The organism is Streptococcus sp. ELY_125 (assembly GCF_058314535.1).
The window spans coordinates 1-50,732 of record NZ_JBZFUM010000017.1 but is presented as its reverse complement, the minus strand read 5'-3'; the positions used below and the strand labels follow the sequence as shown (position 1 = coordinate 50,732).

Sequence of the window (50,732 nt, the reverse complement as noted above, 5' to 3'; positions counted from 1 at the left end):
ATTCATAGTTAAGTGACGCTAGCCTAGGAGAGACACCTGTACCCATGCCGAACACAGTCGTTAAGCCCTAGTACGCCTGAAGTAGTTGGAGGTTGCCTCCTGCGAGATAGGGGAGTTGCTTAGCAGATTATCCGCCATAGCTCAGTTGGTAGTAGCGCATGACTGTTAATCATGATGTCGTAGGTTCGAGTCCTACTGGCGGAGTTTAGTAGAGAGGAGGAAGTCCTTCTCTTTTTTTGTGTTTTGGGAGGCAGGCTAGGGGGGTGACTGGAGAACTTCATTTGTAAACTTTTTTACTTAGATAGGTGTGGGGGTTGACGGTTTAGATGCGAGATGTTAAGATACTAATTGTTAACTAGTTAAGGAGTTTTTATGTCAGATTTAGCTCATCATTTAGATCGTTTTTTTAATACTATCCTACTTTTGGCTGAACATCAAAATGAGTTGTTGTTAGGGCGTTGTCAATCTGATTTGGAGTTGACTAATACTCAAGAACATATTCTAATGCTCTTAGCCCAAGAGCGTCTTACAAATTCTGAATTAGCTAAACGATTGAATATTAGTCAGGCAGCAGTAACTAAGGCGGTTAAGGCGATGATTAGACAGGATTTGCTGGTGACGACGAAAGATAGTGCAGATGCTAGGATTTCATATTATAGTTTGACAGAAATCGCCAAAAATGTAGCTCAGGAGCATGATGAGCATCATCAGGCGACCTTATCTGTTTATGATAATATTTTAGAGGATTTTTCTGTGGAGGACCAAGAGGTGATTGCATCTTTCCTTGAAAAACTAGAAAGGGAGTTTAATAAGTGAGATATATTACGGTTGAGAATCTGTCCTTTCAATATGATGCAGAGCCAGTGTTAGAAGGTATCTACTACCATGTCAATAGTGGCGAATTTGTGACGTTGACAGGTGAGAATGGTGCTGCCAAGTCTACATTGATTAAGGCTACCTTGGGTATCTTGAAGCCAAAACATGGACAAGTACATATTTCTGAAATCAATAAGGAGGGTAAAAAGTTACGCTTAGCTTATTTACCCCAACAGATAGCTAGCTTTAATGCAGGGTTCCCCTCTACTGTTTACGAATTTGTTAAGTCAGGACGCTATCCCCGTAATGGCTGGTTTCGCAGGCTTTCTCAGCATGATGAAGAGCATATTAAGGTTAGTTTAGAAGCAGTAGGAATGTGGGAAAATCGCCAAAAAAAAATAGGAGCCTTAAGTGGGGGGCAAAAACAAAGAGCTGTCATTGCCCGAATGTTTGCCTCGGATCCGGATGTTTTTGTTCTTGATGAACCAACAACGGGTATGGATGCTGGAACGACAGAGACTTTTTATGAACTAATGCATCATAGTGCTCATAAGCATGGAAAAGCAGTTTTAATGATTACGCATGATCCTGATGAAGTTAAAGATTATGCTGATCGAAATATCCATTTGGTTCGTAATCTGGATTTGCCTTGGCGCTGTTTTAATATCCATGATAAGGAGGAGAGTGGAGCAGATGCTTGAGATATTTCAGTATGAGTTTATGCAGCGAGCGTTTCTAGCTGTGGTAGCAATGAGTTTTTTTTCACCAATTTTGGGTTTATTTCTTATTTTACGACGACAAAGTTTATTGAGCGATACTCTAAGTCATGTCTCCTTAGCTGGAGTTGCTTTTGGAGTTTTGTTGGGGTGGAATAAAACCTGGATGACTATCTTGGTTGTAGTTGTAGCAGCAGTAGCTTTAGAATACTTGAGAACGATTTATCGATATTATAATGAAATTTCTACAGCAATTCTAATGTCATCAGGCTTGGCTGTATCTCTCCTTGTAATGAGTAAAACGAGCAGTTCTAATATTAGCTTAGACCAATATCTTTTTGGATCTATCGTTACAATTAATCAGGAACAGATTGCTTTCTTGTTTGCTATAGCTGTCCTTGTATTATTTCTTACCGTGTTTTTTATTCGTCCCATGTATATTTTAACCTTTGATGAGGATACAGCGTTTGTAGATGGTTTGCCTGTTCGGTGGATGTCACTGGCCTTTAATATTGTGACTGGAGTTGCTATTGCTCTTATGATTCCCGCAGCTGGGGCTCTTTTAGTCTCAACTATTTTGATTTTACCGGCAGCTATTGCGATGCGCATGGCTAATAGTTTCAAGGGGGTCATCCTCACTGCTATTGGGATTGGCTTTATTGGTATGTTTCTTGGTATCGTTCTCTCTTATTATTGGGAGACGCCAGCTAGTGCTACCATCACTGTTATTTTTGTTGCTATCTTTTTATTTGTGAGTCTGTTAGATCGCTTTGTCAAAGAGTAGAAGAGCTTGGGAACGGGATTGCTAGTATCATGATAAGAAAGCATACCTAAATCCTGAGTTGCTAGCTTGTGCTTACCTAGCAAAAATATAAGAAAAATCCCTTTGCTCTGAAGGGATTTTCGTGTATAAAAGATAAGGAGTATAATGCCACAAGAACAGCTTCTGGACAGCAAAAATGCGGGTTTATCAGCCGTTAGTTTTTATGATTCACTTTTGGTTTAGCATTGACGAGGTTCTTAGGGGCAGTCTCCATCAAGGTTAAAAAAGTTTTGGCAAAAATCTCCGGTGGTTCAGGAAAGTCCTCAGCTACCCACTCGCCAACTAGGGCAAAAATGTAGTTGATGACAATCTTAATCATGCTGGGCGTCATCAAGGGACTTTTATTAATAATATAGATATCATCTGCTTCTAAGAGGAGCTTCAAATAACTCTCTTCAAGAAATTTGAAGGCTCTGCCGTCAATAGAGGTGTGATAGAGGATCCGCGCTTGTATCCGCTTTTGATAGACTTTGGGAATAACGTCTCTAGCGACAGCCTCGTAAATAGAATGAATACTAGGATCAGCCAGGCTTCGTTTAAAGGTCGCAAAACCTTCCTCTGTCATGGATCTATGGATATAATCGAAGATCTCATCCACGCTACTGAAATGCTTTTGGTAAATAGCCTGTCGTGACATCCCAGCTTCCCTTGCGATTTCTGTCATCGTAAGGGTATTTTTGTCTGGATTTTTAGAAGCAATTCTAAATACAGCATTGATAATACTTTCTCTACTACCTTGAACCATAGTCCCTCCTTGTATGAAGCTAATCTTATAAAAAAATTGACAGCCTGTCAAATGTTCTTCCAAACTGGGAAACTCATTGAAGTCAAAATCCTATATTATAAGGATTTTGGACTGCTTCTAGCTTGACAGGCTGTCAATTTTTAGGTCTTTTATAGTTTATAAAATTCTCTTATAATATCTAGGTCTATAAATAAATTAAACAGGGCTGCGACACTTCGTTTGGTTAGTCGATTTTACTAACCAAACGAAGTTAGTGGGGGAGGAGGTAGCCAATTCACCATAGTGATTGGCGTTTGTTATCAAGTGCGAGGCGCTTAGATAACAAGCCTTTGCCGTATCTTAGTAATTGAACACGGGCCTAATTTCCTCGGATAAAAGACCAACCTCTTCGTGTGTTAAGCACATGTCGTCACTCTCCTATTTTTCTGTCGGAAATTTTCGCCAAGCGAATCGGCCCTATGTATCTTAATAAAGGAGATATTACCAATGGCTTATATTGAAATGAAACATTCTTTTAAACGTTACCAAATGGGGGACACGGAGATTGTTGCTAATAAGGATATTACATTTGAAATTGAAAAAGGAGAATTAGTGATTATTCTAGGAGCTTCTGGTGCTGGTAAATCAACGATCCTCAATATCCTAGGCGGTATGGACAGCAATGATGAAGGGCAGGTCCTCATTGATGGGACGGATATTGCTAATTTCAACTCCAAACAACTGACAGATTATCGGCGGACAGACGTGGGTTTTGTCTTTCAGTTTTATAATCTCGTCCCGAATTTGACGGCCAAGGAAAATGTCGAGTTGGCTTCAGAGATTGTTACTGACGCCCGTGATGCTGCTGCAACTTTAAGAGAAGTTGGTTTGGGACAGCGTCTTGATAACTTCCCAGCCCAGCTGTCGGGTGGGGAACAGCAGCGGGTTTCCATCGCTCGAGCTGTGGCTAAAAACCCCAAGATCTTGCTTTGTGACGAACCGACGGGGGCTCTGGATTACCAGACAGGAAAGCAGGTTCTGCAGATTCTGCAGGATATGTCTCGCAAGCAAGGAGCAACTGTTATCATCGTGACCCACAACTCAGCTCTAGCCCCAATTGCTGATCGGGTTATCCACATGCATGATGCCAAGGTTAGCAGTATTGAAATCAACGACTATCCTCAAGATATTGCTAGTTTGGAATATTAGGAGGCATTTAGATATGAAGAGAATATTTTGGAAGGATATTCGGAAATCTTTCACAGGCTCTAGCGGTCGTTTTATCTCCATTATGACCCTGATGTTCCTAGGCGCCTTTGCCCTGATTGGACTCAAGGTGACTGCCCCTGATATGGAACGGACGGCTAGTGATTATTTGCAGCGTCATCATACCATGGACCTCTCTGTTATTGCTAGTGCTGGCTTCAGCCAGACCGATCAAAGAGAATTAAATAGGATCAGAGGAGCCAAGGTCGAATATGGCTACATGACAGATGTTAGTATCAAAGGAAAAGACGATGCAGTGCGGATCTTTTCCAAAACGGATACATTATCGTCTTATAAGATAGTATCAGGAAAACTGCCTAGCAAGCCTGATCAGATAGCTTTATCATCATCTCTAAAAAAGGATTATCAGCTAGGCGATAAGATTAGCTTCACCCAAAAATCCCAAGGGATTCTAAAGCATACAACTTACAAGATTGTAGGTTTTGTCAATTCTTCTGAGATTTGGTCAACAAAAAATCTCGGAACTTCTACAGCAGGAGATGGTGATTTAGCTGCTTATGCTGTCACGACAGCAGACAGTTTTGCAAGTGATGTTTATAATTTAGCCCGCTTACGCTACCGAGATTTACAATCCCTGAATCCCTACGCTAGTGACTATAAAAAGAAGCTAAAGGAAAAGCAAGAAGCCTTGGATGATAGCCTGCTGGATAATGGGGAGCAGCGTTTAGCCGCTATAAAAAAGGATAAACAGGCAGTGCTTGCCAAATCCCAATCTCAGGTCGATCAAGCTAAGAGTCGACTGGAAGCGCAGGAGCGGCAGTTAGTTTACCTAAGCGGTCAGCAATTGCAGGCTGCAGAGGCTGCCATAAGTCAAGGCAAGACCAAGCTGGCTAAAAGTCAGGCCAGTATCCAAAACGCTAAGGCTGCCCTAAAAACACTGCCAACTCCTAGCTACAGGTCTTACAGTCGTACGACCTTACCCGGAAGTAATGGTTATCGGACCTATGGTGATATCAGTCGTAATATTGATCGCATCGGTGACATCTTTCCCGTTGTTCTCTACCTTGTAGCAGCTTTGGTGACCTTTACGACCATGACCCGCTTTGTCAATGAGGAACGCAACAAGGCTGGTATTCTCAAGGCTCTAGGATACTTTGATGGCGATGTTCTCAAGAAATTTGTCATTTATGGGCTTGTTGCTGGCTTGTTGGGAACCCTTATTGGTGTTTTGGGCGGGCATTATCTGTTACCTTATATCTTGACTCAGAATCCTGCAAAATTGACCATATTGGGCCGGCCGCATTTTTATTTTTATTGGTCTTATACTGTTTTATCCTTGCTCTTAGCCCTTATCAGTGCTGCCCTTCCTGCCTTTTTGGTTGCTAGACGAGAATTAAGAGAAAAACCAGCCCAGCTCTTGCGTCCTAAACCCCCAGTCAGCGGTTCTAAGATTTTACTGGAGCGAATCAGTTTTATCTGGCAGCGCTTGAGCTTTACTCAAAAAGTTACGATTAGAAATATCTTCCGCTACAAACAGCGAATGGTCATGACCATCTTTGGCGTTGTTGGCTCTGTGGCCCTGCTATTTGCTGGTTTGGGGTTGCAATCGTCTTTAGGAAAAATCGTAGAGCGCCAGTTTAATCAGCTGACCCCTTACGATATGCTGATTCTGCGCAATGAACAGGCCAGCAGAGCCGAGAGTCAGCAAGTCGATGACTACTTGCATTCTGATCAGGTAAGGGACTATCAATCCCTCCATGCGCAAACCATAGATGAAAAAATCAGCGGTCAGGATGAGAAGAAAAGCATTACCATCATGTCAACGGACCAAAAAGATTTTGGATCCTTTATCCGCCTGCGTGATCCCAAAACTAATCAATCGCTTGTTCTGGATCATAAAGGTGCTTTAATCTCCAAAAAATTAGCAGCTTATTATGGTGTCAAAAAAGGAGAGACGTTCTCTGTAAAAGATGATCAGGGCCGTTCTTACACTATTAAGGTAGCGGGGCTAGTAGATATGAATGTTGGCCACTACATCTTTATGTCGGATAGTTACTACCAAAACGTTTTTGGCAAAAAAGCAACTCATAATGGTGAACTGATTAAGCTGAAGGATAGCTCCCAGTCAGATATTTCTAAGCAATCTAGTCATTTGTTGAATTTAGCAGGTGTTACTTCTCTGACGCAAAACTCATCCATGATTACGATGGTGAAGACAGCCGTTAATGGTCTCAATGCCTCCATGACGATTCTTATTGTGGTATCTATTGCTCTAGCCATTGTTATCCTCTATAATCTGACCAATATTAATGTTGCCGAACGAATTCGGGAGCTCTCAACCATCAAGGTTCTGGGATTTCATAGCCGAGAGGTCATGATGTATATCTATCGCGAAACCATCTTGCTATCGGTGATTGGCATGATTCTAGGTCTGGTCGGTGGTTATTATCTCCATGGTGTGATTATTGCCATGATGAGCCAAGATACAGTTTATCCTACTCAGGTAGATCCTTATGTCTATCTAGTGCCTCTGGCAGTGATTACCTTTATCTTAATCGTTCTGGGCTGGGTCGTCTATCATCGTTTGAAAAACGTCGATATGCTGGAAGCCCTCAAATCAGTAGATTAGAATTTTGAAAAGAAAAGTTTCTCGTTTATCAAGCTATCTTTCGCGTTATCCAACTAATCAAGCTAATTAAATGTATAAAAAAATGCTGGGCAAAACTCGCCCAGCATTCTTGTTTTGGAATCAATTCTTGGTACGGCGGTTGGGAGCAAGACTTGTTGGCTACGCCAAGAAGTATTACCCCTGCACAGAGAGTGGGAGTGAAACGGTCTGGGGAGAGACCGTTTTAGGTCACCACCTTAAAACTAGGACGTGGTGAAAACCAAAATTTTCATTTTTTTAAGTTGATTCCGCTCCCTTTAATCGGCGTCCTTATTTCTTTGAAAGATATCTTCAACCTGTAAGTTGAAAACTTCTGCGATTTTGAAGGCTAATTCCAGTGAGGGATTGTAACGATTATTTTCCAAATGCAGGATGGTTTCCCTGCGAACGCCTACGGCATCTGCTAGGTCCTGTTGGGTCATTTGCGCTTTTTCGCGTATTTCTTTTAAATTAGTAATAATTTTAGCCATACCTAGTCACCCTTTTCAAAAATCCAGAAGCAGACATCAAAAAGGTTGAGCAAAGCGCCAAGATAGATAAGCAGAGCTCCTGGTGTCAGAGAGAAAGGAAACCAGCTGGTGATGATTGTCAGACCAAGGAGCGAGCCGATCATTAGGACCAGACATAAAGTCGCTGCCTTGGCTAAATCTTGGTAAAAGCGCTCATCGGGTCGCTCTATGTTTTTTTTAAAGCAGAAATAGCCACCAAGAAGCAAGAGCAAAAAGAACATTCCGCCAATAAAAAGCTGTTTAATCCAAGCTGGTTGGCTGTCAGGAGTTAAAATCCCAATGCCTAAAGTGTAGACAGCCATAGCAAAAAAGATTGTGGGCAAATAGATTTTTTCTGTCAGACCGAACCCCTGCTCTTTCCTGCTGATTGGGCTTACTTTAGACATAAGGCCAAATACTAGAATTTCAAAGAGGCTGACAAGCGTAAAAATAAGCCTCTTAATCCAAACTGGATGACTGGCCGGAGTCAAAAAATAGACGAGGATTAAGAAGGGGAGCCAGATCCAGTAAAGCCATTTCTTATTTTTAAGTATGGTTGGCCTCCCTGTCTTTTCTTAACTGATACCTCAATCCCCAGAGACCCAATAAATCTCCGATGATTGCGGCAAGGAGGACAAAATAAGCGAGTGGACGATTGAAACCGAGGCTAGCGAAAACCCCAAAGGCGATGCCAGCCGTCGTAGTGGCCATAGAAATAAGGACAGGCCATTTATAATTACCAGTTTTTTGCATAATAACCACCTGCTTTCTAAATAATTGATTTGATGGAGGATTTGTTAGAAATACCTCACCTCTTTACGTTATAAATATATCACATTTTCCGGTTGGGGACAAGATAAAATGTGATTTATTTCTAACTTTTTGCCAAAAAGAAAACCAGCCCTATAAAAGAGGCTCAGGGGTTATTCTTATATAAGGATGGGGAGAGGGACAGACAGTCAGTCATGTACCTTTAGGGCTCTTGCCTCTTCCGCCTAGCAAAGTCTACGAAGTGAAACTTTTCAAGCAAATGTCGGCTTTCAGTAAATTGGAACTGCCGGCCGTCGGCCAAATAAACACGGGATCTGACAGATACAACATGGTGTTCAGCACCCACATCAAGCCAAATTTTATCCTGATTGGTCATCTGCTCGATGGTAATTTCTTTTTTAGCCCCCTCAATAGAAAGGTGTAGCTGGTTCTCCAAGTAATCATAGATCGAGTGCTGGGCAATCTCCTTGGTCATCTGCTTAACGCAATCAATCAGTAGGTAGTCAGTATCAACAACCGAAGCTGTGCCATTGACAAGACGCTGCCGTATGATACGCCAGACCTGCTTGCTGGCGGGAAAACCTGTGAGTTCTTGCAATTTTTGATCAACAATCAGTCGATCTAAGGCTAGAACGTTAGTCTGAGAGTCCATTCCTAAAGTATTGACTAGCTCCTGATAACTGGTTAAATGAGACACCGGAAAATTAAAGTGTTGATGGCGCAGCACCAGCGTCTGTCTTCCTTGAGATTTTTGGACTAAGCCCGCCTTTTCTAACGATTTTAGAGCCTTTCGGATCGTATCGCGGCTGACTTGATAGGTTTTCGTTAGAGTGTTTTCACTAGGCAATGCGGTCTCAGGAGGATAGAGCCCTTCTGCAATTTTGATCTCCAAATCCTGAAAAACCTTTTGGTATTTTTTCATCAATAATTCTCCTATAAGATACAAGGCTGTTAAGCACTCCAAAGAAAAATAAGAAACCTGAGGAAGAATCAGTGAGATTCTAGGCAGGTAAAACTTTTCTCACAAGAGAGCAGCCCGTCTAATTAGCTCGGCTTGTTTTTAGTTTACCATACAAGTTAAGAAAAAAGGTTAAAAAATCAAAGAAATTGTCCAGACAAGTTGCATGAGCATAGCCTGATAGGATAAAATGAAAGCGCAAACAGAAAAAAGGGGCAAGCATAACAATCACTACTACTCAATCGCTGATGTTGTTATCTTGGCTGTCAGCTTGGCAAGATTGATGACATTTGGCAAGCGAGCAATAGTTGGTTAGAAGTTGAAATGATATTAATCATGGTAGTCTATTGACCGCATGCTGAGAGGTCATAAGGATTCGTCTTGCAACAGCTTTATTGACGATTTCGATAGCTTATAACCCTACTGTTACAATCCTCAATTTGTATGTAAACAATCTTTATCATAAAAGGAGTCAACATGGGAAAATTTGAACAAGATGCCCGCGAAATGCTGGAAGCGATCGGGGGCAAAGAAAATGTTGCCGCAGTTACCCACTGCGCAACTCGTATGCGTTTTGTCTTAAATGATGAAAGTAAGGCGGATATTGAACGCTTAGAAGCTATCCCTGCTGTCAAGGGAACCTTTACCAACGCTGGTCAATTTCAAGCCATCATTGGTAATGATGTACCGATTTTCTACAATGATTTTACGGCTGTTTCAGGAATTGAAGGTGTTTCTAAGGAAGCAGCTAAAACAGCAGCTCAGAAAAATCAAAATTGGCTGCAGCGATCATTATCCATGCTGGCAGAAATCTTTACGCCGATTTTACCTGCCATCATCGTTGGTGGTCTGATTCTCGGCTTCCGCAATATCTTGGAGGGGGTTCAGTGGTCAGCTCTTGATGGCAAGACCATTGTAGAGGTTTCTACCTTCTGGCATGGGATTAATGATTTCCTCTGGTTGCCGGGTGAAGCTATTTTCCAATACCTGCCAGTAGGAATTACTTGGTCGGTCAGCCGCAAGATGGGGACCAGTCAAATATTGGGAATTGTCTTGGGGATCTGCTTGATTTCACCTAACCAGTTGCTCAATGCTTACGATTTTGCTTCAACCCCAGCAGCTGAGATTGCCTCTAAATGGACTTGGGATTTCGGTTTCTTTACCGTTGAAAAAGTCGGGTATCAAGCTCAGGTTTTACCTGCCCTCTTAGCTGGTTTATCCCTAGCTTATCTGGAACGCTTCTGGCGCAAACATATTCCAGAAGTTGTCTCTATGATTTTTGTACCATTCTTATCCTTAATGCCAGCCCTGATTTTGGCTCATACAGTTTTGGGGCCAATCGGTTGGACTATCGGTAAGGGAATTTCTTTCGTCGTTCTGGCTGGTTTGACGGGTCCTGTTAAATGGCTCTTTGGTGCTCTCTTCGGTGCCCTCTATGCACCGCTTGTTATCACAGGTCTTCATCACATGACCAATGCCATTGATACCCAATTGGTGGCAGATAGCGGAGGTACAGGTCTCTGGCCGATGATTGCCCTCTCTAATATTGCCCAAGGTTCAGCTGTTCTTTCCTACTATTGGATGAACCGCCACGATGAACGTGAGGCGCAAATTTCCCTACCTGCTGCCATCTCAGCTTATCTGGGCGTTACAGAGCCTGCCCTTTTCGGTGTCAATCTAAAATATATCTATCCATTTATCGCTGGAATGATTGGTTCTTCTATCGCTGGTCTTCTCTGTACGACTTTCAATGTTACCGCTAACGCCATCGGTATCGGTGGTCTGCCGGGAATTCTATCTATTCAGGCTAAGTATATGATTATCTTTGCCATCTTGATGGTTATTGCGATTGTAGTACCTTTTGTCCTAACTGTGGTCTTTCGCCGTATCGGCCTCTTTACCAAGACGGAAGATGCAACTGTCAAAGCACCTCAAGTAGATGCTGTTGCAGAAGCTAAGAAAACAACAGAAGTCGAAAGCGGTACCTTGATTACGGTGCAAAGTCCGCTCCAAGGAACAGTAGATGTGCTCAGTCAAGCACCTGATCCAGTTTTTGCACAAGGAGTGATGGGGCAAGGTGTTGTGATTGAACCAAGTGAAGGGGAATTGGTTGCCCCCGTTGATGCCACCGTCTCTGTACTCTTCCCAACCAAACATGCGGTTGGTCTGGTGACAGATCAAGGCTTGGAAATGCTTATGCATATTGGCATGGATACCGTTAATCTTGATGGGCAAGGATTTACAGCCCACATTAACCAAGGTGACCGAGTTAAGGCTGGCGATAAATTGATTAGCTTCGATATTGAAGCGATCACAGCTGCTGGCTATCCTGTCGCAACACCAGTCATTGTAACCAATCAGAATGACTTCCAAACGGATGCTCTAGGCAGCTTACCACACGATGTCAAACGCGGTGATGATATCCTAACGGCAAGTAAACTATAAGATACAAAGCCTTAAGCGACTCAAAGAAATTTAGGGAGCTTGACGAAGAATCCCTAAAGATTCTAGGAGAGCGAGTCTAATTTCACAGAGTCGTAGGCATGTTCAATTAGTAAGATACTAAGCCGTTAAGCGTTCCAAAGGAATTTACGAAATAGAGTGACGATTCACTGAGAATCTAGCGACATTTATCTAATTCCACAGGAACGTAGGCGGGTTCAATTATCAAGATACGGCAGAGGCTTGTTTGTTATTTAAGGAGTCAGTACTTGATAACAAGCATCAATCACTACAGTGGCTGGCCGTCTACATTTAAAATAAATATGGTTTAAGAAGTTGTTTTGAAAATCAGAGGGGCTGGGACATTGTCTCAACCTCTCTAACTATATAAAGGGAAAGGAAATATATGACATTTGATAAGAGAAAAGTCGTCTACCAAATCTATCCAAAATCATTTAAAGACACAACTGGTAAGGGTACCGGAGATTTGCGCGGCGTCATTGAGAAACTGCCCTATTTAGCTGATCTAGGAGTAGATATGGTCTGGCTCAATCCTTTCTACCCAAGCCCCCAGCGGGACAATGGTTATGATGTGTCAGATTATACGGCTATCAATTCTGATTTTGGGACTATGGCTGATTTTGAGGAGATGATTGCCACTGGCAAGCGTCACAATATCGACTTCATGCTGGATATGGTCTTCAATCACTGCTCGACAGATCATGAGTGGTTTCAAAAAGCCTTAGCCGGCGATCCCTACTACCAGGACTTCTTTATTATTCGCGATCAGCCGACGGATTGGCGTTCTAAGTTTGGCGGCTCTGCCTGGTCTCCATTTGGAGATACAGGCAGATACTACCTCCATCTTTTCGATGAAACCCAAGCTGATCTCAACTGGCGTAATCCAAATGTTCGTGCGGAAATTTTTAAAATTGTTAATTTCTGGCGGGATAAGGGAGTCAAAGGCTTTCGCTTCGATGTTATCAACTTGATTGGTAAGGATGAGCTTCTGGCGGACTGTCCAGTAGATGATGGAAAACCAGCCTACACAGACAAACCCATTGTTCATGACTATCTGCGTATGATGAACGAGGCCAGTTTTGGTCAAGACGATGATTTTATGACCGTTGGTGAAATGAGTTCAACGACTATTGAGAGTTGTATCCTGTATTCGGCTGAGGAACGCCATGAGCTATCTATGGCCTTTAACTTTCACCACCTTAAGGTAGACTATAAGGACGGTCAAAAGTGGTCTATCACTCCCTTTGACTTTGAAGAGCTCAAAACTCTCTTTCACACATGGAATGAGGCGATGAGCAAGGCCAATGGTTGGCGGGCGCTCTTTTTAAACAACCATGACCAACCGCGGGCGCTCAACCGCTTTGTCGATGTTAAGCATTTCCGCAATGAAGGAGCGACCATGTTAGCTGCTAGCGTTCACCTATCACGCGGCACCCCTTATATCTATATGGGTGAGGAAATCGGTATGCTTGATCCCGATTTTGACAGCATGGATGACTATGTAGATGTCGAGAGCATCAATGCCTATCAGATCATGTTGGATCAGGGCAAGACAGCAGAAGAGGCCTTTGCTATTATCAAGGCCAAATCACGTGATAACTCCCGTACTCCTATGCAGTGGGATAATTCTGCTAATGCTGGCTTTACTACTGGCACCCCATGGCTTAAGGTCAGCAAGTCTTACCCTGACATCAATGTAGAAAAAGAAAAAACGGGTAAGATTTATCCCTTCTACAAAGAACTGATTCGCCTGCGTAAGACTATGCCTCTGATAGCAGAAGGAAGTTATAAGGCGGCCTACAAGGACAGTCAGCAGGTTTATGCCTTTGAGCGTCAGCTTGATGGTGAGCACCTGCTGGTCCTCAATAATTTCTACGCTCAAGAGGTGACGTTGGAATTAGACCCAGCCTACCAAAATGGCCAAGTACTCCTCAGCAATTATGACGGTGATGTATTAGGGGAGACCATCACTCTCAGAGCTTATCAAACGCTAGCTATTCTGGTTAAAGACTAAGGAAAAGAGTCAAAGCAAGAGCAATTCTGGCTGGGACAGACCTGCACTGGCTATTCGTTTATATCGCGTTTGAGCATTAGTATCTTGCTAATTAGGCTCGACTTAACAGCTTGGACTTTAGAGATAGGTTGCCTTGCTTATAAGCAAACTGTCACCCTCCTAAAATTCTAGTTGAGAGTCTTAGTGTCTTATAGAGCTGAACACGAGGCTATTCTTCTCAAAGAAGGTCAACTTCCTTGCGTCTAAAGATGCGGCGGTGGTGGCTTATGTCGCCTATTTTTCAGCCAAGCCAGAGAGTTTCCCCAAACAAGTCGCTTCTTTGTATCTTATACTTGCCTTGGAGTTAACTCCAAGTGATAAAATATATAATAAATAGCCTGCTTTAGGGGCTTATTATTTCAATCTCGATTGGAGGAAAATCTATGTTTGATTATACTTTAGCCAATGGTCAGAAAATTCCTGCCCTTGGGTTTGGAACTTGGCAAACCCCAGATGGTGATGTAGCTGAAAGTTCTGTCAAGGCGGCTATTGAAGCCGGTTATCGCCACATTGATACAGCTGCCATCTATGGTAATGAAGCATCTGTCGGCCGTGGTATCAAAGCTGCTGGTGTACCTCGTGAGGAGCTTTTCATTACGACTAAACTCTGGAACAGCAACCACTCTTATGAAGCTGCCAAGGCAGCTATCGATGAGTCTATTGCTAAGCTGGACTGCGATTACTTGGATCTTTATCTCATTCACTGGCCAAATCCAAAAGCCTTCCGTGATAACTGGAAAGAAGCTAACGCCGGTGCATGGCGTGCCATGGAAGAAGCTGTAGAAGCTGGCAAAATCAAATCTATCGGTGTTTCTAACTTTTTACCTCACCACTTAGATGCTCTGCTTGAAACAGCTAAGATCAAACCAGTTGTCAACCAAATCTACCTCAGCCCAAGCGTCCAACAAGAAGAGTTGGTGGCTTATAATGAGGCGCACGACATCCTCAGCGAAGCCTACAGCCCGCTAGGAACAGGTAAGATTTTTAGCATTGAGTCTCTTCAAGACTTGGCTGCTAAATATAACAAAACCGTTGCTCAAGTGGTTCTGCGCTGGAGTTTGCAAAAAGGTTTCTTACCGCTGCCAAAATCAGTCCATGAAGATCGTATCGTCGAAAACTTCCAAGTTTTTGACTTTGAATTAACAGCAGATGATATGACAGTTATCGATGCTCTCGAAGGCCAAGTAGGAGAAGCACCAAAACCAGATGAAGTAAACTTCTAATAGAGCTAAAGAATCATATATGAAAAGTGTTCTGACTAATCAGAGCACTTTTTATTATTTTTCCAAATATATCCTTGACAGATATATCGTGGCATGATATATTTATTACATAAACTGATATATCGCATAACGATATAAGGAGGAAATATGAGTACACAGGCACTAACAGAAGCAGTTTACTATATCCTGCTGGTCCTGCTTGAGCCAAAACATGGCTATGGGATCATGCAGGACGTAGAGGAACTGTCCAAAGGTCGCATTAAGCTGGCAGCTGGCACGCTTTACGGGGCGCTAACCAACCTGCAAAAAAAGGGCTGGATCGTCCTTGTTTCAGAGGTCAAAGAACGCAAGAAAAAAGAATATTTGATTACTGAACAAGGTAAAAAAGCCCTAGAAGCAGAAATCAGACGTTTGGAAGAACTGGTCAATAATGGCCATAAGCATTTGAAAAAATAGGAGATGAAAGATGAAGAGAAAAATGACTAAGTGGAAATATTTTGGATTCGGTGATTTTCAAAAAGAAGAAGACTGGCTCAATGATATGAGTGCGCAAGGTTGGGCTTTTGTAAAGCACAAGGGTGCATATAGCTATATCTTTGAGCCCTGTCAGCCTTCTCAGTATACTTATCGTCTGGATTACTTCGGCCGCAAGAGTAAAAAAGAAGTGGCAGACTACATTGAGCTTGTCCAAGAGACAGGGGCTGCCTGTGTCGAGCAATTTAATCATTGGGGCTATTTCCGACATACGGACCCTGATTTCAAGCTTTACTCAGATAGCGCCTCAAAACGAAGATTTTTAAATGAAATTTTGTCAGTGTTAACGATGTTTATTCTGGGTCTAGTATTCTCTTTATGTAATCTACCACCACGGTCGCTCATTTGGGTCATGTGTGGCTTAGCCTTACTTCTCCTTCTAGGTCAAATTATCAAGATTCAGCGCCTCAAACATGACCTCAAAAAATCCAGTCAACCAGATATCTTTGAAGACGGTGAGGTATAAAAAGAAAGGAGTCATTCAATGAAAGGACTAAAATCAAAAATAGTATTACTATCGGGGATTATCTTCAGTATTATAGCGTCCCTAAGCGTTACCATGTATATCGTTTTTAAGGGGGCATTGACCCTTGTAGATCATCTATGGATCTGGCCGGTTTTAGTGCTTGCCCTGATTGCAAGTGGCAGTGCCATTGCCAACCTGATTATACAGACAAAAAGTCAGGATGAAAAATCGCATCTTGTAAAATCAAAGGATAAGTAGGGGCTACCAATCAGCAGTGGTTCATTTGGGCTGGGCAAAAACTTGTCCAGTCTTCCTGTTTTGGAATAAACTCTTGGCGCAGGGATAAGACTTCTTGGCTACTCCTAGCCCACTGCGCCAATCTGGTAGATCTAGCATAGCGCTAACGAGTCTGGACTTTTGTCTTAGGCTCTTTTTGTCTGTCCACTGGAGTATACATTTAAATAGATAAATATTTTATATATTTGTCTTGACATCTCTGAAGGACAGCAGTATATTTTATATATAAAAAAATTATATATAAATGAATTGATGGTAAATCTGAGAACGACGTGACCGAATTGTATTAATACTTATTTGCTTAGTGCTAGGAGGTAGTCTTATGAAACATCGAGTTAAAACCTACTTAGTGTGGACCTTTATCTGGACCTGGGGATTTTGGGGACTGGCTATTGTACTCAAGAAATTAGATTATGATGCTGGGTACATGCTTATGCCCCTGATGACATTAGCGAGTTTTGGACCATTTTTAGGAGCCAAAGCTGCTCTTAATCTAACATGGAGGAACCTTCCGCATTTTCTATTTTCAGGCACTAAAAAGTCGTGGAAGCTGCTGGTCCTTTTCATCGGACTCTTAATACTGGCCTCTTTTCTGCTATCAGGCGGTGACCCTGTAGGCCAGGCTCCCTCATGGCTATTACCGATTGATTGGGTGATCAATATCGTTATTATCACCCTGATTGGCGGAGGCAATGAAGAGCCGGGGTGGCGTGGCTTCTTGCAGCCGGAGCTGGAAAAGGTCACAAATGTTCCCTTAGCAACATTCTTGGTAGCTGTGATTTGGACGATTTGGCATCTGCCCTTGTGGTGGTTGGATAGAGGTCAAAATTCCTTCTTAGTATTTTTTATCAGTGTGCTCTTTATGGCATTATGGCTGGCATCCTTACGTCGGGCGGGAGCATCTGTCCTCATCTGTGCCTTATTTCATGCTGCTGTTAACCGTATTCCTATTACTTTTAATGGTGTTTATGGGCTTTTATCAGTCGGTGATATGCACCAAATTTCAGTGCCTTACCTGATTTTGGGACTATCCCTCCTGACAGCTTACAGTTGCATCCTAATTCTAAGAGGAAGCAGAAACAAGTCAGAAAATCAAAGGCCCTAGCTTTAAGATCTTTTTGTACCCCAACCAAGTTGATAGTCTCTCTTTTGAACCGTTCAGGGTGAAATAACGACCGTTCACGACATAGACAAATAGAAGCAAAGCGGATTTGTTATAATTTGTCTATCAGAATGATAAAGGGACTATGGGAAAAATCATGAGACCATTAAATAAAGATATAATTAGGAGGTATCATATATGAACAAAATTGCTATAGAAATAAGACAATTATCGAAGGACTTTCAAATTGCTAAAAATAAAAAAATTGAGGTCCTCAAAGATATTTCTTTCACGACTCGCTATGGGGAGTTTATCTCTATATTGGGAATCAGTGGATCAGGGAAGTCCACCTTACTCAACTGTATTTCCAGCCTATCAGAGCCAAGTCAGGGAGAGGTTAAGATCAATCATCGCAATCCTTATCAATTGAGTAATGGCAGGCTCTCAAAACTGCGTAGAGAAGAAATTGGTTTTATTTTTCAGTCCTACAATCTAGTCCCCGCTTTACCAGTGATAGAGAATATTGCCCTGCCACTTAGATTATCGCACAAGAAAGTTGATAAAGATACCATCAAAGCATTATTGGATCACATGAATTTCCAAGCTGACCTAATGGCGCCTGTATCGACCCTATCAGGCGGTGAGAAGCAGCGGGTAGCCATTGCTCGAACCCTGCTTTCTGATAGTCAAATCGTTTTTGCGGATGAGCCCACAGGTGCTCTAGATAGTTCCTCACGTACCATCATTTTTGACATGCTGCGGGAACTAGCTAATCAGGGGAAATGTGTCATCATGGTCACCCACGATATAGAGCTAGCTAGTCAGACAGATAGAGCACTGATTTTAAGAGATGGCAGGTTAGATCAGGAATTGCTAAAACCTTCTGCAGAACTGCTTTATCAGGCCCTTGAGGTAAAAGATAGCGAGGCATCTTGATTATGTTAAAACTTATCTATTATCAATTCAGTTACTCTAAGAAACAATGGCTGAGTATCTTACCCTTATTCTTTGCTTCTAGCTTATTGGTTGGTATCTGTTTAGTAATTGCTTTTAATGTACGAGAGCACCATCAAGTATTTAACAAAGTGGGTACGCCGGCGCCCATATTTGTTGGCCCAATAATCTTTGGTGGTGTGACGTTATTATTTTTAATCTCTGGTTTAATTAAATTGTTACTCCATTTTTTTAAAGAGGATTATCGCTTATGGGTAGTCAATGGAGCCAGTCGCAACCAATTATCTTTTCTGATTAGTGGTCAGTTGACCCTCTTAGCTAGTTTAACCAGTGCTATAGGCGGCAGTTGCGCCATTTTCTGTGCACGCTGGTACTATAGCTATGTGCAAACCTTAGTTGGTAAAGAAATGTTACCGACTATTCCCATTGCCTTTAACGGTTTATCTTTTCTACTAACTGTTATCATCTTAGCTACGGTTGCCTTTCTTGGTGGCTTTATCCATTCCTATAGGATATTAAATAAAAATGCCTTGCTTGGGGATAGTTTTGACTCAAGTAAAGGCAAAGTTCCTAAAATCGCGAGACTCAGCTGTCTTCTTATTAGCTTAGTCCTTTGGGTAACATTAGCCTGGCCATTCCTCTCTATCACTAGTAAAACTAGATTGAGCGAGAGGCTGCTGATGCAAATAGACAGTTCGATTCTTCTTATTTTAGCCTTACATATCATTATTTTAAACTTGATGTCACCCTATATTCAGGTGAGATTGACCAAGTGGCTATTAGGCTGGTCATCCTCTTACAACGTTGTTCTGGCTAAGTGGACCATCTTGCAGGATAGGGACTATTTAAAATCTTTAACGTCCTCAATAGCTATCATGGCCAGCCTCATTTCACAGTTTATGATTCTTTCAGATGTCGCTTACTCGAACTTCTCAAGTGAGGCGGGTAAGGCTGAAACAATGGCGGTCCTATTATTCTTTGTAGCAGGTCCCCTCATTGTCGCCTTAGCCAATATCTTATCCATAACCATTCTCTCCTCTATTAATGAATATCAGACGGTCAAACAATGGGCGACTCTGGGTATCTCCCATAAGCAGGCTATGCTTATTCGTTTCACCCAATCTCTGGCTTATGGTGGTGTGACACTGGTGACGACCCTGATCTTTAATATGGTCTTCTTTTACCTCATGCGAAAAGAAGCCCTGTTATTAAACTATGAGGAGATTAAGTACAGCAATATTTACCTATACGCTGTCGCCATTACAGTGATGATGTTTGTCTTTGTGTTTGTCACAAAAACTATCGCAGACTTAAGAAATCAAGGGAAGACTGTGAAGTAAGTTCAATAATATAATTGTGGGGAACTACTATAATCTCTGATTATGATGCTTTGAAAAAAATCAAGAAAGAGACCGCTAACGATAATCTTCCGCTCAAAAGTTCCACATTATGTAGATAGACATCCCTCAAAAGTCCTCATTTTGGGACTTTTTTGTTACAATAGAGCCACTGATATTTGAAAGAGGAGATTTTTATGGTACGTTTACAAGATGATTTTTTTGATGCGGTTAATGGTGAGTGGGAAAAGACTGCCGTTATACCTGATGATAAGCCTCGTACGGGTGGCTTTTCGGATCTTTCTGACGCTATTGAGGAGCTGATGCTGAATACAACGGATAAATGGCTAGCAGGCCAGAACTTACCTCAGGACAGCGTCCTAGAGAACTTTGTCAAGTTCCACCGTCTGGTGGCTGACTATGATAAACGTGAAAAGCTGGGCGTAACGCCTGTGCTGCCCCTGATTGAAGAGTATCAAGCTTATGCCTCTTTCTCAGACTTTGCTGCACAAATTGCTAAACTAGAAATGCAAGGTAAGCCTAACCTCTTGCCTTTTGGGGTCTCACCGGACTTTATGGATGCTAGAACCAATGTTCTCTGGGCAGAGGCACCATCCACCATCTTGCCGGATACGACTTATTACGCTCCAGATAATGATAAAGGGAGAGAGCTTCTGGCTCTCTGGCGCCAGTCCCAAGAGGAGCTTTTGTCTCAATTTGGTTTTTCTGACAGCCAAATCAAGGATATGCTGGATAAGATTATCGCTCTTGATGCGAAGTTAGCCCAATACGTTCTCTCTAACGAAGAGTCTTCTGAGTATGTCAAGCTCTACCATCCTTATGATTGGGCAGAGTTTATCAAGCTAGCTCCTGAGTTGCCTTTAGATGCTATTTTCAGGGATATTTTAGGACAGTTGCCAGACAAGGTCATTGTTCCTGAGGAGCGCTTCTGGACCGACTTTGCCAAGGACTATTATAGTGAGGCTAACTGGCCATATCTCAAAGCTGTTCTAGTTCAAAGCGCCGCCACAGCCTACACCTCCTATCTGACTGATGATATCCGTGTTATGGCCGGTGCTTATAATCGTGCTCTCTCGGGGACGCCTCAGCCCATGGACAAGAAGAAAGCAGCCTATTATCTGGCTCAAGGCCCTTACAATCAAGCTATTGGCCTTTGGTATGCTGGTCAAAAATTCTCCCCTCAAGCCAAGGCAGATGTTGAGGCTAAGGTAGCTACTATGATTGATGTCTACAAAGATCGCCTGTCTCAGAATAACTGGTTGCAGCAGGAGACAATTGATAAGGCGATTACCAAGTTAAATGCTATTACGCCGCATATTGGCTATCCAGAAAAACTCCCGGAAACTTATGCTAAAAAGGTTATTGATGAGGATTTGTCTCTGCTTGAAAATGCCCAGAAGCTAGCTGAGATTTCGATTGCCCACAGCTGGAGTAAGTGGAACCAGCCTGTTGATCGCAGTGAGTGGCACATGCCAGCCCATATGGTTAACGCTTACTATGATCCTCAGCAGAACCAAATTGTTTTCCCAGCAGCTATTTTGCAAGCACCTTTCTATTCGTTGGAGCAGAGCTCATCGGCCAATTACGGCGGTATCGGAGCAGTTATTGCTCATGAGATTTCTCACGCATTTGACACTAATGGCGCTTCTTTTGATGAGAATGGCAGCCTGAAAAATTGGTGGACCGACGAAGATTATGTAGCTTTTAAAAAGCGCACAGATAAGGTTGTAGAGCAGTTTAACGGTATCGATTTTGCCGGCGGTAAGGTCAATGGCAAATTGACAGTTTCAGAAAATGTGGCTGACCTAGGTGGTTTGGCAGCAGCTCTCGAGGCTGCAAAAAGAGATGCTGATTTCTCTGCTGAGGACTACTTTACTAATTTTGCAAGAATTTGGCGCATGAAGGCGCGTGAAGAGTATCTGCAGCTCTTGATTTCTATCGATGTCCATGCTCCTGGGAAACTTCGCACCAATGTTCAAATACCAAACTTCGATGAATTCTTTGAGACTTTTGATGTTAAAGAAGGCGATGATATGTGGCGGGCTCCGGAAGATCGTGTCGTAATTTGGTAAAAAATAGTTGGATCCTTTAAAATATTAAGGACACTTTAAGTAAGATTGAGTATACTATAGTCAATCCTAAATAAACTTTTCTTTTTCATAATCTCCGGGAAGTGCCTAACCGTTTGGTTAGGTTCTTTCTTTTTGTAAAGTTTAGTGGCTCCTTGTCAACTGTAGTGGGTGATGAAAAGCTATATTCTGGAGAGAGCTCGATTAGTTCTCTCCTTTTTGATGGTTAAGATAAGAAAAATCCCTTTCTTGAAGTTAAGAAAATGGCGATAGCCCAATCCTTGACGGTTATGGATAGGCGTGTATACACTGGATCAGGCCGCTTATATGATGATGCTATAAAAACATATATAAGTAAAAGTTATACTCCGCAGTAAGAAATATAGATTAGGCAGAGCTAGTAGGAAGTGGTATCATTAATAAAAACTCAGCTCTTAAGTCTTGCTACAGACTTTTAAGCCTAATTTCCAGAAAGGACGGCCGCTTATGTTGAAATGGTTCAAGTCACTCCTTATTTACGAAGAGTTAGAAAATGATGAATATGTCTATCGGCTTGCTGGCCTTGATTATCAAGGCTATCTATCTCAGGAAGCTGCGGTCTTACTGCGACCAGCTGATGCTTTATAAGAAATAATTTATCGGATTAAGTAGCGTTAAATATACTTTTAGGGGGATTGGTCATCTGTAGACAGCAGATAACCAATCCTTTTTATATGGATGTAGGTAGAATAACTTTGAATAGTTAAATTGATAAGTTGAGCCTATCGCCATGATAAAAAAATTCAAATCCGACTCTACCTTGGTGATTCAGTGGTATCTCAAGCCCGATCTTAAGGGGCTTGTTTCAGAGTGATAAGGAGAAACTATGGCTATATAGCTTTTATATATTATACAAGCTCTAATTTTGGGAGTATGATGATTAGCAACAAGCTCAAATGAGCAGACATTAAATCTTACGGCTATTAAGGAGGATGGTTTATGAAAAATATTAAAGCGATTGTTGGTCTGGTTATTGTTGTTGTTTTAGTTATTGCAGTAGTTTTGGGTCTTAAAAAGAATGAGCAAGCCTCATCAGGTGGATCTGCTGATGAAAAGGTTATCCGAGTTGGAACGACTGCACAAACTTATCCTAACTCTTACAAAGATGATGCAGGTAATTTGAAGGGTTTTGATGTTGAATTAACTGAGGCTGTTGCAAAAGATCTAGGCTATAAGGTTGAGTGGAAAATCATTGGAGATGTTCCAGGCCTGTTGTCGGCGATAGATTCTAAAAAAATTGATACCGTCGCAAACGGGATTACAATCCTGCCAGAGCGTGAAAAACTTTATGATTTTTCAAAACCAGTTGGCTATTATGCAGCGCAAATTGCCGTTAAGACAGACTCGCCTTATCACTCTGTAGCGGATCTAGAGGGAAAAACCGTCTCGGGGACGCTTGGTTCTAGCAATATTACTCTGTTAGAAGATTATAATTCTAAGGTAAACATCAAGACTTATGATGATCGCAGTGCTGTTTTTACAGACGCTGATAAGGGAACTGTTGATGGCGTGGTTAACCAAAGGCAATTTTTACAGCAAACGATTAAAGAACAAAAATTGGATCTACGTATTATTGATGAAGTCATTGGCTGGAATGTTTCTGCTTATCCATTCGCCAAAACGAAAGAAGGTCAGAACTTAAAATCAGACTTCAATAAAACCATTAAAAAATTACAAAAAGACGGCACAATCACTAAGTTATCCAAAAAATATTATGGGGAAGATGTGTCGAAAAAATCAGAGTAGTCACTAACTAAAGAGAGGTAACCGTATGGATTTGCGATATATGTTCGAGATTCTTCCCAGAATAGCAGCCTATCTGCCAGTTACGATTCTAATGGCCATAATATCCATGTTGCTGGCATTGATTCTAGGTGCAGGGCTGACCTATCTCTATCAAAATAAGTTGTTTCGCTGGTTGGTAGAGCTTTATTTGCTGGTATTCAGAGGCTTTCCTACTATTGTTATTCTATTTGTCATTTATTTTGGCCTACCCCAGCTGTTGGGAGTAGGGTCTAGGTGGTCTGCTAATTTAGTGGCAACTCTAGCCCTAGGCTTAAAGCAAGCGGCCTACAGCATTGAAGTTTTTCGCTCTAGTATCAATGCAGTTGATATAGGCCAGCTAGAAGCAGGTCTAGCCATTGGTTTATCTCCTTTTCAAACCTATAGACGTATCATCATTCCTCAGGCTGTGCGCACTATGATACCACCGCTGGGCAATAACTTTGTAAGTCTGTTAAAAGAGACCTCGCTAGCCTTTTCCATTGGTGTAACGGAAATCTTCGGTGAAGGAAAGATGATTGCTTCTCAAAATTTTCGATATTTCGAAATCTATTTTCTGGTAGGAGTTCTCTATGTCTTGATTATTTTTGTCTACAGTCTTTTCCAAGAGTATTTAGAGCAACGTTTTAGCCAATATTAATATTAAGGAGGGAATATGTCAGAATCTATCTATTTAACGACAGCTAAGCAGGTATCCAACTATTTAGAACGTTATAAAGTTGAGAAAGACGGTGGTATTTACTGGGACATTAGTAAGGCTTTTCAGGGGGAGTGGGAATACTACGATGAGATCTCTCTCTATGCCGGCAGTAGTGGCATTATCAAATACTATATTGACCTCTATCGTGCTACAGCAGATAAGGTCTACTTGGAAAAGGCTAAACAAGCTGGGCGTTATATCCTGAATCGCTTAGATAAAAGCGACCAACTCATCGGTCGGGCCTTCTCAAAGTTTGCGATGACGACTGGTCTAGGTGGAGTTGCCTTCATCCTTGATGAACTCTATGATTTAACAGGGGATAAGGCCTATCATGATGCTGTGGAAAAGATTATCAGAGAAATAGTCGTGACTGATGACGGACGAGGAGCATGGAGCGGACAGGTAGGAATTACTGCTGATGGGGGAACAGCTCTCTTGCTCTTACGTCTAGCTGACAAGTATCCTGTGAATGGGCTGCAAGAGCGCTTGGAGCGCTTTGGTAGTTTTATCCTAACGCAAAAGAAAGTAGATGATGACGGTCAAGTTTACTACCTGGGTATGGAGCAACGCTTTGTCAATGGTCCGCATGATAAGTTTAATTCTGGTTTTCCTTTGGGACCTTCAGGTGTAGCTTATGTCCTTTTGAAACTGTGGGAAAAAACAGGAAAAGAAGAATTTCTAGAAGGTATTCAAGGAATTACGGAGTTCTATCACCATCATTCGGTGGATGATGAAAAGATTTTCCTTCCTCGCTTATTGCCAGACGACAATCACATCTGCTATGTCGGATACTGTGCTGGACCGGCAGGAACAGCTCGTTATTTCTATGAAGGGTACCTTAGAACTGGTGAACAGCACTACTTAGATGATTTTGAAAATGCAATCGCTGGTCTAACCTTAGTCAAGGCACCTTATGAGCGTTCAGCCGGCTACTGGGAAGTTGATAACTATTGCTGTGGAACAGCAAGCATCCTACAATTGTTTATTGCTGCCTATATTGTAACTGGCAAGACTCGTTACCTTACATTAGCCAAGGAAACTGGTGACATTCTAGTGAAAAGGGCAGAGCGTCTAGGTGAGGGAGTTTATTGGAAACAAGCGCTTGAGCGAAAAAATCCTGACAAAATCACGGTTGCCCTCGGTTACTATGATGGTATTGCTGGTATTGCCTCCTCGCTTCTTCAGTTGGACAGCTTATTAAATGGTCATTTAGACGTTATCCGTTTTGTAGATGATCCATTTCCGAGCAGATGGGAGGCTTAAATGATTGAAAGAACGATTCGTCAAAGTCCAGCAGAATATATTAATCAAGTAGGAATTCTCAAAGAATTACCAGATATACTTAGCTTGCATGACTATCAGAATCCGGTTGTTTTGACGGATAAAATCGTTTGCGAAGTCATCAAACCTTATTTGCCTCAAGGATTTTTAAACCAGTATCCTATCGCATGGTTTGAGGGAAATGCTACGCAATCTGAGATTGATCGTTTAACAGGTGTGATTGAAGGCAGAGGAGTTATTCTAGCATTTGGCGGCGGGCAGCTTATGGATACGGCCAAGGTTGTTGCCGATAATTTAGAAATTGCCTTGATTAATATCCCAACGCTGCCTTCTAACTGTGCGGCTCTGACAACAAAAAGTATTCTTTACTCTGAAGGTGAGCATGAGATGGTTGGAGCCCATAGACAAAAGCAAGCTGTCAGTATCGTTTTGGTTGAGCCCGAATTATTAAAGTATGCACCCTATGAATACATCCTGTCAGGCATTGGTGACACGCTTGCAAAGTTTTATGAAATTCGCTTACGCTTGACGTCTGAAAAGACGTCTTTGATTTCTAGGGCCATAGGGAAATCTTACTTAGATATTTGTCGAGAGCAGATGCTGAAGGTAACAGATATTTCCGAATTGACGGGTGAAGCTCTCACGAATTTTTTAGATACCATATTCTTAGTAGCCGCTTCTGTCGATGGCATAGCCGATTTTGATGGCCGCAGCGTTTTGGCACATGCCTTTTACAATGCTTATGTCAAGTGGCAAAAAGGACCTAAAAAAACGCACGGTGAAGTTGTCGCACTCGGTAATCTCTTTCAACTTTATGTTGAAGGGAACCAAGATGAATTAGTGGCTGAGGTACTTTCTTACCATAAAAAAGTAGGCTTGCCTATACATCTTGAGGATGTTTACTGGGATATTGATGAAGTTAGCGATTTTGCTGATTATATCTGTAATCCAGAAGACAGCCGAGTACAGTCATTGTTTCCAGGTTTATCTAAAGAAAAAGTGCTGGGTGCTATACAACAATTAAGGGAGGAGTAGATGTTTGTTAAAGCAGCTGAGCGAATGTCAGGTCGAGGAGACCATTTTTTAGCTAATCAACAAGAAATAATTAAACGTCTGCGTGAAAAGGGGAAGGAAGTAATTGATCTCGGTCGTGGGAACCCTGATCAACCTACTCTTTCTCCGATCGTCGTTCATTTCCAAGAAGATGCAAAATTACCGAGTAACTTTGGCTATCCGCCGTATGGAGGTAAGACAAGCTTTAAGGCAGCTATTCGTGACTTCTACAAAGAAGAGTACGGTGTTGAGCTTTTGCTAGATGAGATTACAGTTTTTTCTGGTTCTCTTGCTGCCCTAACAGCTTTACCCATGGTTCTAGCTAATCCAGGCGACTCAGTCCTAGTACCTGATCCAGCGTTTTTCGGCTATGAAGCAGGTGTTAGGATGGCGGGGGCGCAGACCATTAAAATGGCCTTAACAGCTGAAAATAACTATCTGCCAGATTTAGATAGATTGGACAGGGAGATACTTGCTAAAACTAAGTTGATGTTTTTGAACTACCCCCATAATCCAACAGGTGCTGGCGCAACCCGAGAATTTTTTGACCAAGCTGTTGCTTTTGCTAAACATAACAATATTGCTGTGGTTCATGATTTTGCCTACGCCGATATTAGTTTTGATACCCCTTCCCCAAGTTTTTTGCAGTCCCTGGGGGCAAAATCAATAGGTGTTGAAATTTATACCCTATCGAAAACTTTTAATATGGCGGGCTGGCGGATAGCCTTTGCAGTTGGTAACAAGGACATTATAAAGCTTTTGGAGCAGTACATACGCTCATCAGTAGGAGGTACTTTTGGAGCTGTCCAAGATGCGGCGAGTTACGCCCTGAAGCATACAAGAGAGGAAAGGGATGGCTTGAGAAGACTCTATAAAGAGCGCCGTCAGCTGGCGATGCGTTTATTGAAAAATTATGATATCTCGGTCTCACCTTCAAGTGGAACATTTTTTCTCTGGATTACTCTGCCTCAAGGTTGGGATGACCTAGCTTTTGCAAATGAGCTGTTAAAGGTGCATGGTCTAGCAGTTGTTGCAGGCTCAGCATTTGGAGCAGCAGGACGTGGTCATATCCGAATCAGTCTCGTATCTGATACAGCTGTTCTGAGACAGGGGATAGAAGAACTCGGGCGTTTTATGAACATGAAAATAGAGGAGGATAAGGATGCTGAAGGTTTCTAATCTCAAAAAATCATTTGCTGATAAAAAAGTTCTTGATGGTGTAGATTTAACAGTCAAGAAAGGGGATGTCGTTGCTATATTAGGACCATCTGGCTCAGGGAAGACAACCCTTCTTCGCAGCCTCAACTATCTGGAGCAGGCTGATAGTGGTCAAATAAATCTAGATGGCCATGTTTATGACTTAAGTCATTTGACACGAAAGGAGATCCTTGAAATTCGTAGGAAAACAGCGTTTGTTTTTCAAAACTATAGTCTATTTGCTAATAAAACAGCTTTAGAAAATATTACAGAAGGATTAGTAGTCGCAAGAAAAGTCCCTAAAGCTGAGGCTATCAGAATTGCGGAAGAATCCTTACAAAAAGTAGGACTCTTGGATCGCAAAGATTACTACCCTAGTCAACTGTCAGGGGGACAGCAACAACGTATTGGCATTGCCAGAGCGATTGCGGTAAGACCTGATATTATCTTTTTTGATGAGCCAACATCAGCCTTGGATCCTGAGCTGATTGGTGATGTCTTAAAGGTTATGAAGAACTTAGCTGATGAAGGAGTTACTATGGTTGTGGTAACTCACGAGATAAGCTTTGCGCGCGATGTAGCTAATCATGTTATTTTCATGGCAGATGGTCATATCGTTGAGCAAGGCAGTCCTGAAGATATTTTTGTACATCCCAAACAAGAGCGTACCAAGCAGTTTTTGACAAGAATTATCCCAGAACTGAATGTAGATCCTGTGATATAAGTAAGTCTCGGAACTTTATTAGAACGTGATTGGACAAAGAGTCTTCTTCACTTTAAATAGAGTGGAGGAGACTCTTTTAACCCCCATTAGTCATCAAGCTTGTACAGGCAAATACCTTTCTTGTCTATGACCTAAACAGGAGTTCCCATGGGTAACGCCTGCCTTGGATGTTCGTCTCTAAGTATTAACTATAAGTCACCCACTACAGTTTATAAAGAGCCAAATAAAAAAGACCTGACTCCCGTGTCATACAGGAAAACAGGTCTTACAATAATGGTATAAGTCTCTGCTAAACTTATATAAGCATTAAGTCCCTTGGTTGACATCCTCGACAACATCCTGAACCATTTGGTTATAGGTGTCAATGCGCGGCAGATTATACTGACTCTGTACACTAGCAAGGTCGGTAGAATTAGACGGATCTACAGTCGTTCCGTCAGTTAGATTGACCTGATAGGACCCATCCTCATAAGTAGTAAGAGAAATCCCTGTATCCGTTGTCAGGAAATAGGTCTCATCAGTATAGGTTCGCGCTTCAGCACCTTCTGAAGATTTATAGTAGTAAGTATTATCAGCGTAGGTCGTTAAAGTTGAGCCATCATCATAGGCTGCTTTGAAGGTTTGATTTTCATTAACCGTTACTTTGGTTCCTTCTGGAATAGTATATTGGCCTGGGGAGGCCTTAACAATAGTTGTCTCTAATGGAACAGTGGTAACATCACTACTTGGAGTCGACGAAGCAGCAGTATCCTGACTGCTGGACTGGGTATTCGTTACTAGGGCTGTGGCGTCAGTTCTAGCCTTATCAAGATTAAGAAAAACAGCCAGAACAGTCGCTGCAGCAACTGTTAAAGTCAAATAGGTCAATTTTTTCATAATCATAAACATCTCCTTAGCTTGTATTATACTAGAAACACAAAAATAAGGCAAGATTTAATTAAAGAATCTCAGCCTTTTAAATAGTTTGTAACAATGATAAGAAAAGGAAATATCCCCTACTCTTTACCCACGCCAATAAATGTCTTTTGCAGTTCAAAACTGATGGCTAAAATAAAAAGCCTTGAAGAGGCTTTTCAACGGATTAAGTGCTATGAGTAGCGTTAACACTAGAAGGCGGTAGACGGATTTGAACCGACGATCAAGCTTTTGCAGAGCCGTGCCTTACCACTTGGCTATACCGCCTTATAACGCATTATATTTTATCTTAAATTCTTGTCCTAGTCAAGTCAAATTAGCTTGATTTATCCTATGAAATTTGCTATTATGGTAGGGTCGCCAGTTAGGTGATAATACTCATCCTGGATGAATCGTGAGTCTGTTGCTCTTAGAGTTGGCTTGCGAGCTGAAATCCAAGAGAGGAAAAAAACAATTTAAAGGAGAAACTACTCATGGCAGTAATTTCAATGAAACAACTTCTTGAGGCTGGTGTTCACTTCGGTCACCAAACTCGCCGCTGGAACCCTAAGATGGCTAAGTACATCTTTACAGAGCGTAACGGCATTCATGTTATCGACCTTCAGCAAACTGTAAAATTGGCTGATCAAGCTTACGATTTTATTCGTGATGCTGCAGCGAACGAAGCAGTGATCTTGTTTGTTGGTACTAAAAAGCAAGCAGCTGAAGCTATCGCTGAAGAAGCTACACGTGCTGGTCAATATTTCATCAACCACCGTTGGTTGGGTGGTACCTTGACAAACTGGGATACTATCCAAAAACGCATCGCACGCCTTAAAGAAATCAAACGTATGGAAGAAGAAGGAACTTTTGAAGTTCTTCCTAAGAAAGAAGTTGCCCTTCTTAACAAACAACGTGCCCGTCTTGAAAAATTCTTGGGTGGTATCGAAGATATGCCACGCATCCCAGATGTGATGTACGTTGTTGATCCACATAAAGAACAAATCGCTGTTAAAGAAGCTAAGAAACTTGGTATTCCAGTTGTGGCTATGGTTGATACCAACACAGATCCAGATGACATCGATGTTATTATCCCAGCCAATGATGATGCTATCCGCGCCGTCAAGTTGATCACTTCTAAGATGGCAGATGCTATCATCGAAGGAAACCAAGGTGAAGACAGCTCTGTTGAAGAAGAACTGGCAGCTAGCGAAAATGCTGCAGATTCAATGGAAGAAATCGTTGAAGTAGTTGAAGGCGACAACGAATAAACTTTAGGAAATGAAAAAGCCTTAAGGGCAGGGCTCAGCCCTCGCTCTTTTATATTAAGATATAAGCTCGTAAAGCGACTGAGAATTTAGGAAAGTACATGTTTTTGTGTGTTTGAGCACAAGGTGACTTATCTCAAATATTGGGCTTTCAAAACGTGCTTGATTTTAAGACACTAAACCGTCAGCGATACGATATAAATAGTGAGGGCAACGAGATGCATGGGCATTTAAGAAAGCTTCATCTTTTACACAGTGTCGTGGATGAGTTCAATTATTATTCATATATTATTTGGAGGATGAATCATGGCAGAAATTACTGCAAAGCTTGTTAAAGAATTGCGTGAAAAATCTGGTGCTGGCGTCATGGACGCTAAGAAAGCACTTGTAGAAACTGATGGCGATATCGAAAAGGCGGTCGAGTTGCTGCGCGAAAAAGGTATGGCTAAGGCTGCTAAAAAAGCAGACCGCGTTGCCGCTGAAGGCTTGACAGGTGTTTACGTTGCTGGTAATGTAGCTGCAGTTGTTGAAGTTAACGCTGAAACAGACTTTGTTGCGAAAAATGCTCAATTTGTTGACCTTGTTAATGAAACGGCTAAAGTGATTGCTGAAAGCAAACCAGTTAACAACGAAGAAGCTCTTGCACTGGTAATGCCTTCAGGTGACACACTTGAAGCTGCCTATGTAAACGCTACAGCAACTATCGGTGAAAAAATCTCATTCCGCCGTTTCCAAGTATTGGAAAAAGCAGATAATCAAGTCTTTGGCGCTTATCAACACAATGGTGGCCGCATCGGTGTTATCTCCGTAGTTGAAGGTGGCGATGAGGCTTTGGCTAAGCAAGTCTCTATGCATATTGCAGCCATGAGTCCTAAAGTGCTCTCTTACAAGGAATTGGATGAGCAATTCATCAAGGGCGAATTGGCTCAGATGAACCACAAAATCGATCAAGATAACGAAAGCCGTGCTATGGTTAACAAGCCAGCTCTTCCGCACTTGAAATACGGCTCTAAGGGTCAATTGACAGATGATGTGCTTGCTCAAGCAGAAGCGGACATCAAAGCTGAATTGCAAGCTGAAGGCAAACCAGAAAAAATCTGGGATAAAATCATCCCAGGTAAAATGGACCGCTTCATGTTGGACAATACTAAAGTTGACCAGGAATACACATTACTTGCCCAAGTGTACATCATGGATGACAGCAAGACGGTTGAAGCCTATCTTGACTCAGTAAATGCCAAAGTTACCGAATTTGCGCGCTTTGAAGTTGGTGAAGGTATCGAAAAAGCTTCTAATGACTTTGAAAACGAAGTTGCTGCAACAATGGCTGCTGCCCTTAATAATTAAGGTATTAAGCCTTTTACGCTCAAAGCAAAATAGGGATGTAGAGGCAAACTTTGGGAAGCTTTCCCCCTTTTGCAAGTATTGCAGGCTGCTTTTATTCTAAGAATACTGGGTTCATAGAAGCAACTAAGATTTTAAGAAGGTAGCCTTGCGCACAAGGAGGCTTATCTAGATACCGAGTTTGGAGCGTATTCAATTTAGCACAGAGAGTGGGGCTCAATCAGTAAATCGTGGTAAAATCACGATTTTGATTTTCCTCGCTCTCTTATTTTATGGTTCAAACCTCTGCCACTTTCTTGTTTTTAGGTGGCAGGTCTTGGCAGTCTATCCCCACTGCCAAACTCCACTGGACTGTTTAAGGAGTCGTCTAAAAATAGGACTGCACCTCAAGATAAGGATCGCCAATCAGCAGTGGTTCATTGGGTGTTAAAGCACCTAATGAACTGTGCAGGAGTAAGACTTCTTGGCTATGCCAAGAAGTCTTACTCCCAACCACTGCGTCGATCTGGTAAATCTAGGATAATGCTAACGGGTCTGGACTTTTGTCCCAGACTCTTTTTTATTCCAAAAAGTTCGGGAATTAAGCCTTTAGCCCCGAATATTCGTAGAAAAAAGCTTATTTATATGATAAAATACTAACAATATTAAACGAAGAGGTGTTTAACATGAAAGCGATTATTACCGTTGTTGGGAAAGATACCCAAGGAATTGTGGCTGGCGTTTCAACTAAAATAGCTGATTTAGGTCTTAACATTGATGATATTACTCAAACTATTTTAGATGAGTATTTTATGATGATGGCCATAGTTTCTTCAGAAGAGAAGAAGGACTTTGCTATTTTGCGCTCTGAGTTGGAAGCGCTGGGAGAGAGGCTGCAGGTTAAGATTAATATTCAAAGCTCTGCTATTTTTGATGCCATGCACAATTTATAAGGGGGTAAGGAAATGGATATTAAGCAGGTCACAGAAACCATAGCCATGATTGAAGAGCAGAATTTTGATGTTCGTACCATTACCATGGGTATCTCTCTTCTTGATTGCATTGATTCAGATATCAGTAGAGCTGCTGAAAAAGTCTACCAAAAAATTGTTGATAAGGCGAGCAGGTTGGTTGAAGTTGGGGATGAAATTTCAGCTGAATTGGGGATTCCAATTGTCAACAAACGTATCTCTGTAACACCTATTTCCATCATTGGCGCAGCGACGGATGCAGACAGTTATGTTCCTTTAGCTAAGGCGCTGGATCGCGCAGCTAAAAATATTGGTATTAATTTTATCGGCGGTTTTTCAGCATTGGTGCAAAAGGGCTATCAAAAGGGAGATGAAATTCTCATCAATTCTATTCCCCAAGCTTTGGCTGAGACTGACTTTGTCTGTTCATCTGTCAATATCGGATCAACCAAGTCTGGTATCAATATGACTGCAGTACGTGATATGGGGCGCATTATCAAGGAGACTTCGGCAGCTTCTGAGATGGGTCCTGCTAAGCTGGTTGTTTTTGCGAATGCTGTTGAGGACAATCCTTTCATGGCAGGTGCTTTTCACGGCGTAGGAGAAGCCGATGTTGTCATTAATGTTGGTGTCTCAGGACCAGGGGTGGTTAAGCGTGCTTTGGAAAAAGTTCGCGGTCAAAGCTTTGACGTTGTCGCTGAAACGGTTAAAAAAACAGCTTTCAAAATTACTCGAATTGGCCAATTAGTAGGTAGTTTGGCGTCGGAGCGCTTGGGTGTTAAGTTTGGTATTGTTGATCTGTCGCTTGCTCCGACTCCGGCAGTCGGCGATTCAGTTGCTCGAGTTCTTGAAGAAATGGGGCTGGAGACAGTCGGCACTCATGGTACAACGGCAGCGCTGGCTCTGCTTAATGACCAAGTCAAAAAGGGCGGTGTTATGGCCTGCAACCAAGTTGGCGGTCTATCCGGTGCCTTTATCCCTGTGTCGGAGGATGAAGGGATGATTGCAGCAGTGCAAAGCGGTTCTCTGAATCTGGAAAAATTAGAAGCAATGACAGCGATTTGTTCGGTTGGTTTAGACATGATTGCTATTCCCGAGGAGACCCCAGCAGAGACTATTGCGGCCATGATTGCTGATGAGGCAGCTATCGGCGTGATCAATCAGAAGACAACAGCGGTGCGCATTATTCCTAAAGGAAAAGAAGGCGATATGATCGAATTCGGCGGTCTGTTGGGTGCAGCCCCAGTTATGTCTGTCAACAAGAAATCATCTGCAGATTTTATTGCGAGAGGTGGTCAGATTCCTGCCCCTATTCATAGTTTTAAAAATTAATTATTGGACACCTATTTTTTGATAGGTGTTTTAATTGGCTTAAATTTGGTATAATAATAAAAAACTCGGGAGAAGGTCTTATTATGGCAAAAACACGACTATTTATTGCCCGTCACGGGAAAACCATGTTTAATACAATTGGTCGGGCGCAGGGGTGGTCAGATACACCCTTGACGAAAGATGGAGAAAAAGGAATCAAGGAGTTGGGTCTTGGCTTGAAAGCGGCCGGTTTGCATTTTGCTGCGGCTTACTCTAGCGACAGTGGCCGGACTCTACAGACGATGGAAATTATCCTGAGTGAACTGGGGCAAGAGACGATTCCTTATAAGCGGGATAAGCGGATTCGTGAGTGGTGCTTTGGTAGTTTGGACGGAGGGTATGATGCTGAACTCTTTAACGGTGTTATGCCACGGGTTTTTGATAAGCCTGTTGAAGAGCTGACATATAAGGATATGGCTGATGCTATTTTAGCCGTTGATACAGCAGGCTGGGCTGAGCCTTGGGATGTGCTGAGGGAACGGATCCTTTCGGGATTTACCGATATTGCTAAGGAAGTTGAGAGTCAAGGGGGTGGTGATGCTATCGTAGTTAGCCACGGTATGACTATCGGCACACTGATGGGATTGCTGGATTCAACTTTACCGCGCAGTCTAGCTCTAGATAATGGCAGTGTTTGTCAGCTGACTTATGAAGAAGGTCGATTTCATATTGATGCTATCGGTGATATGTCTTATCGCCAAAAAGGCAGAGAATTGTTAGAAAAGGAAGTGTATGAAAAGTCGTAATCGCAATCTCTTGGTAGCTTTTATCGCTGCCCTGCTAATTATTTTTGGTGTTGCCTATGTTCGTGATAAACAAGAATCTCACCAGTCTCAAGTCAATTCGTCTTCTCATCAATCTGCTATGAAAGAGTCTAAAGCAACTGCAGAATTACCAAATGTTTCAGCAGACGATTGGCAGCTGATTCTTGTCAATCGGGATAATCTTACAGAAGAACTTAATCCTGAATTGACTTCAGTGGATAATATAGAGGTGGATTCTCGAATTGCTGATAATGTTAGAGATTTTTTAGAGGCGGCCCAACAAATTGATAGCAGTGAGCATTTGATTTCAGGCTATCGCAGTGTCGCCTATCAGGAGGAGCTCTTTAGTTCTTATGTTAAACAAGAAATGTCCAGTGATCCTAGTTTGAGCGAGGATGAGGCCAAGGAAAAGGTCAAGACCTATTCGCAGCCGGCAGGTGCTAGTGAACATCAGACAGGTTTAGCTATTGATATGAGTACCGTTGACAATCTTAACGAAAGCGATCCAACTGTTGTTTCTCAAATTAAGAAGTTGGCCCCCCGATATGGTTTTGTGTTACGCTTTGAAAAGGGCAAAAGTGACTCAACAGGCGTAGACTATGAAGACTGGCATTTCCGCTATGTCGGTAAGGCCTCGGCCAAATATATGACGGAGCATGATCTAAGCTTGGAAGAGTACCTTGCAGTGCTCAAGAAGAAATAAGTAAGGAGGTATATTTATGAGAACTAGGCTAAAATTTCGGCCTTTTATAATTGTTTTTGGCTTTGTTTTAGCCCTTATCCTTTTGCCCTTGCTTTTTAACATGAGAACTAAGGCTGCCAACACTAAGGTGGTATCTCACTATAGTCAGGAAGCTTTTATCAAGGAGGTTGCTCCAACTGCTCAAAAACTATCCAAAGCGTATGGAGTCAAAGCTTCTATTATCATTGCCCAGATGGCTCAGTCGTCTGACTATGGCTCTAATTTACTAGCGGTGCGTTATCACAACTATACAGGTATGTTAGCACAATCAGGACAGGCAAGGATTGTTTTAACGACTCAGTCTTACGAATCGGGTCAATGGCGGACAGTTAAGCAGCCTTACGCCATTTATACGGACTGGCAGAGTAGCCTTTCGGCTTATATGGAGGCATTGAGTTCTGGACTGTGGGGGACCCAGCTTTATACAACAGTAGCAACAGCTGAGGAATACACGACTGCTGTTCAAGCCTTGCAAAAAGCTGGCGTTAGTCCCGATCCTCATTATGCGGATAAACTCACTGCTATTATTCAGAAGCATCAGCTAACAAAGTATGATAAATGAGGTGGATGGAAGGTTTCTAAACCTATTGCCCAAATTGCAGTAGAAATAAGTCTTTTAGCACTCTTTTTGAAAGAGTGCTAATTTTTTGAGTTTTTCCCTTGACATCAATTTTTAGAGCAGTATAATAGAAACATAAGTTAGCACTCGTGTCATAAGAGTGCTAAATCTGACAGGAGGTGTCGGGGATGATTACACAGCGTCAAAATGATATTTTGTCCGTCATTATTGAATTGTTTACACAGACTCATGAACCTGTCGGATCAAAGCTTTTACAGAACTACATTGCTTCTAGCAGTGCTACGATTCGTAATGATATGGCTGCTTTAGAAAAAATTGGTTTATTGGAAAAAGCTCATACATCAAGTGGTCGCTTGCCCAGTCGTCAAGGTTTTCAATACTATGTCAATCATTTGTTAAATCTTGAGCGTGTTGATGAAGCGGATGTTTATGAGGTCGTCAAGGCTTTTGACTTTGAATTTTTTAAATTAGAGGATTTGTTACAAAAGGCTAGTGATATTTTGGCAAAGCTGACTGGCTGTACTGCTGTTGCTCTGGATGTTGAACCTAGCAATCAGCGCTTGAGCGCTTTTGATATTGTAAAGCTCAGTCACCACGATGCTCTAGCTGTCATGACTTTTGATGATTCCAATACTGTTACAAGTCAGTTTGCTATTCCCAAGAATTTTCTTGATGAGGATTTAGCCACTTTAAGCAATCTGGTATGTGAACGCTTTTTAGGGCAAACAGTGATGGAAATTCATTATCGGATTCGAACTGAGATCCCGCAGATTGTCCAACGCTATTTCAAGGTAACAGATAATGTCTTGGAATTATTTGAACATATCTTTAAGGAAATGTTTGTAGAAAAACTGTTCTTATCTGGTAAAGAGAATCTCCTCAGATATGCTGATGTTAAAACCTATCGCTTGTTTGATAATAATCAAGAGTTGGCTCTGGATATTAGAAAACAATTTCAAGATGAGCAGCCTTATGTTATTCGATTGGCTGAAGAAAATCAACAAGGGCTTAAGTCTTTGACTCAGTTATCCTACAAATTTTTAATCCCTTATCGTGGATTCGGTAGCTTGAGTCTTATGGGGCCTGTTACTGTAGATTATCAGCGGACTTTGGGACTTCTTAGCATTGTTAGTCGGGTTTTAACGATGAAGTTAGCGGATTTTTATCGCTATCTTAGCAGTAATCATTACGAGGTAAATTAAATAGGAGGCATTATGTCAGAAGATATTAAAAAAGAAAACGAAGAGGCTGCTGAAGAGACAGTGACAACGGTTTCTGAAGATGAAGAAAATCAGCAGGAGGCGACTGTAGTCGATAATGATGAAGAGGCTCCTGAAAAATCAGAACTTGAAGAAGCTCTTGCGAAGGCAGATGATTTTGAAAATAAATATCTGCGGGCTCACGCGGAGATGCAAAATATTCAGCGACGCGCCAATGAAGAGCGCCAGCAGCTGCAAAAGTATCGTTCACAGGATCTAGCTAAGGCGATTTTGCCTAGTTTGGATAATTTGGAGCGTGCTTTAGCGGTTGAGGGCTTGAGCGATGATGTGAAAAAAGGCTTGGAAATGGTACAAGAAAGCCTGATCCAAGCTCTCAAAGAAGAAGGCGTGGAAGAAGTAACAGTCGAAAGCTTTGATCACAATTTTCACATGGCAGTGCAGACCTTACCAGCTGACGATGAGCACCCAGCAGACAGTATTGCAGAAATCTTCCAAAAAGGCTACAAACTGCACGATCGGCTGCTTCGGCCAGCTATGGTGGTGGTGTATAACTAGTCAATAATGATGGGCATTAAAACGCCTCATCATTATACGGCAACCGCTATGGCGGATTGCCTAGACTCCTTACTAGCTCGATAGCAAAATGGTATCGATTTTACTATCAAACTAGTAACAGACTGACTTGTCCGAAATGACAGAAAACTAGTAAATAACGAACAAGAATAATAATTTAAATTTTGAAAGGAATTGAACGTTAATAGCAGTCGCTGGACTGTTTCAATGTTCTTGGTATCTTGTATTATGTCTAAAATTATTGGTATTGACTTAGGAACAACAAACTCAGCAGTTGCCGTTCTTGAAGGCACTGAAAGTAAAATTATCGCTAACCCAGAAGGTAACCGTACAACTCCTTCGGTTGTTTCATTTAAAAATGGGGAAATCATTGTCGGTGATGCCGCTAAGCGTCAAGCAGTAACAAACCCAGATACGGTTATTTCCATTAAGTCTAAAATGGGAACCTCTGAAAAAGTTTCTGCCAATGATAAAGAATATACTCCTCAAGAAATTTCAGCTATGATTCTGCAATACATCAAGGGATATGCTGAAGATTATCTTGGTGAAAAAGTTGAAAAGGCTGTCATCACTGTTCCGGCCTACTTCAATGATGCGCAACGTCAAGCAACTAAAGATGCTGGTAAAATCGCTGGTCTTGAAGTCGAACGGATCGTCAACGAACCAACTGCAGCAGCCCTTGCTTATGGTCTTGATAAACAAGATAAAGATGAAAAAATCTTAGTGTTTGACCTTGGTGGCGGTACCTTTGATGTCTCTATCCTTGAGTTAGGCGATGGTGTCTTCGATGTATTGGCTACTGCTGGTGATAATAAACTAGGTGGTGACGATTTCGACCAAAAGATTATTGACTACTTGGTTGATGAATTCAAGAAAGAAAATGGCATTGACCTGTCAACTGACAAGATGGCTCTGCAACGTTTGAAAGATGCTGCCGAAAAAGCTAAGAAGGACTTGTCGGGTGTCACCCAAACACAAATCAGCCTGCCTTTCATCACTGCGGGTGATGCTGGACCGCTCCACTTGGAAGTCTCATTAACACGTGCTAAATTTGATGATTTGACTCGCGATCTTGTTGACCGCACCAAGACCCCTGTTCGCCAAGCTTTGTCTGATGCTGATTTGAGCCTGTCAGAAATTGATGAAGTCATCTTAGTTGGTGGTTCAACGCGTATCCCTGCTGTTGTTGAAGCAGTTAAGGCTGAAACTGGTAAAGAACCAAACAAATCTGTAAACCCTGATGAAGTCGTAGCCATGGGTGCTGCTATTCAAGGTGGTGTCATCACTGGTGATGTCAAAGACGTCGTGCTTCTTGATGTGACCCCACTGTCACTTGGTATCGAAACTATGGGCGGTGTCTTCACGAAGTTGATTGACCGCAACACAACTATCCCAACTTCTAAGTCACAAGTCTTTTCAACCGCAGCCGATAACCAACCAGCTGTTGATATCCATGTTCTCCAAGGGGAACGCCCAATGGCAGCTGATAACAAGACACTTGGACGTTTCCAATTGACCGATATTCCAGCTGCTCCTCGTGGTGTACCACAAATCGAAGTAACCTTTGATATTGACAAGAACGGTATTGTATCGGTTAAAGCCAAAGACCTTGGTACGCAAAAAGAACAGCACATTGTTATCAAGTCAAATGACGGTCTTTCTGAAGAAGAAATCGATCGCATGATGAAAGATGCGGAGGCCAATGCTGACGCTGATGCTAAGCGTAAAGAAGAAGTTGATCTCAAGAATGAAGTTGACCAAGCGATCTTTGCAACAGAAAAGACCATTAAAGAAACTGAAGGCAAAGGCTTCGATAGCGAACGTGACGCAGCCCAATCAGCTCTTGATGAATTAAAAGCCGCTCAGGAATCAGGCAATCTTGACGACATGAAGTCTAAACTTGAAGCTCTCAATGAAAAAGCTCAAGCTCTTGCGGTAAAACTTTACGAACAAGCTGCTGCTGAGCAGCAGGCAGCTGGCGGAGCAGAAGGTGCGCAAGCAACTGACTCAGCTGACAATAACGGTAATGGTGGCGATGATGTTGTAGATGGGGAGTTCACGGAGAAATAACCCACCAAAACTGACGACTATACTAAAGAGCTCATCAGTTAACAGTTGTCGCTATAGCGAATAACCTAGGTGTCTTACTAACTCGTCAGTAAAATATTATCGATTTTGCATCCTCGTGTCGCAAAAACGCCCCACCCAGTGGGCAATTTATCCTACGAGCCAAAAAATGATGAGCTGGTGGCAAGACCTGTGAACTGTTCTACCCTGAGCGTGGAAATTCGAAAGCGAGATAGTAACTCTACTATAAAACCAACTGCAGAGGTTGCAACTCAGCCTCTGTTTTTGAGAATAAGGCAAAAATCGATCAGCAGAGTTGTGATTTCGTCGTCTCACCTCTATAAGAGTGATGAGGGCAGGTCACAAACATGCTGTAAACTGCTTCCATTAGCTACTTTGACTAATTATTTCTTTGCAATTTTGATAGCGATTTTATCAATTTTCGGTAAGGATTTTCCAAGCTTAAACAGAAAGAAATACAGGTGTTCTCAACTGAACGCGGACTAAGGACTGTGCCAAAAAGATAAGCTTTATCTAGATGCAAGGAATCATCGGACAGTTTTCTATTTTTTAAGTCTCTTAGGAGTTTGTCCACAGAAAAAAACTTTATAGAAAGGAATTGAACCCGCCCTAAAAATTTGTGTGAAAAGATAAATCGTCTAGAAAATCAGGATTTTCTGTTTTCTCATAGTACATCAATAGAAAGGAATACAAGTTCGTTTATTCGAACACAGGCTAAAAACCTAGTGAAAAAGATAAACTTCCTAGTGTGTTTGACACACTGCGTCAGTTTCCTATTTTCATACGGTTTTCTTAACGCCTTTTGTATCATAAATTATGAACAATCAAGAATATTATGACCGTCTGGGGGTGTCCAAGGATGCCTCGCAAGATGAAATCAAAAAAGCCTATCGTAAGATGTCTAAGAAATACCACCCAGACATCAACAAAGAGCCTGGGGCTGAGCAAAAATACAAGGATATTCAAGAGGCTTACGAAACCTTGGGAGACGAGCAAAAACGTGCTGCTTATGATCAGTATGGACCAGACGGTGCCAATGCAGGATTCGGTGGCGGTTTTGGCGGTTTCGATAGCGCAGGATTCGGTGGTTTCGAAGATATCTTTTCCAGTTTCTTTGGTGGAGGTACTAGCCGCAATCCCAATGCGCCACGTCAAGGTGATGATTTGCAATATCGCTTGAACTTGAAATTTGAAGAGGCGGTTTTTGGGGCTGAAAAAGATGTTACCTATAATCGGGAAGCTGAGTGTCACACCTGTCATGGTTCTGGGGCCAAGCCTGGAACGAGTCCAGTGACCTGCAGTCGATGTCACGGTCAAGGTGTGATCAATGTAGATACTCAAACGCCCCTTGGTATGATGCGCCGCCAGGTGACTTGTGATGTCTGCCATGGTACTGGTAAGGAAATTAAGGATCCATGTACGACTTGTCAAGGTAGTGGTCATGAAAAGAAATCACATAAGGTTTCTGTTAAGGTGCCAGCAGGTGTTGAAACTGGTCAACAGATCCGTTTGCAAGGTCAAGGGGAAGCAGGGTTTAACGGCGGTCCTTACGGTGATCTCTTCGTTATTATTAATGTCTTACCAAGCAAGAAATTTGAACGTGATGGTTCAACTATCTACTATACCTTGAATATCAGTTTTGCCCAAGCTGCTCTTGGAGATACTGTTGAGGTACCGACAGTCCATGGTGATGTTGAAATGACGATTCCTGAAGGTACTCAAACGGGTAAAACTTTCCGTCTCAAGGGTAAAGGAGCTCCTCGTCTGCGCGGGGGCAGTCAGGGGGATCAGCATGTAACGATTAATGTTGTCACTCCTACTAAGCTTAATGAGGCACAAAAAGAGGCCCTGATGGCTTTTGCAGCAGCCAGCGGCGAAAGCAGTATTCAACCTAAGAAAAAAGGATTCTTTGATAAGGTTAAAGACGCCTTTGATGCTGAATAGATTTATAATCAAAGGGCAGATATTTAGAACAAGGTCATTAAGTTATCAAAATCAAAAGAAACTATTCCCGAATGTAGCTGTTCCTACATAAAATGGAATAGTTTTTTTATAGGTTCAATCTGTCCGGGGACAGATTGACTCTTTTTCTCTGGGCGAGACTGATTAATCATGCTAAAATAAGGCTATGGTAAGATACAAGGCGATTATCTCTTATGATGGCACCCTGTTTGCGGGCTTTCAGAGGCAGACTAAGGAACGGTCAGTTCAAGAAGAGTTAGAAAAAACTTTGCAGCGACTAAACAGTGGTTTTCCTGTAAAGGTACATGGAGCTGGACGAACGGATAGTGGCGTTCATGCCTATGGGCAAGTCATTCATTTTGATTTACCTCAGGTTCGTGATGAAGAAAAGCTGAGGTTTGGGTTGGATACTCAGTTACCTGAAGATATTGATGTGGTTAGTGTTGAGCAAGTGACTGATGATTTTCATGCTCGCTATCATAAGCATAGTAAGACGTATGAGTTTCTTGTTGACATTGGCCGTCCTAAAAATCCTATGATGCGGGCCTATGCAACGCACTATCCTTATCCTATCGATTTGGCTGCTATGCAGGAAGCTATCAAAGATTTAGTGGGCACCCATGATTTTACTGGCTTTACAGCTTCAGGGAGCTCGGTGACTAATAAGGTGAGAACGATTACAAGGGCAGAGGTGACGGTTGATGCCAAGACTGGCTTTTTAGTTTTTACTTTTACTGGTAATGGCTTCCTCTATAAGCAGGTGCGCAATATGGTAGGAACTCTCTTGAAAATTGGCAATGGGCGTATGCCTGTAAATCAGGTTAGGACAGTATTAGAAACGAAGAATCGTAATTTGGCTGGGCCAACAGCTGCTGGCAACGGCCTTTATCTGAAGGAGATTATCTATGATGACTAATGTTTTGGCTATTTCGGGAAACGACGTATTTAGCGGGGGTGGTCTTTACGCAGACCTCAATACATATACAGCTAATGGCCTGCGTGGTTTTGTGGCAGTAACGTGTTTGACAGCTATGACAGAAAAAGGCTTTGAGGTATTTGCGACAGATGGACAGGTCTTTAAAGCACAGTTGGATAGCCTGAAGCCTGTTGCCTTTGGAGCTATTAAACTGGGATTATTGCCAAATACTGCCATTGCCACCCAAGCACTGAAATTTATAGAAGACCACAAGGGAATACCAATCGTTTTAGACCCTGTTTTGGTCTGTAAGGAAAAACACGATGTCGCAGTCAGTGCACTGCGTGATGAATTATTAAAATTTTTCCCTAATATCACTATAGTGACTCCGAATTTATCAGAAGCCGAGTTGCTTGCCCAGCAGGAAATCAAGACACTGGAAGATATGAAATCTGCAGCTAAGACTCTTCATCAACTTGGTGCTCCAACAGTTGTTATTAAAGGGGGCAGTCGCTTGGATTCTGAGAGAGCTGTAGATCTTTTCTACGATGGGGAAGATTTTAGAGTTTTGGATTACCCTGTGCTTGACAAAAACAATGTCGGAGCAGGGTGCACCTTCGCGTCTAGTATTGCTAGCCAATTGGTTCTTGGCAAGGAGATTTTCGAGGCAGTAAGGATAGCTAAGGGCTTCGTTTATCAAGGTATTCAACATTCTGATCAGTATGGAGTGGTACAGAATTATGAGGCAAATTAGACTACACCAATTAACACTTCTAGCTTTGCTAGCGGCACTTAGTACGGTATTAGGTTTTATTCATATTCCATCTCCAACTGGTTTTTTGACCTTGCTGGATGCAGGAGTTTTCTTTACCGCCTTTTATATGGGTAGTCGCGGCGGAGCAGCCGTCGGGGGGATATCTGCTTTTCTTTTAGATCTATTGTTGGGCTACCCCCAGTATATGTTGTTTAGTTTGCTAGCCCACGGCTTGCAGGGACTCCTTGCTGGTTTACAAGGAAAATATCGCTTTGTTGGAGTGCTATTGGCCTCTATAACTATGGTCGGTGTTTATGTTTTAGCTGCTTTGATACTTGGTTATGGCTGGGGAGCGGCTGTCGCCGGGATATGGGGGAATTCTTTTCAGACGATACTTGGTGCGGTGATAGGCTTTATAGCTTTTAAGCTGTTTTCAAATTTATTTCCTAAGAAATGAGGATATGATGGATTTAGACCTACTGAAAAAACAAACAGAAGGAATTATTGTAGATATATTGGAACGCTCTGCGATTAAACCGGGACAGATTTTTGTCCTAGGCTTATCTTCCAGTGAGGTAGCTGGTGGTCGTATTGGCCAAAACTCCAGCTTAGAAATTGGTGAAGTCGTTGTACAGACTGTCTTAAATGAGACGCAAAAGCGTGATGTCTATTTAGCTGTTCAGGGCTGTGAGCATCTCAATCGAGCTCTAGTCGTAGAAGAGTCTGTTGCAGAGGAAAAGCAGCTGGAGGTGGTTAATGTGCTTCCCAGTCTTCATGCTGGCGGCAGTGGCCAGCTAGCTGCATTTAAATTTATGGAGCACCCTGTTGAGGTTGAAGAGCTTGTTGCGCATGCAGGTCTAGATATTGGTGATACCTTTATTGGCATGCATGTTAAACGTGTTCAAGTTCCTCTGATTCCCATTCAAAGGGAACTCGGAGGAGCTCATGTAACAGCCCTTGCTAGCCGCCCAAAACTCATCGGAGGCGACCGGGCTCTGCATGAAAAAGATTCTATTCGAAAAGCCTAAAAGCTGATAATGTGGTAGTTGTTTGCTGTCATAAAAAGAGCTGGACTTAAGCTCAGCTCTTTGATGTTGGTGGAATGATGTGGGCACTGGGTGTGGGGAGTGTCATGCCATCTTTCAATAATGCCTCCTGATAAAGACGGAAAAATTTGGAGTAGATACGGAACTGTTGCCCATTTTGCACAAAAATATCTACTCGAAAAACGAATTGCCCATTGATAGCTGTTCGGGGACCTAAGATATTAGGGACTCCTACAATTTCTGGATTGCTAGGAACCTCTTGGCTATTAACCTCCTTGATGATCTGAGTCACCCGATCAAGATTCGTGGTGGCATAGATAGGAATGTCAACTTGAGCCCGCATATCTCCGCGAGATTGGTTGCTGACCAGCAAAATTTGCCGATTTGGAATGAAATGCAGTGTTCCGTCAAAATCTCGAATTTCTGTCGTACGAATCCCCACGCTGGACACTGTTCCTGAAACAGAGTCCACCGTTACGGAATCTCCAACATCAAATTGCCGCTCAATAAGGATGAAAAAACCATTGACGAGATCAGACAGAAAACCTTGTGCTCCTAAACCGATAGCCAAACCTGCAATCCCTGCTCCGGCAATTAGACTAGAGACAGGTAGGCCTAGGATAGCTAAGATCCAGTAGATAAGCATGAAATAGAGCAGGTAACTCATAATGTTGTGGAAGAGCTTTATCAAGGTTTTACGCCTTCCTTCGGTTTGCCCCAACAGACGGGGAGAACGTTCAAAGAATTTTTTAAAGGCCCAGTCTGCAATACGTTTACCGATAATAAAGACGAAAATCAGCAAAGCGAGTGATATAACTTTGGACAGCAGTGTGACTGCCATATCTTCCAAATGGAGTGATTCCCAGTATTTGTTTAAGATATTCATAGAGAAATCCTTTCTGCCTATTAGTCTAACAAATTTTTGCGGAAGTAGCAGTTTTTAGTTGATAAGCGGGGAATTTCGCATAAAAAAACTTTTAAAACCCCCTAAATTATGATAGACTAAGGTATATTACGATTTTTTAAGGAGATAAAGATGTCTGTATCATTTGAAAACACGGCTGCTAACCGCGGTGTGCTTACATTTACAATCAGTCAAGAACAAATTAAACCAGCTCTTGACACAGCCTTCAATAAAGTAAAAAAAGATTTAAATGTTCCTGGGTTCCGTAAAGGGCATATGCCGCGTGCTGTCTTTAATCAACGCTTTGGCGAGGAAGCGCTTTATGAAGATGCCTTGAATAGCATTTTACCTACAGCTTACGATGCAGCTGTATCTGAAAGTGGGCTTGATGTCGTGGCTCAACCTAAAATTGATGTTGATTCAATGGAAAAGGGGCAGGATTGGGTTATCAAAGCTGAAGTTGTAACTAAACCAGAAGTTAAGTTGGGTGACTATAGGAACCTTGAAGTTTCTGTTGAGGAAACGAAGGAAGTGTCGGAGCAAGAAGTTAACGACAAAATCGAGCGTGAACGTAACAATTTAGCTGAGTTGACTATTAAGGATGCTGCTGCTGAAAATGGAGATACCGTTGTTATTGATTTTGTCGGTACCGTTGATGGCGTGGAGTTTGATGGTGGCAAGGGAGATAATTTCTCTCTTGAGCTTGGCTCAGGTCAATTTATTCCAGGCTTTGAAGAACAGTTGGTTGGCTCTAAAGCTGGTGATGAAGTAGAAGTCAATGTAACCTTCCCTGAGGATTATCAAGCTGATGATCTTGCTGGTAAAGACGCAGTTTTTGCAACAACAGTGCATGAAGTTAAATCTAAAGAAGTCCCAGAACTTGATGATGAGTTAGCTAAAGATATCGACGAAGAAGTAGAAACACTTGATGAGTTGAAAGCTAAATACCGCAAAGAGTTAGAAGCCGCTAAAGAAATTGCTTATGACGATGCTGTTGAAGGCGCTGCGCTTGAATTGGCTGTTGAAAATGCAGAAATTCCGGAACTACCAGAGGAAATGGTACATGATGAAGTGCACCGTGCGATGAATGAATTCCTGAGCAATATGCAACAACAAGGAATTTCACCTGATATGTATTATCAACTGACAGGTACGACTGAGGCCGATCTTCACAAACAATATGAAGCAGATGCTGATAAACGTGTGCGTACAAATCTTGTTATCGAAGCGATTGCAGCTGCTGAAGGATTTGATGCAACAGACGAAGAAATTGAAAAAGAGATTACAGATCTTGCTGTGGAATATAATATGGATGCTGAACAGGTTCGTTCACTGCTTTCATCTGACATGCTGAAACATGATATCACTATGAAGAAAGCTATTGAAACTATTACTAGTTCTGCGAGTGTCAAGTAGTTTTTATCTTGACTTTGTTGATGAGACTTGGGGAGAACTCCAAGTCTCTCGTTTTTTAGCTGTTTAAATTCGGCTGCCCATAAGATTAGAATAACGCTGAGCAAGTTGATAGAAAGCAGGATTCAGGGCATCGTGAAGAGGTTATTATGATAAAGCTGATTATTTTTGATATGGATGGTGTCATTGTTGATACAGAATATTTAGATTTTCAACTGCAACAGAATTATATTAAACAGATTGCATATAATCCCTCACAACTGACTTTTAAGGATTTCTCGGAGCTGGTTGGACGCTCTGGACAAGACCTCTTAGAAAGAATAAAGCGTCTCAGTCAGACGTCGCTTTCCCTGAGTGAAATTGCAGCTGGACTAGATGAGATTGAAAGGATAAAATATCGCAAAGAAAATTGTTTGTCTCTGTTTCGCAAAGATGTTTTGGCTGTTTTAGAGTATGCTAGGGCAGAGGGGATCGCCTTAGCTCTTGCCTCGTCAACAAAGAGAGATTATATAAAAACTGTTTTAACAACTTGTGGTATTAAGGGGTATTTTGATGCTATTGTCAGCGGCGAGGATTTTGAAAAGAGTAAACCAAATCCAGAAATCTATCTGGCGGTTCTTGAACGTTTGGCTATTTCAAGTGGGGAAGTACTGGCTATTGAAGATTCGCCTTCAGGGATAGCAGCGGCTAAAGGCGCAGATCTGACGGTCCTTGCTTATCGAGAAGATCGCCTCGGTATTGATCAGTCGCTGGCTGATTATATAGCCGAAGATATGCGGGATATCTTGGCCTTTGTTAAAAAATCAACCAGTTAAACTAGTTTGTTTTTGGATGTATAAGGAAAATCATTTTTGACTTACTACTAAAAATATCGTAAAATATAAGTTAATGACAAAATAAGGAGAACAGCCTTGGAATTAGAAGTATTTGCTGGACAAGAAAAGAGCGAACTGTCAATGATTGAAGTTGCCCGTGCTATTTTAGAGACACGTGGTCGCGATAATGAAATGTACTTCAGCGATTTAGTCAATGAGATTCAAAACTACTTAGGAACATCTGATGCTGATATTCGCTATGCTCTGCCATTTTTCTATTCAGATTTGAATACTGATGGCAGCTTTATTCCTCTAGGTGAAAATAAATGGGGACTTCGGTCATGGTATGCCATTGATGAAATTGATGAAGAAGTGATTACACTGGAAGAAAATGGTGAAGACGTTCCTAAACGTAAGAAAAAGCGTGTTAATGCCTTCATGGATGGGGATGAAGATGCCATTGATTATAATGATGATGATCCAGAAGACGAGGATGATTTTACGCCAACGGATGTTGAGTACGATGAAGAAAATCCTGATGATGAAAAATCAGAAGTTGAGTCTTATGATTCAGAAATTAACGAAATTATCCCCGATGAAGACGTAGACGAGGATACTGTAGACTTAAATGAATCTGATGACGAAGAAGATGATGAGGACGACGAGGAAGCTTGATTTTCTGATTGACAAAAGCCTCTGGATAATCTATACTAATTATCGGGCACCTCTTTTAGAGGTCGGAATGCTCCCTAGGCAAATAGGGGGCTATTTTTATTTTTAAAAGTAAAAGCCTTGTGTACTATAAAATAAGGCTGGCTGTGTGTCTAGCTGTGCCGTTTGAGATAATAAGGAGTGTGTATGACAAAGTACATTTTTGTTACAGGTGGTGTTGTTTCTTCGATTGGTAAGGGAATTGTAGCGGCCAGTCTTGGACGGCTGCTTAAAAATCGTGGACTAAAAGTTACAATTCAAAAATTTGATCCTTATATTAATATTGACCCAGGGACAATGAGCCCTTATCAGCATGGTGAAGTCTATGTGACAGATGATGGAGCTGAAACAGATCTTGACCTTGGTCACTATGAACGCTTTATTGATATCAACCTTAATAAGTATTCAAACGTTACAACAGGAAAAATTTACAGCGAGGTTTTGAGAAAAGAGCGTAAGGGTGAGTATCTTGGTGCCACTGTTCAGGTTATTCCCCATATTACGGATGCCCTCAAGGAGAAAATTAAGCGTGCCGCTACAACAACTGACTCTGATGTTATTATCACTGAAGTTGGCGGAACAGTCGGAGATATTGAGAGTCTGCCATTTTTAGAGGCTCTTCGCCAAATGAAAGCAGATGTGGGCTCTGATAATGTTATGTACATTCATACAACATTGCTTCCTTATCTTAAAGCTGCTGGTGAAATGAAAACCAAGCCCACTCAGCATTCAGTCAAAGAATTGCGCGGGCTAGGGATTCAGCCTAATATGTTGGTTATCCGTACAGAGCAACCGGCAGGGCAGGCGATTAAAAATAAGTTAGCGCAGTTTTGTGATGTGGCGCCAGAGGCTGTTATCGAGTCCCTTGATGTTGATCATATCTATCAAGTTCCCCTTAATATGCAAGCACAGGGTATGGATCAGATTGTCTGTGACCATTTGAAATTAGATGTACCTGAAGCGGATATGACCGAATGGTCAGCCATGGTTGATAAGGTCCTTAACCTCAAAAAGACCACTAAAATCGCCTTGGTTGGTAAATATGTTGAGCTGCCAGATGCCTATCTTTCAGTTGTCGAGGCGCTTAAGCATTCAGGCTATGTCAACGACTCTGCCATTGACCTTCAATGGATCAATGCTAACGATGTTACAGCTGAAAATGTTGCTGAACTCCTTGATTATGCTGATGGAATCATTGTTCCTGGTGGTTTTGGTCAACGCGGGACTGAAGGTAAAATTCAGGCTATTCGCTATGCGCGTGAGAATGATGTTCCGATGCTTGGTATCTGTTTGGGTATGCAGCTGACTTGTGTAGAATTTGCTCGCCATGTTCTTAATATGCAAGGAGCTAATTCCTCAGAGCTAGATCCAGATACGGCTTATCCTGTCATCGATATCATGCGCGATCAAATCGATGTTGAAGACATGGGGGGGACTCTTCGTCTGGGTTTGTATCCATGTAAACTTAAGTCTGGCTCAAAGGCTGCTGCAGCCTATAGCAACCAAGAGGTTATTCAACGCCGTCATCGTCACCGCTATGAGTTCAATACTAAATTCCGCGAGGATTTTGAAGCAGCCGGTTTTGTTTTTTCAGGCGTATCACCTGACAATCGCTTGATGGAGGTTGTTGAGCTGTCAGATAAAAAATTTTTTGTCGCAGCTCAATACCATCCAGAGTTGCAAAGTCGTCCTAATCGTGCTGAAGAACTTTACACAGCTTTTGTAACAGCTGCAGTTGAAAATGCTAAATAAAAGAAATTATTCGAAAACGACTCTAGCCTTCGGGCTAGGGTTTTCTTCTCATTTCCCAATTTGTAAAATTAAGCTAGACAGAAAAAAGCCATTTATGATAGGCTCAGATAAACACCACATTTGTCTGAGAGGAACTACCATAAATGACCTACACCCATCTTACCACAAACGAACTCGTA

Annotated in this window: 49 protein-coding genes, 2 tRNA genes and 1 rRNA gene; 44 read left to right on the top strand and 8 right to left on the bottom strand. The window is 42.0% G+C overall.

What is annotated here, in order from left to right; all coding sequences use genetic code 11:
- Positions 1 to 8: 8 nt before the first annotated feature.
- From rrf to AC4HAL_RS07780, 5 genes are all read left to right on the top strand, one after another.
- Positions 9 to 124: ribosomal RNA gene (rrf, locus tag AC4HAL_RS07800) — 5S ribosomal RNA — on the top strand.
- Positions 125 to 130: 6 nt separating this feature from the next.
- A tRNA-Asn gene (locus tag AC4HAL_RS07795) sits at positions 131 to 204 on the top strand.
- A gap of 168 nt (positions 205 to 372) precedes the next feature.
- Positions 373 to 816, top strand: coding sequence for a zinc-dependent MarR family transcriptional regulator (locus AC4HAL_RS07790; protein ID WP_491093699.1), 444 nt, complete (start codon positions 373 to 375; stop codon positions 814 to 816).
- Positions 813 to 1,517 carry a metal ABC transporter ATP-binding protein gene (locus AC4HAL_RS07785; protein ID WP_491093698.1) on the top strand — a complete coding sequence of 235 codons (705 nt, stop codon included), beginning with the start codon at positions 813 to 815 and terminating at the stop codon, positions 1,515 to 1,517. Before AC4HAL_RS07790 ends, AC4HAL_RS07785 begins: the two co-directional genes overlap by 4 nt.
- Positions 1,510 to 2,316, top strand: coding sequence for a metal ABC transporter permease (locus tag AC4HAL_RS07780; RefSeq protein ID WP_491093696.1), 807 nt, complete (start codon positions 1,510 to 1,512; stop codon positions 2,314 to 2,316). The genes AC4HAL_RS07785 and AC4HAL_RS07780 overlap by 8 nt, the downstream gene beginning before the upstream one ends.
- A gap of 193 nt (positions 2,317 to 2,509) precedes the next feature.
- Here the strand turns inward: AC4HAL_RS07780 and AC4HAL_RS07775 are convergent, their stop codons facing one another.
- Positions 2,510 to 3,100, bottom strand: a complete 591-nt coding sequence (locus AC4HAL_RS07775; RefSeq protein ID WP_491093695.1) for a TetR/AcrR family transcriptional regulator — start codon at positions 3,098 to 3,100, stop codon at positions 2,510 to 2,512.
- A 486-nt stretch (positions 3,101 to 3,586) separates the two neighbouring features.
- On the opposite strand from AC4HAL_RS07775, the gene AC4HAL_RS07770 reads away from it, so the two are divergent.
- Both AC4HAL_RS07770 and AC4HAL_RS07765 read left to right on the top strand, forming a co-directional pair.
- Positions 3,587 to 4,288 carry an ABC transporter ATP-binding protein gene (locus tag AC4HAL_RS07770; RefSeq protein ID WP_491093694.1) on the top strand — a complete coding sequence of 234 codons (702 nt, stop codon included), beginning with the start codon at positions 3,587 to 3,589 and terminating at the stop codon, positions 4,286 to 4,288.
- Between the two features lie 13 nt (positions 4,289 to 4,301).
- On the top strand, positions 4,302 to 6,935 hold the full coding sequence (locus tag AC4HAL_RS07765) for an FtsX-like permease family protein (RefSeq protein ID WP_491093693.1): 2,634 nt from the start codon (positions 4,302 to 4,304) through the stop codon (positions 6,933 to 6,935).
- Between the two features lie 296 nt (positions 6,936 to 7,231).
- On the opposite strand, the gene AC4HAL_RS07760 is transcribed toward AC4HAL_RS07765, so the two are convergent.
- From AC4HAL_RS07760 to treR, 4 genes are all read right to left on the bottom strand, one after another.
- Complete coding sequence (locus tag AC4HAL_RS07760) at positions 7,232 to 7,444, bottom strand: helix-turn-helix transcriptional regulator (protein ID WP_165212887.1); 213 nt, start codon at positions 7,442 to 7,444, stop codon at positions 7,232 to 7,234.
- A gap of 2 nt (positions 7,445 to 7,446) precedes the next feature.
- Complete coding sequence (locus AC4HAL_RS07755; RefSeq protein ID WP_491093702.1) at positions 7,447 to 8,016, bottom strand: hypothetical protein; 570 nt, start codon at positions 8,014 to 8,016, stop codon at positions 7,447 to 7,449.
- Complete coding sequence (locus AC4HAL_RS07750; protein ID WP_165212885.1) at positions 8,009 to 8,215, bottom strand: hypothetical protein; 207 nt, start codon at positions 8,213 to 8,215, stop codon at positions 8,009 to 8,011. The genes AC4HAL_RS07755 and AC4HAL_RS07750 overlap by 8 nt, the downstream gene beginning before the upstream one ends.
- Positions 8,216 to 8,435: 220 nt before the next feature.
- On the bottom strand, positions 8,436 to 9,155 hold the full coding sequence (treR, locus tag AC4HAL_RS07745; RefSeq protein WP_004225582.1) for a trehalose operon repressor: 720 nt from the start codon (positions 9,153 to 9,155) through the stop codon (positions 8,436 to 8,438).
- 226 nt (positions 9,156 to 9,381) lie between these two features.
- Here treR and AC4HAL_RS07740 point away from each other — a divergent pair, with 226 nt between their 5' ends.
- The 18 genes from AC4HAL_RS07740 to AC4HAL_RS07655 all read left to right on the top strand — a co-directional run bounded on the left by AC4HAL_RS07740 (position 9,382) and on the right by AC4HAL_RS07655 (position 28,486).
- On the top strand, positions 9,382 to 9,507 hold the full coding sequence (locus AC4HAL_RS07740; protein WP_491093692.1) for a hypothetical protein: 126 nt from the start codon (positions 9,382 to 9,384) through the stop codon (positions 9,505 to 9,507).
- Between the two features lie 161 nt (positions 9,508 to 9,668).
- Positions 9,669 to 11,636: a PTS system trehalose-specific EIIBC component gene (gene treP, locus AC4HAL_RS07735; RefSeq protein WP_491093691.1), complete on the top strand. Its 1,968-nt coding sequence runs from the start codon at positions 9,669 to 9,671 to the stop codon at positions 11,634 to 11,636.
- A gap of 403 nt (positions 11,637 to 12,039) precedes the next feature.
- On the top strand, positions 12,040 to 13,668 hold the full coding sequence (gene treC / locus AC4HAL_RS07730; protein WP_491093690.1) for an alpha,alpha-phosphotrehalase: 1,629 nt from the start codon (positions 12,040 to 12,042) through the stop codon (positions 13,666 to 13,668).
- 422 nt (positions 13,669 to 14,090) lie between these two features.
- The gene (locus AC4HAL_RS07725; protein WP_491093689.1) at positions 14,091 to 14,930 is read left to right on the top strand and encodes an aldo/keto reductase; all 840 of its coding nucleotides are present in this window, start codon (positions 14,091 to 14,093) and stop codon (positions 14,928 to 14,930) included.
- 147 nt (positions 14,931 to 15,077) lie between these two features.
- Positions 15,078 to 15,386 carry a PadR family transcriptional regulator gene (locus AC4HAL_RS07720; RefSeq protein WP_491093688.1) on the top strand — a complete coding sequence of 103 codons (309 nt, stop codon included), beginning with the start codon at positions 15,078 to 15,080 and terminating at the stop codon, positions 15,384 to 15,386.
- A gap of 10 nt (positions 15,387 to 15,396) precedes the next feature.
- Positions 15,397 to 15,930, top strand: a complete 534-nt coding sequence (locus AC4HAL_RS07715) for a DUF2812 domain-containing protein (RefSeq protein ID WP_491093687.1) — start codon at positions 15,397 to 15,399, stop codon at positions 15,928 to 15,930.
- 18 nt (positions 15,931 to 15,948) lie between these two features.
- Entirely contained in the window at positions 15,949 to 16,188 is a 240-nt protein-coding gene (locus tag AC4HAL_RS07710; protein WP_491093686.1) for a hypothetical protein, read from the top strand.
- A 361-nt stretch (positions 16,189 to 16,549) separates the two neighbouring features.
- Positions 16,550 to 17,332, top strand: a complete 783-nt coding sequence (locus AC4HAL_RS07705) for a CPBP family intramembrane glutamic endopeptidase (RefSeq protein WP_491093685.1) — start codon at positions 16,550 to 16,552, stop codon at positions 17,330 to 17,332.
- A gap of 195 nt (positions 17,333 to 17,527) precedes the next feature.
- Positions 17,528 to 18,265, top strand: coding sequence for an ABC transporter ATP-binding protein (locus AC4HAL_RS07700; RefSeq protein WP_491093684.1), 738 nt, complete (start codon positions 17,528 to 17,530; stop codon positions 18,263 to 18,265).
- A 2-nt stretch (positions 18,266 to 18,267) separates the two neighbouring features.
- Positions 18,268 to 19,623 carry a hypothetical protein gene (locus AC4HAL_RS07695; protein WP_491093683.1) on the top strand — a complete coding sequence of 452 codons (1,356 nt, stop codon included), beginning with the start codon at positions 18,268 to 18,270 and terminating at the stop codon, positions 19,621 to 19,623.
- A 194-nt stretch (positions 19,624 to 19,817) separates the two neighbouring features.
- The gene (locus AC4HAL_RS07690; protein ID WP_491093682.1) at positions 19,818 to 21,713 is read left to right on the top strand and encodes a M13 family metallopeptidase; all 1,896 of its coding nucleotides are present in this window, start codon (positions 19,818 to 19,820) and stop codon (positions 21,711 to 21,713) included.
- Between the two features lie 483 nt (positions 21,714 to 22,196).
- Positions 22,197 to 22,337 (top strand): hypothetical protein, encoded by a 141-nt coding sequence (locus AC4HAL_RS07685; RefSeq protein ID WP_491093681.1) that lies wholly within the window; start codon positions 22,197 to 22,199, stop codon positions 22,335 to 22,337.
- 351 nt (positions 22,338 to 22,688) lie between these two features.
- Positions 22,689 to 23,495, top strand: coding sequence for a transporter substrate-binding domain-containing protein (locus AC4HAL_RS07680; protein WP_491093680.1), 807 nt, complete (start codon positions 22,689 to 22,691; stop codon positions 23,493 to 23,495).
- A gap of 25 nt (positions 23,496 to 23,520) precedes the next feature.
- Positions 23,521 to 24,171, top strand: coding sequence for an amino acid ABC transporter permease (locus AC4HAL_RS07675; RefSeq protein WP_491093679.1), 651 nt, complete (start codon positions 23,521 to 23,523; stop codon positions 24,169 to 24,171).
- A gap of 15 nt (positions 24,172 to 24,186) precedes the next feature.
- The gene (locus tag AC4HAL_RS07670; protein WP_491093678.1) at positions 24,187 to 25,494 is read left to right on the top strand and encodes a lanthionine synthetase LanC family protein; all 1,308 of its coding nucleotides are present in this window, start codon (positions 24,187 to 24,189) and stop codon (positions 25,492 to 25,494) included.
- Positions 25,495 to 26,547 (top strand): iron-containing alcohol dehydrogenase family protein, encoded by a 1,053-nt coding sequence (locus AC4HAL_RS07665; RefSeq protein WP_491093677.1) that lies wholly within the window; start codon positions 25,495 to 25,497, stop codon positions 26,545 to 26,547.
- Positions 26,548 to 27,744, top strand: a complete 1,197-nt coding sequence (locus AC4HAL_RS07660) for an aminotransferase class I/II-fold pyridoxal phosphate-dependent enzyme (protein WP_491093676.1) — start codon at positions 26,548 to 26,550, stop codon at positions 27,742 to 27,744.
- Positions 27,728 to 28,486 carry an amino acid ABC transporter ATP-binding protein gene (locus tag AC4HAL_RS07655; protein WP_491093675.1) on the top strand — a complete coding sequence of 253 codons (759 nt, stop codon included), beginning with the start codon at positions 27,728 to 27,730 and terminating at the stop codon, positions 28,484 to 28,486. The genes AC4HAL_RS07660 and AC4HAL_RS07655 overlap by 17 nt, the downstream gene beginning before the upstream one ends.
- A 306-nt stretch (positions 28,487 to 28,792) precedes the next feature.
- Here AC4HAL_RS07655 and AC4HAL_RS07650 read toward each other — a convergent pair whose 3' ends face one another.
- Together AC4HAL_RS07650 and AC4HAL_RS07645 are read right to left on the bottom strand one after the other, a co-directional pair.
- A complete protein-coding gene (locus AC4HAL_RS07650; protein WP_447452842.1) occupies positions 28,793 to 29,368 on the bottom strand; it encodes a hypothetical protein in 576 nt (191 codons plus the stop codon).
- Positions 29,369 to 29,597: 229 nt separating this feature from the next.
- A tRNA-Cys gene (locus AC4HAL_RS07645) sits at positions 29,598 to 29,668 on the bottom strand.
- A gap of 206 nt (positions 29,669 to 29,874) precedes the next feature.
- Between AC4HAL_RS07645 and rpsB the strand changes: the two genes are divergently transcribed.
- The 15 genes from rpsB (at position 29,875) to AC4HAL_RS07570 (ending at position 44,940) form a co-directional block, all read left to right on the top strand.
- A complete protein-coding gene (rpsB, locus tag AC4HAL_RS07640; RefSeq protein ID WP_447452843.1) occupies positions 29,875 to 30,651 on the top strand; it encodes a 30S ribosomal protein S2 in 777 nt (258 codons plus the stop codon).
- Positions 30,652 to 30,954: 303 nt separating this feature from the next.
- On the top strand, positions 30,955 to 31,995 hold the full coding sequence (tsf, locus tag AC4HAL_RS07635; RefSeq protein WP_491093674.1) for a translation elongation factor Ts: 1,041 nt from the start codon (positions 30,955 to 30,957) through the stop codon (positions 31,993 to 31,995).
- Between the two features lie 662 nt (positions 31,996 to 32,657).
- On the top strand, positions 32,658 to 32,924 hold the full coding sequence (locus AC4HAL_RS07630; protein ID WP_491093673.1) for an ACT domain-containing protein: 267 nt from the start codon (positions 32,658 to 32,660) through the stop codon (positions 32,922 to 32,924).
- A gap of 12 nt (positions 32,925 to 32,936) precedes the next feature.
- A complete protein-coding gene (locus AC4HAL_RS07625) occupies positions 32,937 to 34,274 on the top strand; it encodes a PFL family protein (RefSeq protein WP_491093672.1) in 1,338 nt (445 codons plus the stop codon).
- 83 nt (positions 34,275 to 34,357) lie between these two features.
- Positions 34,358 to 35,059, top strand: coding sequence for a histidine phosphatase family protein (locus AC4HAL_RS07620; RefSeq protein WP_491093671.1), 702 nt, complete (start codon positions 34,358 to 34,360; stop codon positions 35,057 to 35,059).
- Positions 35,046 to 35,780, top strand: coding sequence for a M15 family metallopeptidase (locus AC4HAL_RS07615; RefSeq protein WP_491093670.1), 735 nt, complete (start codon positions 35,046 to 35,048; stop codon positions 35,778 to 35,780). The genes AC4HAL_RS07620 and AC4HAL_RS07615 overlap by 14 nt, the downstream gene beginning before the upstream one ends.
- A gap of 16 nt (positions 35,781 to 35,796) precedes the next feature.
- On the top strand, positions 35,797 to 36,381 hold the full coding sequence (locus AC4HAL_RS07610) for a glycoside hydrolase family 73 protein (protein WP_447452849.1): 585 nt from the start codon (positions 35,797 to 35,799) through the stop codon (positions 36,379 to 36,381).
- Between the two features lie 185 nt (positions 36,382 to 36,566).
- Positions 36,567 to 37,601, top strand: coding sequence for a heat-inducible transcriptional repressor HrcA (gene hrcA, locus AC4HAL_RS07605; RefSeq protein ID WP_491093669.1), 1,035 nt, complete (start codon positions 36,567 to 36,569; stop codon positions 37,599 to 37,601).
- 12 nt (positions 37,602 to 37,613) lie between these two features.
- On the top strand, positions 37,614 to 38,174 hold the full coding sequence (gene grpE / locus AC4HAL_RS07600) for a nucleotide exchange factor GrpE (RefSeq protein WP_491093668.1): 561 nt from the start codon (positions 37,614 to 37,616) through the stop codon (positions 38,172 to 38,174).
- A gap of 246 nt (positions 38,175 to 38,420) precedes the next feature.
- Entirely contained in the window at positions 38,421 to 40,262 is a 1,842-nt protein-coding gene (gene dnaK / locus AC4HAL_RS07595; protein ID WP_491093667.1) for a molecular chaperone DnaK, read from the top strand.
- 834 nt (positions 40,263 to 41,096) lie between these two features.
- On the top strand, positions 41,097 to 42,224 hold the full coding sequence (gene dnaJ, locus AC4HAL_RS07590; RefSeq protein ID WP_491093666.1) for a molecular chaperone DnaJ: 1,128 nt from the start codon (positions 41,097 to 41,099) through the stop codon (positions 42,222 to 42,224).
- Between the two features lie 184 nt (positions 42,225 to 42,408).
- The gene (gene truA, locus AC4HAL_RS07585) at positions 42,409 to 43,158 is read left to right on the top strand and encodes a tRNA pseudouridine(38-40) synthase TruA (protein ID WP_491093665.1); all 750 of its coding nucleotides are present in this window, start codon (positions 42,409 to 42,411) and stop codon (positions 43,156 to 43,158) included.
- Positions 43,151 to 43,912 carry a bifunctional hydroxymethylpyrimidine kinase/phosphomethylpyrimidine kinase gene (locus AC4HAL_RS07580; RefSeq protein WP_491093701.1) on the top strand — a complete coding sequence of 254 codons (762 nt, stop codon included), beginning with the start codon at positions 43,151 to 43,153 and terminating at the stop codon, positions 43,910 to 43,912. Before truA ends, AC4HAL_RS07580 begins: the two co-directional genes overlap by 8 nt.
- The gene (locus tag AC4HAL_RS07575; protein ID WP_447452857.1) at positions 43,899 to 44,369 is read left to right on the top strand and encodes an ECF transporter S component; all 471 of its coding nucleotides are present in this window, start codon (positions 43,899 to 43,901) and stop codon (positions 44,367 to 44,369) included. The genes AC4HAL_RS07580 and AC4HAL_RS07575 overlap by 14 nt, the downstream gene beginning before the upstream one ends.
- Before the next feature lie 7 nt (positions 44,370 to 44,376).
- Complete coding sequence (locus tag AC4HAL_RS07570; protein ID WP_491093700.1) at positions 44,377 to 44,940, top strand: TIGR01440 family protein; 564 nt, start codon at positions 44,377 to 44,379, stop codon at positions 44,938 to 44,940.
- Between the two features lie 52 nt (positions 44,941 to 44,992).
- Here the strand turns inward: AC4HAL_RS07570 and AC4HAL_RS07565 are convergent, their stop codons facing one another.
- Entirely contained in the window at positions 44,993 to 45,844 is an 852-nt protein-coding gene (locus AC4HAL_RS07565; protein WP_491093664.1) for a mechanosensitive ion channel family protein, read from the bottom strand.
- Positions 45,845 to 45,994: 150 nt separating this feature from the next.
- Between AC4HAL_RS07565 and tig the strand changes: the two genes are divergently transcribed.
- The 4 genes from tig to pyrG all read left to right on the top strand — a co-directional run bounded on the left by tig (position 45,995) and on the right by pyrG (position 50,553).
- Positions 45,995 to 47,278: a trigger factor gene (tig, locus tag AC4HAL_RS07560; protein ID WP_491093663.1), complete on the top strand. Its 1,284-nt coding sequence runs from the start codon at positions 45,995 to 45,997 to the stop codon at positions 47,276 to 47,278.
- Positions 47,279 to 47,424: 146 nt separating this feature from the next.
- On the top strand, positions 47,425 to 48,090 hold the full coding sequence (locus AC4HAL_RS07555; protein ID WP_491093662.1) for an HAD family hydrolase: 666 nt from the start codon (positions 47,425 to 47,427) through the stop codon (positions 48,088 to 48,090).
- Between the two features lie 96 nt (positions 48,091 to 48,186).
- Positions 48,187 to 48,765 (top strand): DNA-directed RNA polymerase subunit delta, encoded by a 579-nt coding sequence (gene rpoE / locus AC4HAL_RS07550; RefSeq protein WP_447452861.1) that lies wholly within the window; start codon positions 48,187 to 48,189, stop codon positions 48,763 to 48,765.
- Between the two features lie 183 nt (positions 48,766 to 48,948).
- On the top strand, positions 48,949 to 50,553 hold the full coding sequence (gene pyrG, locus AC4HAL_RS07545) for a CTP synthase (protein ID WP_491093661.1): 1,605 nt from the start codon (positions 48,949 to 48,951) through the stop codon (positions 50,551 to 50,553).
- Positions 50,554 to 50,732 lie beyond the last annotated feature (179 nt).

Bases quoted from the DNA above. Each gene is read 5' to 3' on its own strand.
- AC4HAL_RS07620 (WP_491093671.1), top strand. From the start codon at position 34,358: ATGGCAAAAACACGACTATTTATTGCCCGTCACGGGAAAACCATGTTT.
- dnaJ (WP_491093666.1), top strand. From the start codon at position 41,097: ATGAACAATCAAGAATATTATGACCGTCTGGGGGTGTCCAAGGATGCC.
- AC4HAL_RS07575 (WP_447452857.1), top strand. From the start codon at position 43,899: ATGAGGCAAATTAGACTACACCAATTAACACTTCTAGCTTTGCTAGCG.
- AC4HAL_RS07750 (WP_165212885.1), bottom strand. From the start codon at position 8,215: ATGCAAAAAACTGGTAATTATAAATGGCCTGTCCTTATTTCTATGGCC.
- truA (WP_491093665.1), top strand. From the start codon at position 42,409: ATGGTAAGATACAAGGCGATTATCTCTTATGATGGCACCCTGTTTGCG.
- hrcA (WP_491093669.1), top strand. From the start codon at position 36,567: ATGATTACACAGCGTCAAAATGATATTTTGTCCGTCATTATTGAATTG.
- AC4HAL_RS07770 (WP_491093694.1), top strand. From the start codon at position 3,587: ATGGCTTATATTGAAATGAAACATTCTTTTAAACGTTACCAAATGGGG.
- AC4HAL_RS07615 (WP_491093670.1), top strand. From the start codon at position 35,046: ATGAAAAGTCGTAATCGCAATCTCTTGGTAGCTTTTATCGCTGCCCTG.
- AC4HAL_RS07655 (WP_491093675.1), top strand. From the start codon at position 27,728: ATGCTGAAGGTTTCTAATCTCAAAAAATCATTTGCTGATAAAAAAGTT.
- AC4HAL_RS07695 (WP_491093683.1), top strand. From the start codon at position 18,268: ATGTTAAAACTTATCTATTATCAATTCAGTTACTCTAAGAAACAATGG.
- AC4HAL_RS07760 (WP_165212887.1), bottom strand. From the start codon at position 7,444: ATGGCTAAAATTATTACTAATTTAAAAGAAATACGCGAAAAAGCGCAA.
- dnaK (WP_491093667.1), top strand. From the start codon at position 38,421: ATGTCTAAAATTATTGGTATTGACTTAGGAACAACAAACTCAGCAGTT.
- grpE (WP_491093668.1), top strand. From the start codon at position 37,614: ATGTCAGAAGATATTAAAAAAGAAAACGAAGAGGCTGCTGAAGAGACA.
- tsf (WP_491093674.1), top strand. From the start codon at position 30,955: ATGGCAGAAATTACTGCAAAGCTTGTTAAAGAATTGCGTGAAAAATCT.
- AC4HAL_RS07580 (WP_491093701.1), top strand. From the start codon at position 43,151: ATGACTAATGTTTTGGCTATTTCGGGAAACGACGTATTTAGCGGGGGT.
- AC4HAL_RS07660 (WP_491093676.1), top strand. From the start codon at position 26,548: ATGTTTGTTAAAGCAGCTGAGCGAATGTCAGGTCGAGGAGACCATTTT.
- AC4HAL_RS07740 (WP_491093692.1), top strand. From the start codon at position 9,382: ATGAAAGCGCAAACAGAAAAAAGGGGCAAGCATAACAATCACTACTAC.
- AC4HAL_RS07565 (WP_491093664.1), bottom strand. From the start codon at position 45,844: ATGAATATCTTAAACAAATACTGGGAATCACTCCATTTGGAAGATATG.
- AC4HAL_RS07705 (WP_491093685.1), top strand. From the start codon at position 16,550: ATGAAACATCGAGTTAAAACCTACTTAGTGTGGACCTTTATCTGGACC.
- AC4HAL_RS07665 (WP_491093677.1), top strand. From the start codon at position 25,495: ATGATTGAAAGAACGATTCGTCAAAGTCCAGCAGAATATATTAATCAA.
- treC (WP_491093690.1), top strand. From the start codon at position 12,040: ATGACATTTGATAAGAGAAAAGTCGTCTACCAAATCTATCCAAAATCA.
- treP (WP_491093691.1), top strand. From the start codon at position 9,669: ATGGGAAAATTTGAACAAGATGCCCGCGAAATGCTGGAAGCGATCGGG.
- treR (WP_004225582.1), bottom strand. From the start codon at position 9,155: ATGAAAAAATACCAAAAGGTTTTTCAGGATTTGGAGATCAAAATTGCA.
- AC4HAL_RS07725 (WP_491093689.1), top strand. From the start codon at position 14,091: ATGTTTGATTATACTTTAGCCAATGGTCAGAAAATTCCTGCCCTTGGG.
- AC4HAL_RS07790 (WP_491093699.1), top strand. From the start codon at position 373: ATGTCAGATTTAGCTCATCATTTAGATCGTTTTTTTAATACTATCCTA.
- AC4HAL_RS07685 (WP_491093681.1), top strand. From the start codon at position 22,197: ATGTTGAAATGGTTCAAGTCACTCCTTATTTACGAAGAGTTAGAAAAT.
- tig (WP_491093663.1), top strand. From the start codon at position 45,995: ATGTCTGTATCATTTGAAAACACGGCTGCTAACCGCGGTGTGCTTACA.
- AC4HAL_RS07625 (WP_491093672.1), top strand. From the start codon at position 32,937: ATGGATATTAAGCAGGTCACAGAAACCATAGCCATGATTGAAGAGCAG.
- AC4HAL_RS07700 (WP_491093684.1), top strand. From the start codon at position 17,528: ATGAACAAAATTGCTATAGAAATAAGACAATTATCGAAGGACTTTCAA.
- AC4HAL_RS07670 (WP_491093678.1), top strand. From the start codon at position 24,187: ATGTCAGAATCTATCTATTTAACGACAGCTAAGCAGGTATCCAACTAT.
- AC4HAL_RS07650 (WP_447452842.1), bottom strand. From the start codon at position 29,368: ATGATTATGAAAAAATTGACCTATTTGACTTTAACAGTTGCTGCAGCG.
- AC4HAL_RS07675 (WP_491093679.1), top strand. From the start codon at position 23,521: ATGGATTTGCGATATATGTTCGAGATTCTTCCCAGAATAGCAGCCTAT.
- AC4HAL_RS07710 (WP_491093686.1), top strand. From the start codon at position 15,949: ATGAAAGGACTAAAATCAAAAATAGTATTACTATCGGGGATTATCTTC.
- AC4HAL_RS07715 (WP_491093687.1), top strand. From the start codon at position 15,397: ATGAAGAGAAAAATGACTAAGTGGAAATATTTTGGATTCGGTGATTTT.
- AC4HAL_RS07765 (WP_491093693.1), top strand. From the start codon at position 4,302: ATGAAGAGAATATTTTGGAAGGATATTCGGAAATCTTTCACAGGCTCT.
- AC4HAL_RS07570 (WP_491093700.1), top strand. From the start codon at position 44,377: ATGGATTTAGACCTACTGAAAAAACAAACAGAAGGAATTATTGTAGAT.
- AC4HAL_RS07610 (WP_447452849.1), top strand. From the start codon at position 35,797: ATGAGAACTAGGCTAAAATTTCGGCCTTTTATAATTGTTTTTGGCTTT.
- rpsB (WP_447452843.1), top strand. From the start codon at position 29,875: ATGGCAGTAATTTCAATGAAACAACTTCTTGAGGCTGGTGTTCACTTC.
- AC4HAL_RS07775 (WP_491093695.1), bottom strand. From the start codon at position 3,100: ATGGTTCAAGGTAGTAGAGAAAGTATTATCAATGCTGTATTTAGAATT.
- AC4HAL_RS07690 (WP_491093682.1), top strand. From the start codon at position 19,818: ATGGTACGTTTACAAGATGATTTTTTTGATGCGGTTAATGGTGAGTGG.
- AC4HAL_RS07780 (WP_491093696.1), top strand. From the start codon at position 1,510: ATGCTTGAGATATTTCAGTATGAGTTTATGCAGCGAGCGTTTCTAGCT.
- pyrG (WP_491093661.1), top strand. From the start codon at position 48,949: ATGACAAAGTACATTTTTGTTACAGGTGGTGTTGTTTCTTCGATTGGT.
- AC4HAL_RS07680 (WP_491093680.1), top strand. From the start codon at position 22,689: ATGAAAAATATTAAAGCGATTGTTGGTCTGGTTATTGTTGTTGTTTTA.
- AC4HAL_RS07555 (WP_491093662.1), top strand. From the start codon at position 47,425: ATGATAAAGCTGATTATTTTTGATATGGATGGTGTCATTGTTGATACA.
- AC4HAL_RS07630 (WP_491093673.1), top strand. From the start codon at position 32,658: ATGAAAGCGATTATTACCGTTGTTGGGAAAGATACCCAAGGAATTGTG.
- AC4HAL_RS07720 (WP_491093688.1), top strand. From the start codon at position 15,078: ATGAGTACACAGGCACTAACAGAAGCAGTTTACTATATCCTGCTGGTC.